The organism is Streptomyces sp. NPDC127097 (genome assembly GCF_042724075.1).
GTDB lineage: Bacteria > Actinomycetota > Actinomycetes > Streptomycetales > Streptomycetaceae > Streptomyces.
On the sequence record NZ_JBHXFI010000018.1, the window covers coordinates 55,230 to 110,993 of the forward strand.

The 55,764-nt window shown below is 71.6% G+C and carries 52 protein-coding genes, 3 pseudogenes and 1 riboswitch (2 of these 56 running past the window's edge); of the genes and pseudogenes, 22 read left to right on the forward strand and 33 right to left on the reverse strand.

Features of this window, described 5'->3' with window-relative positions; all coding sequences use genetic code 11:
- Window positions 1-1,897: the 3' portion of an AAA family ATPase gene (locus ACFWJW_RS16440; RefSeq protein ID WP_387240818.1), read on the forward strand. Its footprint begins 1,355 nt before the window's first position; 1,897 of the gene's 3,252 nt are visible here — the last part of the coding sequence; the start codon falls outside the window, past its left edge; its stop codon occupies window positions 1,895-1,897.
- A 39-nt stretch (window positions 1,898-1,936) separates the two neighbouring features.
- On the opposite strand, the gene ACFWJW_RS16445 is transcribed toward ACFWJW_RS16440, so the two are convergent.
- Complete coding sequence (locus ACFWJW_RS16445) at window positions 1,937-2,383, reverse strand: Lrp/AsnC family transcriptional regulator (RefSeq protein WP_387240821.1); 447 nt, start codon at window positions 2,381-2,383, stop codon at window positions 1,937-1,939.
- 82 nt (window positions 2,384-2,465) lie between these two features.
- Here ACFWJW_RS16445 and ACFWJW_RS16450 point away from each other — a divergent pair, with 82 nt between their 5' ends.
- Together ACFWJW_RS16450 and ACFWJW_RS16455 are read left to right on the forward strand one after the other, a co-directional pair.
- Window positions 2,466-2,600: a hypothetical protein gene (locus ACFWJW_RS16450; protein ID WP_387240824.1), complete on the forward strand. Its 135-nt coding sequence runs from the start codon at window positions 2,466-2,468 to the stop codon at window positions 2,598-2,600.
- The gene (locus tag ACFWJW_RS16455; protein WP_387240826.1) at window positions 2,597-3,463 is read left to right on the forward strand and encodes an SDR family oxidoreductase; all 867 of its coding nucleotides are present in this window, start codon (window positions 2,597-2,599) and stop codon (window positions 3,461-3,463) included. Before ACFWJW_RS16450 ends, ACFWJW_RS16455 begins: the two co-directional genes overlap by 4 nt.
- A gap of 161 nt (window positions 3,464-3,624) precedes the next feature.
- Here ACFWJW_RS16455 and ACFWJW_RS16460 read toward each other — a convergent pair whose 3' ends face one another.
- The 4 genes from ACFWJW_RS16460 to ACFWJW_RS16475 all read right to left on the reverse strand — a co-directional run bounded on the left by ACFWJW_RS16460 (window position 3,625) and on the right by ACFWJW_RS16475 (window position 9,555).
- Complete coding sequence (locus ACFWJW_RS16460) at window positions 3,625-5,319, reverse strand: DUF885 domain-containing protein (RefSeq protein WP_387240829.1); 1,695 nt, start codon at window positions 5,317-5,319, stop codon at window positions 3,625-3,627.
- A gap of 171 nt (window positions 5,320-5,490) precedes the next feature.
- Window positions 5,491-6,801, reverse strand: a complete 1,311-nt coding sequence (locus ACFWJW_RS16465; RefSeq protein ID WP_387240832.1) for a GNAT family N-acetyltransferase — start codon at window positions 6,799-6,801, stop codon at window positions 5,491-5,493.
- 84 nt (window positions 6,802-6,885) lie between these two features.
- Window positions 6,886-8,460: an alkaline phosphatase D family protein gene (locus ACFWJW_RS16470; protein ID WP_387240835.1), complete on the reverse strand. Its 1,575-nt coding sequence runs from the start codon at window positions 8,458-8,460 to the stop codon at window positions 6,886-6,888.
- A 264-nt stretch (window positions 8,461-8,724) separates the two neighbouring features.
- Window positions 8,725-9,555: an alpha/beta fold hydrolase gene (locus tag ACFWJW_RS16475; RefSeq protein WP_387240838.1), complete on the reverse strand. Its 831-nt coding sequence runs from the start codon at window positions 9,553-9,555 to the stop codon at window positions 8,725-8,727.
- Between the two features lie 188 nt (window positions 9,556-9,743).
- On the opposite strand from ACFWJW_RS16475, the gene ACFWJW_RS16480 reads away from it, so the two are divergent.
- Window positions 9,744-10,637: an RNA polymerase sigma-70 factor gene (locus ACFWJW_RS16480; RefSeq protein ID WP_387240841.1), complete on the forward strand. Its 894-nt coding sequence runs from the start codon at window positions 9,744-9,746 to the stop codon at window positions 10,635-10,637.
- Window positions 10,638-11,053: 416 nt separating this feature from the next.
- A complete protein-coding gene (locus tag ACFWJW_RS16485; RefSeq protein WP_387240844.1) occupies window positions 11,054-11,800 on the forward strand; it encodes a GntR family transcriptional regulator in 747 nt (248 codons plus the stop codon).
- A 104-nt stretch (window positions 11,801-11,904) separates the two neighbouring features.
- Here the strand turns inward: ACFWJW_RS16485 and ACFWJW_RS16490 are convergent, their stop codons facing one another.
- Window positions 11,905-13,077: an ROK family transcriptional regulator gene (locus ACFWJW_RS16490; RefSeq protein WP_387240847.1), complete on the reverse strand. Its 1,173-nt coding sequence runs from the start codon at window positions 13,075-13,077 to the stop codon at window positions 11,905-11,907.
- Between the two features lie 183 nt (window positions 13,078-13,260).
- Between ACFWJW_RS16490 and ACFWJW_RS16495 the strand changes: the two genes are divergently transcribed.
- The gene (locus tag ACFWJW_RS16495) at window positions 13,261-13,722 is read left to right on the forward strand and encodes a hypothetical protein (protein ID WP_387240850.1); all 462 of its coding nucleotides are present in this window, start codon (window positions 13,261-13,263) and stop codon (window positions 13,720-13,722) included.
- Here ACFWJW_RS16495 and ACFWJW_RS16500 read toward each other — a convergent pair.
- From ACFWJW_RS16500 to ACFWJW_RS16525, 6 genes are all read right to left on the reverse strand, one after another.
- Window positions 13,719-14,735 (reverse strand): TolB family protein, encoded by a 1,017-nt coding sequence (locus ACFWJW_RS16500; RefSeq protein WP_387241021.1) that lies wholly within the window; start codon window positions 14,733-14,735, stop codon window positions 13,719-13,721. The two genes, ACFWJW_RS16495 and ACFWJW_RS16500, sit on opposite strands and share 4 nt — an antisense overlap.
- Window positions 14,736-14,746: 11 nt before the next feature.
- A complete protein-coding gene (locus ACFWJW_RS16505) occupies window positions 14,747-16,081 on the reverse strand; it encodes an MFS transporter (RefSeq protein ID WP_387240853.1) in 1,335 nt (444 codons plus the stop codon).
- A gap of 3 nt (window positions 16,082-16,084) precedes the next feature.
- Window positions 16,085-16,963, reverse strand: coding sequence for an alkaline phosphatase family protein (locus ACFWJW_RS16510; protein ID WP_387241025.1), 879 nt, complete (start codon window positions 16,961-16,963; stop codon window positions 16,085-16,087).
- A gap of 162 nt (window positions 16,964-17,125) precedes the next feature.
- Window positions 17,126-17,683: a G/U mismatch-specific DNA glycosylase gene (gene mug / locus ACFWJW_RS16515; RefSeq protein ID WP_387240856.1), complete on the reverse strand. Its 558-nt coding sequence runs from the start codon at window positions 17,681-17,683 to the stop codon at window positions 17,126-17,128.
- An 11-nt stretch (window positions 17,684-17,694) separates the two neighbouring features.
- Window positions 17,695-19,128, reverse strand: a complete 1,434-nt coding sequence (gene purB, locus ACFWJW_RS16520; protein ID WP_387241028.1) for an adenylosuccinate lyase — start codon at window positions 19,126-19,128, stop codon at window positions 17,695-17,697.
- Between the two features lie 113 nt (window positions 19,129-19,241).
- On the reverse strand, window positions 19,242-20,042 hold the full coding sequence (locus ACFWJW_RS16525; protein ID WP_387240859.1) for an SGNH/GDSL hydrolase family protein: 801 nt from the start codon (window positions 20,040-20,042) through the stop codon (window positions 19,242-19,244).
- Window positions 20,043-20,190: 148 nt separating this feature from the next.
- Between ACFWJW_RS16525 and ACFWJW_RS16530 the strand changes: the two genes are divergently transcribed.
- Window positions 20,191-20,604 carry a TetR/AcrR family transcriptional regulator gene (locus ACFWJW_RS16530; protein WP_387240862.1) on the forward strand — a complete coding sequence of 138 codons (414 nt, stop codon included), beginning with the start codon at window positions 20,191-20,193 and terminating at the stop codon, window positions 20,602-20,604.
- A 36-nt stretch (window positions 20,605-20,640) separates the two neighbouring features.
- Here the strand turns inward: ACFWJW_RS16530 and ACFWJW_RS16535 are convergent, their stop codons facing one another.
- The 7 genes from ACFWJW_RS16535 to ACFWJW_RS16565 all read right to left on the reverse strand — a co-directional run bounded on the left by ACFWJW_RS16535 (window position 20,641) and on the right by ACFWJW_RS16565 (window position 27,573).
- Complete coding sequence (locus ACFWJW_RS16535; protein WP_387240865.1) at window positions 20,641-21,660, reverse strand: hemolysin family protein; 1,020 nt, start codon at window positions 21,658-21,660, stop codon at window positions 20,641-20,643.
- Window positions 21,657-23,000, reverse strand: coding sequence for a hemolysin family protein (locus tag ACFWJW_RS16540; RefSeq protein WP_387240867.1), 1,344 nt, complete (start codon window positions 22,998-23,000; stop codon window positions 21,657-21,659). The genes ACFWJW_RS16535 and ACFWJW_RS16540 overlap by 4 nt, the downstream gene beginning before the upstream one ends.
- A gap of 213 nt (window positions 23,001-23,213) precedes the next feature.
- Window positions 23,214-23,639 carry a GNAT family N-acetyltransferase gene (locus ACFWJW_RS16545; RefSeq protein ID WP_387240870.1) on the reverse strand — a complete coding sequence of 142 codons (426 nt, stop codon included), beginning with the start codon at window positions 23,637-23,639 and terminating at the stop codon, window positions 23,214-23,216.
- A gap of 73 nt (window positions 23,640-23,712) precedes the next feature.
- Window positions 23,713-24,168, reverse strand: coding sequence for a MaoC family dehydratase (locus ACFWJW_RS16550; RefSeq protein ID WP_387240873.1), 456 nt, complete (start codon window positions 24,166-24,168; stop codon window positions 23,713-23,715).
- Between the two features lie 60 nt (window positions 24,169-24,228).
- Window positions 24,229-25,731 carry a long-chain fatty acid--CoA ligase gene (locus tag ACFWJW_RS16555; protein ID WP_387240876.1) on the reverse strand — a complete coding sequence of 501 codons (1,503 nt, stop codon included), beginning with the start codon at window positions 25,729-25,731 and terminating at the stop codon, window positions 24,229-24,231.
- 13 nt (window positions 25,732-25,744) lie between these two features.
- Window positions 25,745-26,638 (reverse strand): amidohydrolase family protein, encoded by an 894-nt coding sequence (locus tag ACFWJW_RS16560; protein ID WP_387240879.1) that lies wholly within the window; start codon window positions 26,636-26,638, stop codon window positions 25,745-25,747.
- Window positions 26,635-27,573 (reverse strand): SDR family NAD(P)-dependent oxidoreductase, encoded by a 939-nt coding sequence (locus tag ACFWJW_RS16565; protein WP_387240882.1) that lies wholly within the window; start codon window positions 27,571-27,573, stop codon window positions 26,635-26,637. The genes ACFWJW_RS16560 and ACFWJW_RS16565 overlap by 4 nt, the downstream gene beginning before the upstream one ends.
- Before the next feature lie 228 nt (window positions 27,574-27,801).
- Between ACFWJW_RS16565 and ACFWJW_RS16570 the strand changes: the two genes are divergently transcribed.
- On the forward strand, window positions 27,802-28,224 hold the full coding sequence (locus tag ACFWJW_RS16570) for a MarR family winged helix-turn-helix transcriptional regulator (RefSeq protein ID WP_387240885.1): 423 nt from the start codon (window positions 27,802-27,804) through the stop codon (window positions 28,222-28,224).
- A gap of 31 nt (window positions 28,225-28,255) precedes the next feature.
- Here the strand turns inward: ACFWJW_RS16570 and ACFWJW_RS16575 are convergent, their stop codons facing one another.
- Window positions 28,256-29,737 carry an APC family permease gene (locus ACFWJW_RS16575; RefSeq protein WP_387240888.1) on the reverse strand — a complete coding sequence of 494 codons (1,482 nt, stop codon included), beginning with the start codon at window positions 29,735-29,737 and terminating at the stop codon, window positions 28,256-28,258.
- 362 nt (window positions 29,738-30,099) lie between these two features.
- Here ACFWJW_RS16575 and ACFWJW_RS16580 point away from each other — a divergent pair, with 362 nt between their 5' ends.
- From ACFWJW_RS16580 to ACFWJW_RS16595, 4 genes are all read left to right on the forward strand, one after another.
- Window positions 30,100-31,560, forward strand: coding sequence for a purine-cytosine permease family protein (locus tag ACFWJW_RS16580; RefSeq protein ID WP_387240891.1), 1,461 nt, complete (start codon window positions 30,100-30,102; stop codon window positions 31,558-31,560).
- 460 nt (window positions 31,561-32,020) lie between these two features.
- Complete coding sequence (locus tag ACFWJW_RS16585) at window positions 32,021-32,401, forward strand: CAP domain-containing protein (protein ID WP_387240894.1); 381 nt, start codon at window positions 32,021-32,023, stop codon at window positions 32,399-32,401.
- 122 nt (window positions 32,402-32,523) lie between these two features.
- Complete coding sequence (locus ACFWJW_RS16590) at window positions 32,524-32,796, forward strand: toxin-antitoxin system HicB family antitoxin (RefSeq protein WP_387240897.1); 273 nt, start codon at window positions 32,524-32,526, stop codon at window positions 32,794-32,796.
- Window positions 32,793-33,164 (forward strand): fic family toxin-antitoxin system, toxin component, encoded by a 372-nt coding sequence (locus ACFWJW_RS16595; protein ID WP_387240900.1) that lies wholly within the window; start codon window positions 32,793-32,795, stop codon window positions 33,162-33,164. The genes ACFWJW_RS16590 and ACFWJW_RS16595 overlap by 4 nt, the downstream gene beginning before the upstream one ends.
- A 21-nt stretch (window positions 33,165-33,185) precedes the next feature.
- Here the strand turns inward: ACFWJW_RS16595 and ACFWJW_RS16600 are convergent, their stop codons facing one another.
- From ACFWJW_RS16600 to bioB, 4 genes are all read right to left on the reverse strand, one after another.
- Entirely contained in the window at window positions 33,186-33,857 is a 672-nt protein-coding gene (locus ACFWJW_RS16600) for a class I SAM-dependent methyltransferase (RefSeq protein WP_387240903.1), read from the reverse strand.
- 224 nt (window positions 33,858-34,081) lie between these two features.
- Complete coding sequence (gene bioD / locus ACFWJW_RS16605; protein ID WP_387240906.1) at window positions 34,082-34,783, reverse strand: dethiobiotin synthase; 702 nt, start codon at window positions 34,781-34,783, stop codon at window positions 34,082-34,084.
- Between the two features lie 136 nt (window positions 34,784-34,919).
- The gene (locus ACFWJW_RS16610) at window positions 34,920-36,224 is read right to left on the reverse strand and encodes an adenosylmethionine--8-amino-7-oxononanoate transaminase (RefSeq protein ID WP_387240909.1); all 1,305 of its coding nucleotides are present in this window, start codon (window positions 36,222-36,224) and stop codon (window positions 34,920-34,922) included.
- Entirely contained in the window at window positions 36,217-37,383 is a 1,167-nt protein-coding gene (gene bioB / locus ACFWJW_RS16615; protein WP_387240912.1) for a biotin synthase BioB, read from the reverse strand. The genes ACFWJW_RS16610 and bioB overlap by 8 nt, the downstream gene beginning before the upstream one ends.
- Before the next feature lie 156 nt (window positions 37,384-37,539).
- On the opposite strand from bioB, the gene ACFWJW_RS16620 reads away from it, so the two are divergent.
- Window positions 37,540-38,766, forward strand: coding sequence for an 8-amino-7-oxononanoate synthase (locus ACFWJW_RS16620; RefSeq protein WP_387240915.1), 1,227 nt, complete (start codon window positions 37,540-37,542; stop codon window positions 38,764-38,766).
- A gap of 281 nt (window positions 38,767-39,047) precedes the next feature.
- Window positions 39,048-39,476 (forward strand): ATP-binding protein, encoded by a 429-nt coding sequence (locus tag ACFWJW_RS16625; protein WP_387240918.1) that lies wholly within the window; start codon window positions 39,048-39,050, stop codon window positions 39,474-39,476.
- Window positions 39,477-39,507: 31 nt separating this feature from the next.
- Here the strand turns inward: ACFWJW_RS16625 and ACFWJW_RS16630 are convergent, their stop codons facing one another.
- Window positions 39,508-40,425, reverse strand: a complete 918-nt coding sequence (locus ACFWJW_RS16630) for a LysR family transcriptional regulator (protein ID WP_387240921.1) — start codon at window positions 40,423-40,425, stop codon at window positions 39,508-39,510.
- A gap of 71 nt (window positions 40,426-40,496) precedes the next feature.
- Here ACFWJW_RS16630 and ACFWJW_RS16635 point away from each other — a divergent pair, with 71 nt between their 5' ends.
- On the forward strand, window positions 40,497-41,156 hold the full coding sequence (locus ACFWJW_RS16635; protein ID WP_387240924.1) for a LysE family translocator: 660 nt from the start codon (window positions 40,497-40,499) through the stop codon (window positions 41,154-41,156).
- A 168-nt stretch (window positions 41,157-41,324) separates the two neighbouring features.
- Here the strand turns inward: ACFWJW_RS16635 and ACFWJW_RS16640 are convergent, their stop codons facing one another.
- The 3 genes from ACFWJW_RS16640 to ACFWJW_RS16650 all read right to left on the reverse strand — a co-directional run bounded on the left by ACFWJW_RS16640 (window position 41,325) and on the right by ACFWJW_RS16650 (window position 43,227).
- The gene (locus ACFWJW_RS16640) at window positions 41,325-41,798 is read right to left on the reverse strand and encodes a C40 family peptidase (protein WP_387240927.1); all 474 of its coding nucleotides are present in this window, start codon (window positions 41,796-41,798) and stop codon (window positions 41,325-41,327) included.
- Between the two features lie 4 nt (window positions 41,799-41,802).
- Window positions 41,803-42,000, reverse strand: a riboswitch (cyclic di-AMP (ydaO/yuaA leader).
- A gap of 276 nt (window positions 42,001-42,276) precedes the next feature.
- Window positions 42,277-42,585 carry a hypothetical protein gene (locus tag ACFWJW_RS16645; RefSeq protein WP_387240930.1) on the reverse strand — a complete coding sequence of 103 codons (309 nt, stop codon included), beginning with the start codon at window positions 42,583-42,585 and terminating at the stop codon, window positions 42,277-42,279.
- A gap of 6 nt (window positions 42,586-42,591) precedes the next feature.
- Window positions 42,592-43,227: an ATP-dependent Clp protease proteolytic subunit gene (locus ACFWJW_RS16650; RefSeq protein ID WP_387240933.1), complete on the reverse strand. Its 636-nt coding sequence runs from the start codon at window positions 43,225-43,227 to the stop codon at window positions 42,592-42,594.
- Window positions 43,228-44,342: 1,115 nt separating this feature from the next.
- On the opposite strand from ACFWJW_RS16650, the pseudogene ACFWJW_RS16655 reads away from it, so the two are divergent.
- Window positions 44,343-44,788 (forward strand): annotated as a pseudogene (locus tag ACFWJW_RS16655) (hypothetical protein); the annotation flags it as partial.
- 73 nt (window positions 44,789-44,861) lie between these two features.
- Here the strand turns inward: ACFWJW_RS16655 and ACFWJW_RS16660 are convergent.
- Entirely contained in the window at window positions 44,862-45,455 is a 594-nt protein-coding gene (locus tag ACFWJW_RS16660) for an aldo/keto reductase (protein WP_387240936.1), read from the reverse strand.
- Window positions 45,389-45,889 (reverse strand): annotated as a pseudogene (locus tag ACFWJW_RS16665) (cupin); the annotation flags it as partial. The gene ACFWJW_RS16660 and the pseudogene ACFWJW_RS16665, both read right to left, overlap by 67 nt.
- A gap of 574 nt (window positions 45,890-46,463) precedes the next feature.
- On the opposite strand from ACFWJW_RS16665, the gene ACFWJW_RS16670 reads away from it, so the two are divergent.
- Both ACFWJW_RS16670 and ACFWJW_RS16675 read left to right on the forward strand, forming a co-directional pair.
- Window positions 46,464-47,072 carry a hypothetical protein gene (locus tag ACFWJW_RS16670; RefSeq protein ID WP_387240939.1) on the forward strand — a complete coding sequence of 203 codons (609 nt, stop codon included), beginning with the start codon at window positions 46,464-46,466 and terminating at the stop codon, window positions 47,070-47,072.
- Between the two features lie 2,116 nt (window positions 47,073-49,188).
- Window positions 49,189-49,905, forward strand: a complete 717-nt coding sequence (locus ACFWJW_RS16675; RefSeq protein ID WP_387240942.1) for a tectonin domain-containing protein — start codon at window positions 49,189-49,191, stop codon at window positions 49,903-49,905.
- Window positions 49,906-50,380: 475 nt separating this feature from the next.
- On the opposite strand, the pseudogene ACFWJW_RS16680 reads toward ACFWJW_RS16675, so the two are convergent.
- Window positions 50,381-51,049 (reverse strand): annotated as a pseudogene (locus tag ACFWJW_RS16680) (nucleotidyl transferase AbiEii/AbiGii toxin family protein).
- Window positions 51,046-51,414, reverse strand: a complete 369-nt coding sequence (locus ACFWJW_RS16685; RefSeq protein ID WP_387240945.1) for a hypothetical protein — start codon at window positions 51,412-51,414, stop codon at window positions 51,046-51,048. Before ACFWJW_RS16685 ends, ACFWJW_RS16680 begins: the two are co-directional and overlap by 4 nt.
- 261 nt (window positions 51,415-51,675) lie before the next feature.
- Between ACFWJW_RS16685 and ACFWJW_RS16690 the strand changes: the two genes are divergently transcribed.
- Entirely contained in the window at window positions 51,676-51,990 is a 315-nt protein-coding gene (locus ACFWJW_RS16690) for a type II toxin-antitoxin system Phd/YefM family antitoxin (RefSeq protein ID WP_387240948.1), read from the forward strand.
- A gap of 38 nt (window positions 51,991-52,028) precedes the next feature.
- Here the strand turns inward: ACFWJW_RS16690 and ACFWJW_RS16695 are convergent, their stop codons facing one another.
- Entirely contained in the window at window positions 52,029-52,973 is a 945-nt protein-coding gene (locus ACFWJW_RS16695) for a M28 family metallopeptidase (protein ID WP_387240951.1), read from the reverse strand.
- A 520-nt stretch (window positions 52,974-53,493) separates the two neighbouring features.
- Between ACFWJW_RS16695 and ACFWJW_RS16700 the strand changes: the two genes are divergently transcribed.
- The 3 genes in view from ACFWJW_RS16700 to ACFWJW_RS16710 are tightly spaced (at most 16 nt apart) and all read left to right on the forward strand, a layout consistent with a single transcriptional unit that may run on beyond the window.
- A complete protein-coding gene (locus tag ACFWJW_RS16700; protein WP_026170153.1) occupies window positions 53,494-53,796 on the forward strand; it encodes an urease subunit gamma in 303 nt (100 codons plus the stop codon).
- Window positions 53,797-53,812: 16 nt separating this feature from the next.
- Window positions 53,813-54,124 (forward strand): urease subunit beta, encoded by a 312-nt coding sequence (locus ACFWJW_RS16705; RefSeq protein WP_387240954.1) that lies wholly within the window; start codon window positions 53,813-53,815, stop codon window positions 54,122-54,124.
- Window positions 54,117-55,764: the 5' portion of an urease subunit alpha gene (locus tag ACFWJW_RS16710; protein WP_387240957.1), read on the forward strand. Its footprint extends 74 nt past the window's final position; only the first 1,648 of its 1,722 coding nucleotides appear in the window; it begins with the start codon at window positions 54,117-54,119; the stop codon falls past the right edge of the window. Before ACFWJW_RS16705 ends, ACFWJW_RS16710 begins: the two co-directional genes overlap by 8 nt.

A 55,764-nucleotide genomic window follows, 5' to 3' on the forward strand; every position in this document is an offset into this window, starting at 1 on the left:
CGCCGCGCTGGAAAGGGAGTTGCGGGAGGATCTGGGGTCGCTGGGCGCGGCCCGGCGGGCCGAGCGGCGGGCCGCCGACATCGGCCGGGAACGCGCGGCACTGGACCGCGAGGCGCGCGCCGACGAGCAGACGCTGCTGGACGCCGCCGAATGGCTCGCCGCGTGGGACGACGGCCGGCGCGCCCACCAGCAGCGCATCGAGACGGCGCAGGACGCCGCCACCCGGGCCGAACAGCTCGGCGCCCGTATCGAACCGGCCGCCGAACGCTGGGAAGCGGCCCGCCGCCGCGACCGGCTCAGCGATGAGGTGCGATCGGCGGAAGCGGAGCTGCTCACCGCCAGGGAGCGGTCCGCGGCGGCCCACGAGCACTGGCTCGACCTCAAGGACCGGAGGCTGCGCGGGATCGCCGCCGAGCTCGCGGACGGCCTCCGTGACGGCGAGTCCTGCGCGGTGTGCGGCGCGACCGAGCACCCCCGGCCGGCGCGGGCCGGTGCGGGCCATGTCGACCGGGCGGCCGAGGAAGCCGCGCTGGCCGCGCACCGGCGGACCGAGGAGGCTCGGGGGCAGGCGGAGTCCCGCTGCCAGTCGGCCAAGGAGGCACTGGCCGCCGCGGCCGCCACGGCCGGCGATGCTTCGGCCGGTGAACTCGCGGCGCAGGTCGAGGAGTTGCGCGCCGACTTCGCCCACGCCCATGCGCAGGGGGCCGACCTCCACGCCGCCCGCGAGGCGCTCGGGCGCGCGGAGCGGGAGTACGAACGGCGGCGCGCCGAGCAGCAGCAGGCCGAGCGCCGGGCCGCTGCCCGTACTTCCCACCGGGAGGCGCTGGACCGCGAACAGGCCGCCCTGGAAGAGGAGCTGACCCGGGCGCGCGGCGACAGTCCGAGCGTCGCCGACCGGGCCGCCCGGCTGGAGCGGCAGGTGACCCTGCTCGCCGCGGCGGCGGAGGCGTCCCGTACGGCAGGCTCCTGCGCCCAGCGACTCAAGGAGGCCGACGCCGGACTGTCCGACGCCGCCTACCGCGCCGGGTTCGACTCCCCGCAGGCCGCCGCGGAGGCGCTGCTCCAGGACGACGCCTGGCGGGCCCTCCAGCGACGGCTCGATGAGTGGCAGGCCGAATCCGCCGCCGTGGAGGCCGAGTTGGCCGATCCGGAAGCCGCGGCCGCGGCGGCGCTGCCGCCCGCCGACCCGGCCGCCGCACAATCCGCGCACCAGGCCGCGGCCGCCCGGCTGCGCACCGCTTCGACCACGCATGCCGCGGCCCGGGAACGCTGCGCCGAGCTCGACCGGCTGTCCGCCCGCGCCGAGGCCGACGCCCGCGCGCTGGCCCCGCTGCGCGCCGCCCACGACCGCATCGCCCGCCTCGCCGGACTCGCCGCGGGCACGTCCAGCGAGAACGGGCGGCGGATGCGCCTGGAGTCGTATGTGCTCGCCGCCCGGCTCGAACAGGTCGCGGCGGCCGCCAGTGCCCGGCTGCACCGGATGTCCGCCGGCCGCTACACCCTCGTCCACTCCGACGAACGGGCCGGTGGCGCCCGGCGCTCCGGCCTGGGGCTGCATGTCATCGACGCCTGGACCGGTCATGAGCGGGACACCTCCAGTCTCTCCGGCGGCGAGACCTTCTTCGCCTCGCTCGCGCTGGCGCTCGGCCTCGCCGATGTCGTCACCGACGAGGCGGGCGGCACGCGACTGGACACCCTCTTCATCGACGAGGGCTTCGGCAGCCTGGACGAACAGACCCTGGACGAGGTGCTGGACGTACTGGACTCGCTGCGCGAACGGGACCGCAGCGTCGGCATCGTCAGCCATGTCGCCGACCTCAAGGCGCGGATCCCCGCCCAGCTGGAGGTCGTCAAGGACCGGTCGGGCTCGACGGTCCGGCATCGCGTACGGAGCTGAGTCGGGGGCCGTGCCGGGCCGCCCGTCACGGGCCGCAGGTCACCGGCTGACCGGGCGGCGGGGGAGCGGCGAGGAGTAGACGACGCTGGTGGTCACGGCGCCGAGCGCGCCGATCCGGCCGGAGACCTCCTCCAGGTGCCTCATGGTCCGGGCGGCGACCTTGATGACGAAGCAGTCGTCGCCGGTGACGTGGTGGGCCTCCAGGATCTCCGGCGTCGTCTCCAGCAGCTCGTGGAACGGCTGGTCGTTGCCGTCGGTGTACCGCAGCCGGACGAAGGCCGGTACCGGCAGCCCGAGGCGCTCCAGGTCGATCACCGCCGCATAGCCCGAGATCACCCCGGCCTCCTCCAGCCGGCGGACCCGCTCGGTGACCGCGCTGGCGGACATGTTCACGGCGCGCGCCAGCTCGGCGTAGCCCGCGCGGCCGTTCTGCTGGAGTACGTCGAGAACGCGCCAGTCGGTGGCGTCGGGGGAATAACCGGTCATCCGCGCTGTCCAGCAGGGGAATTACCGGCGGAGCAAGGGTGCTGCCGGTGATATCCACTTTTCGGGCCGGTGCCGGAGGTGCGTGAACGGCCATGATCACGCCGTCGCCGTCGCCGTCGCCGTCGCCGTCGCCGTCGCCGTCGCCGTCGCCCGTGGGCGCCGGCCCCGAAAAGCGGGTGACGCCCCGGCCGGCGGCGGCGAGGGTGGGGTGTCATGACCTACGACAAGAGCAGCTCCGCCGCAGGGCTCCGGCCCGCCACGGGGGCCGAGGCGCCGCGCCGCGACCCGTTGCCGCTTCTCGGCCGTACCGCCCTGGTCACCGGAGCGAGCCGGCGCCGGGGCATCGGTTATGCCGTCGCCCGGCGGCTGGCCGCCTACGGGGCCGGCGTCTATCTGCACCATCATGTGCCGCACGACGCCGGCCAGCCGTGGGGAGCGGACCCGGGCGGCCCGGACGCGGTCGCCGACGGGGTACGCGAACTCGCCGCCCCCGGCGCGGTGGTGGCCCACGGGCCGGCCGATCTGTCACATCCCGACGCCCCCGCCCGCCTGCTCGACACCGCCGCCGAGGCGCTCGGTGGCCGGCTGGACATCCTCGTCGCCAATCACGCCCTCAGCGGCAGCGACGGCCCTCTCGACGCCCTCGACGCGGCGATGCTCGACGCCCACTGGGCGGTCAACACCCGCTCGGTGATCCTGCTCGCGCAGGCTTATGCCCGCCGGCGCCCCGCGGGGCTGCCGGGCGGGCGGATCGTGCTGATGACCTCGGGCCAGGACCTCGGTGACGGGATGCCGGAAGAGATCGCCTACGGTCTGGCCAAGGGGGCGCTGGCCTCGGCGACCCGCAGCCTGGCCAGCACGTTCGCCGCTCTCGGAGTCACCGTGAACACCGTCAACCCGGGCCCCGTGGACACCGGTTACGCGGTCGGTGAGCTCCGTGAGCGGGTCGCCGGGTGCTTCCCCGGCGGGCAGTGGGGCACGCCCGACGACCCGGCCCGTTTGATCGCCTGGCTGACGACCGACGAGGCGGGCTGGATCACCGGTCAGGTCATCAACTCCGAGGGCGGCTTCCGGCGCTGACCCCGGGGGCGGCGCCGCCATCCCGCCGGTTCCGTCCCGCTGTGATGCCGCGGCCGGCCCGCCGAACGGGGCGGCGGCCCGGCCACCACAGGCAGGCCCGGCCACCACAGGCAGGCCCGGCCACCACAGGCAGGCCCGGCCGCCGCCCCCAAGAGACCTGGTCAGAGTGCCGACAGCTCGCTCAGCAGATCGTCCAGGCCCAGCGAACCCTGCGACAGCGCCGCCATGTGCCATGCCTTGAGGTCGAAGTCCGCGCCGTGCCGGGCGCGGGCCGCCTCCCGGCCTTGCAGCCACACCCGCTCGCCGAGCTTGTAGCCGATGGCCTGGCCGGCCATGCCCTGATAGCGGATGATCTCGCTCTCGACGAAGTCGGCCGGGCGGCTGCTGTGCAGGGCGAAGAACTCGTGCGCCAGCTGCGGCGTCCAGCGCTCACCCGGGTGGAAGGGCGAGTCCGCGGGGATCTCCAGCTCCAGATGCATCCCGATGTCGATGATGACCCGGACGGCCCGCATCATCTGCGCGTCCAGGTAGCCCAGACGGCGTTCGGCGCTGGTCAGGAAGCCCAGTTCGTCCATGAGCCGCTCGGCGTACAGCGCCCAGCCCTCGGCGTTGGCGCTGACGATGCCCACCGTCGTCTGGTAGCGCGAGAGCTGGTCGGCGACATGGGCCCACTGCGCCAGCTGGAGATGATGGCCGGGCACGCCCTCGTGGTACCAGGTGGAGACCAGGTCGTACGCCGGGAAGCGGGTCTCGCCCATCGTCGGCAGCCAGGTCCGGCCGGGCCGGGAGAAGTCCAGCGACGGCTGGGTGTAATACGGGGCGGCGGCGCCACCGGGCGGGGCGATCCGGGACTCGACCCGGCGCACCCGCTCCGCCAGCTCGAAGTGGGTGCCGTCGAGCGCGTCGATCGCCTCGTCCATGAGCGACTGGAGCCACTGGCGGGTCTCCTCGACGCCCTCGACCGCCTCACCGTGCTCATCGCACCAGGCCAGCGCCTCCCAGGGCGTCTTCGCGCCGGGCAGCACCCGCTCGGCCTCGGTCTCCATCTCGGCCAGCAGCCGGTGGAACTCGGACCAGCCGTACGCATACGCCTCGTCCGCGTCGACGTCGGCGCCGTTGAAGTAGCGCGCGAGACGGGTGTAGCGCTCCCGGCCCACCACGTCCGGCGCGCCCTCGATGGCGGGGGCGTAAGTGTCGCGGAACCAGTCACGCAGCTCCACCAGCGCGCCGGTCGCCACCTCGGCGGCCTCGGTGAGCTCGCCGCGCAGCGCGTCCGGGCCCGCATCGGTGAACTCGGCGAACCAGCTGCGGTCCGTGCCGATCCACTCGTCCAACTGGCCGATGACGGTGCGGACCTGGACCGGTCCCGCGGGCAGGTTCTGCTTGCGGCCGGCGTCCAGCGCGGAGCGGTAGCCCTCCAGCGCGGCGGGTACGGCCCGCAGCCGCCGGCCGATCGCCGCCCAGTCCTCGTCGGTCTCGGCCGGGGTGACCGTGAGGACCTCACGGACGTGGTGCAGCGGTGAGCTGAGGTTGCTGACCGTGCGCAGGCCCTCGCCCGCCTCGTGGACCGCCAGTTCGGCGGTCAGCCGCTCGCGCAGCAGCCGGGCGCAGACCTGCTCGGCGGCGCTGTCCGCGCCCGGCCGGGCCTCGGCCTCGGTGAGCTTCTCCAGCGTCGTCCGGGCGAGCTGGGCCACTGCTTCCTGGCCCGTCGGAGAGAAGTCGGGGAGCTTGTCGGAGCTCTCGGCGACGCCGAGGAAGGTGCCGGTGATCGGGTCCAGGTCGACAAGGGCGTCGACATAGGCGTCGGCGACCTCGCGGGGCAGCGGGCCGCCCCCGGAAGTAGTGGTGTTGGGCATACGGCCATCCTCGTACGGATCGCCCCGCTGCGTCACCACCAAAAAGCTATACGTTGCTGTCGCTTTTCGGCGCCCTTGCCGGGTGCGGCGCCCTTGCCGGGTGCGGCGGCCGGCCGGGGGCGGCCACGCCCGGCCGGCTGGGGTCCGGTGTCCGGTGGGGCTCCCGGGGATTCAGCGGCGCCCGCTGCCGTCCGGGATGCGTACGGTCTCCCGCGGCTCCCGTGCGGCGGGCAGTCCCGTCGGACGGGCGGTGATCACCAGCGTGCCTTCCTCGATCTGGTAGTCGAGCGGCAGCCCGAGGCCGCGCATCGCGGCCACCATGCCGGTGTTCGATGCCTGGGTGATCGCGTACACGCTCTCGCAGCCGGTCTCGGCCGCCATCGTCACCAGCCGGCCCAGCAGCTCGGTGCCGATACCGCGCTGCTGCCAGGCGTCCTCGACCAGCAGCGCGACCTCGGTCTCGTCGCCGTCCCACAGCAGATGGCCGAGCGCCACCAGCCGGCCGGAGGCGGTCTCCACGGCCAGGGTGCGGCCGAAGCGCGGGCTGAGCAGATGGCCGAGATAGCGGTCCGCGTCGCCGACCGGGCCGTGGTAGCGCAGCCCCAGGGTCTTCGGGGAGCAGCGGTCGTGCATCTCCCGGGCCGCGGCCAGGTCGGAGGTGTCCGCGCGGCGGACCGTGATCTCGTTGCCCTCCGGCAGTGTCAGCACATCACGCCGCGGCGGCACCCGCTGGCCGAGCCGGGCGTCCAGATCGACCAGCGCCCGGACCCGGGCGAACTCGGTGGGGGTGAAGGGCAATTGCGGCCTTTCGATGGTCAGCGAGCCCCCGGAGGGGTCGCGGAACTTCATGCGGTGCTCCTCCAGCACGCCCTCCGTGGGGACCTGCTCGGCGAGCGGGTGCCCGTTCAGGGAGCGCGCGGGCACCGAATGGATCGTGCACCGCCCCAGCAACTGACGTAGTGCCAGGGGGAGTTCGGCGGAGTCCAGGGCCGTGCGGGTCGCCAGGCTCAGCATCCGGGTCGGCGCGTCGACGAGGTCGTGTGCGTCGGCCCGCTCCAGCCAGCTGTGCGTGCCGCCCGCGCCGGCGACCGTACGGGTGAGCTCGTCGGAGGTCAGTGCGGCGGGCGCGCGCAGCAGGAACTCGTCGACCGTGCCCTCGGAGAGCGGGTGGGTCTGGAGGCTGAGGATGTCCACCCGGCGGGCACCCAGCGCCGTGCACAGTGCGGCCAGGCTGCCCGGCTCGTCCCGGACCGTGGTCCGCATCCGCCACAGCACCGTCTCCTGGCCGCCGGCCCCCGGGGACCGGTCGGTGGAGGACGGCGCCGCGGCGCCGGTATCGGTCGGCGGCGGGGCGTTTTCATGGCGTCGTGACCACCAGAAGCGGAAGCCGGCCGTCGCGGCCGCGAGGAGGCCGGCCGGCCGGCGGGCGTCCCGGCGCCGGTGCGGGCTTTGGGCGGAAGGGGCAAAGGGTGCTTCAGTCATGCACACAAGCCTGCCGGACAGGTGTTGCCTGATCACCAACACCTTGTGTCCGACGGGTAAAAGACGCAATCGACGCATTGGCCCCTACTGCCCTACCCGTCCTGGTTGCAGCACCTTGCTGAACAGCACCTGGCCACCCTCCTGACGCAGCCGCACCGTCAGCTCCCCGCTGCCTCCGTCGATATCGACCTCGCCGAAGTACTGCGGACTCTCCGCGGGGGAGGTGTTGGCACGGTCCGGCGCCTTGATGAACGGTTGCTCGGGCCCGAAGGTTCCGTCCATCTTCAGCGCCTGGAACCCGCCCGCGTTGAGCGGCCCCGACACGAACTCCCAGAACGGCTCGAAATCCTTGAACGCGGCCCGCTCCGGCGCGTAGTGCTGCGCCGCGGTGTAGTGGACGTCCGTCGTGAGCCAGACGGTGCCGGTCACCCGGTCGTGCTTGATGTGCCGCAGCAGCTCGGCCAGCTGTAGCTCACGCCCCAGGGGAGCGCCCGGATCGCCCTGGGCCACCGCCTCGAAGTTCGTTCTGCCGTCCGGGACGACCAGCCCCAGCGGCATATCGGAGGCGATCACCTTCCACACCGCGCGGGACCGGGACAGCTCCCGCTTGAGCCAGCGCAGCTGCTCCGCGCCGAGGATGCCCTGCGCGTCGTCGGTCTGCCGGCCCGGAGAATTCGCGTTCCGGTAACGGCGCATGTCCAGCACGAACACATCGAGCAACGGGCCGTGGGACACCACGCGATACACCCGGCCACCCCCGTCGGGCCGCAGCGTACGGATCGGGAAATACTCGCTGAAGGCGCGCAGTGACCGCGCGGAGAGCACATCCGTGGACTTCTCCGTGTACCGGTCGTCGTCGAGCAGCTGCCCCGGGTACCAGTTGTTGTGCACCTCGTGGTCGTCCCACTGGGTGATCGTCGGCACCTGTGCGTTGAAGCGGCGCAGGTTTTCGTCCAGCAGGTTGTAGCGGAACGCGCCCCGGAACTCCGCGAGCGTCTCGGCGACCTTGGACTTCTCCTCGGTCGTCACATTCCGCCAGATCCGGCCGTCCGGCAGCGTGACCCGCTCGGGGATCGGATTGTCGGCGTAGATGTTGTCGCCGCTGCACAGGAAGAAGTCCGGGTTCCGGCGCCGCATGTCCTCGTAGATGCGGTAGCCGCCGCGGTCCGGATTGATGCCCCAGCCCTGCCCGGCCAGATCGCCCGACCAATGGAAGCGGAGGTCCGTGCGACGCCCCGTGGGCGCGGTGCGGAAGGTGCCGGAGACCGGCTCACCGGTGCGCCGCGGGTCGTCGGGGTCGGCGAGCAGCACCCGGTAGTGGACCTGCTCACCGGACGGCAGGCCGTGCAGCGAGGTCACGCCGGTGAAGTCGGTGTCCGGCCCGATCACCGGGCCGTGCCAGGACCGGGCATGACGGAACGACTCGGTCGCCGCGGTCTGCACCACCATCCGGGCCGGCCGGTCGGACCGCACCCACACCAGACCCGAGGAGGTGGTGACATCCCCGACCTGGACACCCCAGTCGGCGCTCGGCCGCCCGCTGCGCGCCTGCGCCGGCGCGGCACAGGAGAGCGCGGGCAGTGCCAGCGCCGCCGAACCCGCCGCGGCGCCGCGCAGCAGCGACCGCCGTCCGAAGCCGCTGCCGGATCCCTGCGCCATCTCCAACCTCCATGCCTCGACCGACCTCACTGCGCACCCTTTTCGTATCGCCGTCCGGTGCCATGCAGCCGAACGGACGGTGAACACCGGCCCGTTCGCGTTCACGGTGCACCGTTCCCCCGGCCGGCTTTGGGCCCTGCGACCGGCGGACCCGGGCCATGGTCGCAAGAGCACCGCCCGATCGCCAGGACGCTGCCGTGCTGCATACGGTCCCGATACGCGCCGCCGGAACGGGTGGCCCCCGGGGATCAGGGCACCACGGGCTCAGCCCACCGTGTCGAGGACGACCCGCGCCACCAGCGCCGGATCGTCGTTCATCGGCACATGCCCGCAGCCCGGGAGTCGTACGAGCCGGGCGCCCGGGATGGTGTGCTTGGCGCGTACGCCCTGGCGGGGGAGGAGCAGCCGGTCGCGGCTGCCCCAGGCGATCGTCACCGGTACGCCGGGCACATCGGCGGTGAACCGCACCTCCCGGCCGGCCGCCAGCGTCGGTGCGAAGCCCGGCGCCTCGCGCAGCGCCCGGGTCTCCGCCACGACGGCCTCGGCCGAGCGGCGGCCGGGGTGGGCATAGATGGTGCCGGTGAGCGAGGCGCGGCCGAGGGCGCTCCGGGCCAGCGACTCCACCACCGGCTGAGGCAGCGCCTGGGCGCCGGCGTACATCCCGCGCAGCACACCGAAGGCGTACCGCCGCTCGGCCGGGGTCCAGAAGCCCGCGGGCGAGAGCGCGGTGACCGACCGCACCGCGTTCGTGCGGCCCAGCTCCAGCGCGAGCAGCCCGCCCAGCGAGTTGCCCACCACATGCGGGCGCTCGACGCCGAGTTCGGTGAACGCCGCGGTGAGCAGCGGGACGACCGACGACAGATCGTACGAGGAGCCGCCGGGCAGCGCGGGAGAGGCGCCGAACCCCGGCAGATCGAGCGCGATGACCTCATGGGAGGCGGCGAGGATGTCGCACACCGGGCGCCATGCCTGGAGGTGGTGGCCGATGCCGTGCAGCAGGACGATGGGCTCGCCCGCGCCCTTGCGGTCGTAGGCGACCGTGAACGGCGGCCGGTCCGCGGGGGTGATACGGGCGAAGGAGACCGGGGCGGCCATGGGTGAACTCCTCTGGGGTGCGGGACTTGCGGTCGTGCGGGGCGTGCGCTGACACGATGCCAGCTGGGGCTACTGAGCGGTATGGGGCAGCCGGGGCCACGACGGGTGTGCTGCACACCACGCGCCCGCGGGCCCGCCCGCCACCGTTTCCGCTGGACAACGCCGGGGCGGCCGGGTGGGATGGAGCGGTGCTGAAGGATTCCGCCACCGAGGTCACCGACGTCTTCGAGGAACACCGCTCCGTACTCTTCGGGGTGGCCTACCGGATGCTCGGCCGGGTGGCCGACGCCGAGGACGTGGTGCAGGACGCCTGGCTGCGCTGGTCGGGCGCGGACCATGCGGCGGTACGGGAGCCGCGCGCCTTCCTCGTACGGATCGCCACCCGGCTGGCCATCGACCGGCTGCGCCAGGTCCAGTCACGGCGCGAGTCCTATGTGGGGCCCTGGCTGCCGGAGCCGCTGCGGACGGACCTCGGCGGCACCGCCCCGGACACCGCCGAGCGGGCGGTGTTCACCGAATCGGTCACCCTCGCCGTGCTCGTCGTCCTGGAGTCGCTCTCCCCACTGGAGCGCGCGGTGTTCGTGCTGCGCGAGGCATTCGGCTATCCGTACGCGGAGATCGCCACCACTCTCGACCGCAGTGAGGCCGCGGTCCGGCAACTGGCGGGCCGGGCCCGGCGGCACGTGGAGGAGGGCAAGCCGCGCTACGAGGTCGATCCGGACCGGCAGCGGGAGCTGACCGAGCGGTTCCTGGCCGCGGCGGCCGGCGACGATCTGGACGGGCTGCTGGGGCTGCTGGCGGCCGACGCCCGGCTGGTCGGGGACAGCGGAGGGAAGGCCAAGGCCCCGCTGCGGATCATCGAGTCCGCGGACAAGGTCGCCCGCTTCCTGTTCGGCGTCACCAAGTCGCTGCCGGCCGGCCTGGAGTTCTCCGTCCTCGAACTCAACGGCGGGATCGCGCTGTTGGTGCTCCTCGACGGCGTGCCGGACACCGTCATCCAGCTCGGGATCGCGGACGGCGAGATCAAGACCGTCTACATCGTCCGCAACCCCGAGAAGCTGGCGTCCCTCGCGGCCCGCTGAGCGGCGGCGAAGACCTCGGACGGGAACGGGCCCCGGCCTCTGCGCCCTTGCCCGGTCGGTGAGTTGAGGGCGTACGAGATGATGCAGCGCCAGGCCGGGGGCGCTCGCGTCCCGTAGTGCGTCGAAGACCGGATGTGCGCGGGCGGGCTGTGCAGCGGCGCGAGCATGCCCGGGACGGTGCCCCGCGGTCCCGTGAGGGCGTGGGCGGGACGGCCCGTTCGGGCGTGCGGAGCGGCCGAAAGTGATCCCGGATTGGTCTTGACCAAGGGTGGGGGCGGCCATATCGTCGGGATACTGCAACAACCTTTAATAAAGAAGCGCTCATAATCGGGCGCGCAGCGGGCCTACATCTGCCGGCCGCGCGCGGCCCGGTCCCATGGGGGAGCATCCCGGTAGCGGCCAGTGCGGAGGACAGGGTGGGGACCACGCAGCTCGAAACGGTGCCGGAGCCGAAGTACTGGCACCTCAAGACCGTGCTCAGCGAGGCGCTGGACTCGGAGTTCGCGGTCGGCGAGATTCTGCCCAACGAGCGTGATCTGGCGGCCCGGTTCGGCGTCGCGCGGGCCACGCTGCGGCAGGCGCTCGAACAGCTGGAGCTGGAAGGCAGACTCCAGCGCCGCCGCGGTGTGGGCACCACGGTCGCCCCGCCCCGCGTCGGTGTCGCCGTGGCCCCCGCCCGCCACACCTGGCCCGGCGCCGCCGGTGACGACTGGCAGCCGGTCAGCTCCATGGTGAGCGATACGGTGCCCGCCGAGGTCGCCCGCCTGCTGGAGACGGCCGCCGGGGACCGGGTGCACATCGTCCGCCGCAGCCGGGTCACCGAGGGCCGGCCGCTCGCCGCCGAGTCGCTGTACTTCCCGGTGGCCGTGGTCCCCGGCCGCCCGGAGGTCGATCTGCTGAACGGGCCGGCCCGCGCCCATGCGGTCCTTCAGGAGCTCCAGTCGCTGGAGCTGGAGGGCCAGGACCGTACCGTCGAACTGGGCTCGGCCCGTGCGGAGGACGCCAAGCAGCTGGACCGGCTGCCCGGCGCGCCCGTCCTCGTCGTCACCACCCGCTATGTCTCGGGCGGCCGTACGGCAGCCGTCGCGGTCTCCACCTACCGGGCGGACACCTGCCGGCTGACCTTCGGCGAGAGCGACGCGGTCGCCTTGCTTGCGGGGTGACGCCCGCCCGGCGGCTGACGTACGGGCCCCCTCCGGACCAGGTTCCGGAGGGGGCCCCGCTCCGTTGTGGCGGGCCGTAGTCACGCGCCGCTCCGTAGTGGCCGTCAGCGAGCGGCCGTTCGGCGGCGGCCCGTCACCGTGCTCTCCACCGCGAAGAGTTCGCCCTCCACGTGGTCGAGCGCGAGCCGCAGCGCCCCGGTGGCCACCGCCGCCTCGCCGAGCTGGGACAGGGCGACCTGGGGTGGGCGCAGGCAGTAGCGCGCCAACTCCCGGCGCAGCGGCTCCAGTACGCCCGCCAGGCCCGCCGCCCAGCCGCCGATCACCACCAGCTCCGGGTCCAGCGCCAGCACCAGGGCCGCGACATCGTGCACCAGCCGGCGGATGAAGCGGTCCACCGCCTCCCGCGCCTGTGCGTCACCGTCCCGCGCCGCCGCGAAGACCGTCGCCACCTGCGCCTCGTCCAGGGGATGCAGCGGTTCTCCGGTCGTGGACAGCAGCTTCTCCGGCGTGGCCTCCCGGCCGAGCAGATGCAGCGCGCCGATCTCCCCGGCGGCCCCGCCGAAGCCGCGGTGCAGCCGTCCGCCGATCAGCGAGCCGGCTCCCGGGCTCAGTCCCGCCAGCACGAAAACGATGTCATCGGAGCCGGTCGCCGCGCCCTGCCAGTGCTCGGCCACCGCGGCGGCGTTCGCGTCGTTCTCGACCAGCACCGGGCAGCGGAACGACCGTCGCAGCCGCTCGCCCAGCGGGAAACCCGTCCAGCCGGGCAGCGCGGTGCTCAGCCGGACGGTGCCGTCGGCCTCCACGATGCCGGGGCCGGCCACCCCGACGGCCCGCAGCGAACCGCGGGGCACGCCCGTACGGCGCAGCAGATCGGCCACCACGGCACGGACCCGCTCCAGCCGCTCGTCGGCCGGTGCGCGCTCCTCCACGGGGCGCTGCGCGGTGTCCAGCACCCGTCCGCCCAGATCGGACAGCAGGGCGGCGACGCGGTGCGGGCCGATCTCGATGCCCAGCAGATGGCCGGCCTCCGTACGGAACCGGAACCGGCGGGCGGGCCGCCCCTGGCGACGGGCCGCACCCTCCCCGGCGGCCGCCTCGGCCACCAGACCGGTCTCGATGAGCCCCTCGACCACACCCTCGACCGTCGGCCGGGACAGCCCCGTCACCTGGACGAGGTCGGTGAGCGTGGGGGAGTCCGCGGCGCGCAGCGCATGCAGCACCACCGCGGAGTTGATCCGTCGCAGCAGGGACGGGTCCCCGCCGGTGAGCCGCCCCAACGTCCGTCTCCCTCGCTTTGCGTGTGGGGCGGATCGTAGCCGGTCAGAGGGTGCGCGGCGAGCCCCGGCGAAGGGGGCCGCCGGCCGCCGTGACGCCCGCTCGGCGGTCGCGGTGTCCGCGAGGTCCGCCCGCGCCTGGCCGCGGGAGGGTCAATTGTCAGACCCGCGCGGTTTACTGACGACATGACCATTGACAAGCATCTGACGGTCATCGACCGACTGCGGCTGCGGGAGTTCCCGGCGGTGCCGGACCGGTCCGCCATGGTCGAGAGCGGGCCCGGTTACCACATAGCCGGGCTGCGGGTCAGCGAGGAGTTCTGGGACGCGGACGCCGCCGAGGTGGCGGAGGCCGAGGAGGACTTCACCGCCGAGCTGACGGCGCTGGTGCAGGCGCTGTCGTTACGGTGGGGCGCCCCCGAAACCGTCGATCTCGGGGCCCACTTGGAACGGACCGCGCGGGGCCTGCCGGTCCGGCCGCCGCTGGACACCCTGTGCGGCTATGTCCCGCGGATGCACGGCTGGCGGGTGCAGGGCCGCTGGATCGGCGTCGGCGTGGGTCAGGGCGCGCGCGAGCTGCCGTTCCAGCTGCTGGTGGCCGTGGGGGAGGGGGCGGCAGCTCAGGGCCCGCCCCCTGACAGCCGTTAGCGGGAGAAGGCGGGGGCGAGGGCCGCGGAGAGGAGGCGGTGCGGGGTGCCGGAGCCGTCGGCGGGGACGGTCCAGAGATCCGAGCCGTAGTCGCCCGGCAGCGAGTAGACCAGGGTGCGGCCGTCGCGCCAGACGGCCTGGTCGTCGATGTTGCGGTGTTCACCGGTCGCGGTCTCGCGCAGGGTGCGCAGATCGAGGACGTACAGCCGCCAGGGAGCGTCGGGGTCGGCGCCCGCGACGCGCTTCTTGTAGGCGATCCGGGTGCCGTCGGGGGACAGGGAGGGGCATTCGACGTTGGAGTGCAGGGCCCGCAGGGTTCGGGTGCCGCGGTCGCCGCGGACGAGATAGGTCTTTCCGCCGGTGGCGGCGGTGGCGTAGAAGCGGGTGTCATCGGCGAACGTGACGCCCCAGACGTTGATGTCGGCGGCGCGGACCCGGTGTCCGTCGATGGTCAGCGCATAGGTCTCCAGGTTGGCGTCCAGGCGCCGGCCGCCGGTGTCGACGACGGAGGTGCGGGTGGAGAAGGCGGTGCCCGCGTAGGAGTCACCGCTGACGAAGACGGTCCAGGCGACGGTGCGGCCGCTGGGGGAGACCCGGGCGCGGGTGGGGGTGCCGGCCACGTCGTAATGGCGCACTTCGCGCAGCCGGTTGTCCAGGAGGACGGCCCGGTAGCTGTCCCGGAGTTCGCCGTGGACGGCCTGGAGGCAGATACCGGTTCCGGCGGCCGCGTGGAACCGCAGACAGTGCACGCCGGACGCGGTGCGCGGCCCGGTGAGCCGCCCTTCCGGCGCGGCGGTGATCTCGTCGCGGTGCGGCCCCCAGGCCATGTTGCGGAAGAGACCCTGGTGCGGACCGTCCAGGCGTACGGTCCCGGGGGTCACCTTCGGCCCCCCGGACCGGGTGCGGTCCTTCCGGTCGGCGCGCCCGGCGGCGTGCAGGGTCGCGCCGACGGCGACCGCGCCGAGGACGACGACGGTGGCGAGCAGGATGACCAGGCGCGCGGTGCGGCTCAGCGGCATACGGTTCACGGTGTGTGCTCCGAGGGGGAGTTCGGGCCCGTCGCCGGGCCGGCCGGGCGCAGCAGCCGGGCGCTGAGGGCCGCGGCCAGGGCCAGTCCGACGGCCGCGGCGAGGACGGCGGTGTGGTCGCCCCAGGCGGTCCAGGCGGCGCCGAAGGCGAGCGAGCAGACGAAGCGCGCGGCCGTCTGGCCGGTCTGCACCACGGCCAGGCCGCTGCCCCGGGCGTCCTCGGGCACCGCGTCGGCGGTCGCGGCGGCCAGCACTCCGTCGGTCGCCGCGTAGAACGCCCCGTGCAGGAGGAGCACGGCACAGAACAGCGCCGTGCTGCTGCCGAAGGGAGCCAGCAGCAGTCCGTAGGCGCACAGCAGCACCAGATGTCCGGCCAGGAACAGCCGCCGCCGGCCGATCCGGTCGGCGATCGCCCCCATCGGCACCGCCAGCGACAGGAACGCCGCCGCGGTGCCCAGCGGGAGCAGCGGGAACCAGCCCGCCGGGAGGTCCAGCCGCCGCTGGAGGGTCAGATACAGGAAGGAGTCGCTGACGGTGGTCAGCCCGAGCAGCACGGCGCACCCGGTCAGCCGGCGAATCTCCGGCCGGCCCAGCAGCGTGCGCACCGGCGTCCGTGGGCCGGCCGGTGTCCGTGGCCCGGCCGAGGTCCGTCCGGCGGTGTCCGCCGCGGCGGGCCGGGCGCGGCCCGGGACGAACAACAGCAGTACGACGACGCCCAGTACGGCGACACAGAAGCTCACCGTGAACACCGCGTCATAGCCTTCGGCCGCCGCCCGCAGCAGCACGAACGCCACCAGCGGGCCGCACAGGGCGCCCGCGGTGTCCATCGCCCGGTGCACCCCGAACGCCCGGCCACGGGCGGCCGGTTCGGCGGCCAGGGAGATCATCGCGTCCCGCGGTGCGGTCCGCAGCCCCTTGCCGGTCCGGTCCACCGCCAGCACCGCCCCGATCAGCGGCAACGAGTGCACCAGCAGCAACAGCGGCTTGCAGAGGGCGGAGAGCCCGTAGCCCACCGCGGCCACCGCCTTGTGCCCGGCGCCCCCGCCGCGGTCCGACAGCCGGCCGCCCACCAGCCGGACCAGCGCGCTCACCCCGTTGTAGACCCCGTCCAGCACCCCGAACCCCAGTGGGGACAGCCCGAGTTCGGCGACGAGATACAGCGGGAGCACGGCCGTGACCATCTCCGAGGAGATGTCGGTGATGAGGCTGACGGCGCCCAGGACCAGCACCGTGGAGGGGACGGCGGCGCGGACGCGGCGGCCGCGGCCGGTGCGCCGGCCGCCCGGCGCTACGGAGGTGGCGGGAGCCGGGCGGCCGTCTGCGAGATACACGGGTCAGCCGGCCCAGATACCGCTGATGTCCTTGGCGTCGGCGGCGTTGCCCGCGTGGGAGGTGCCGTACATGTCCTCAAGGGTGCGCAGCACGTCGTAGTGGTTGTAGGTGGTGGCCGAGGTGGCGCCGGCCTGCACCGGCTGGCCGTACAGCACGGTCGGGATGCGGTTGCCGCTGAGCCGGTTGTCCTCGTCGAAGGTGACCAGCAGCAGGCTGTTGTGGGTCTTGGCCCAGTCGGCGTAGCTCTTGAGGTGGTTCTTCAGCCAGGTGTCACCGGTGGACACCGAGCAGTCGTGCATGTCGCTGCACAGGTTCGGCACGACGAACGAGACGGTGGGCAGCTGCGAGAAGTCGGTCGGGAAGGCGTCGAAGGTGTGGGCCGAACCGGTGGAGACGTTGCTGAAACCGAACCACGGGTTGTGCTTCTGCGCGTACTTGCCGCTCTTGCAGGTGGTCGAGCCCTCGGACGGCAGCGATTCGTTGTAGCTCGCCCAGGACTTGCCGGTCGCCGTCAGTTCGGAGGCGAGGTTGGGGGCGTCGCTGAACCCCGGGTCGACGCAGCTGTCGTCGGTGACGCCCTGGGTGTCGCCGGAGAAGAGGGCGTAGTAGTTGGGCTGGCTGGGGTGGGTCTCCGCGTAGGAAGCGGTCAGGCCGGCGCCGCCGGCGGCCAGGGAGTTGAGGTACGGGGCGCTGGAGCTGCCCATCACCTGGTCGTAGGCGTGGTTCTCGAAGACGACCACGACCACATGGTCGGGGGTGGGCACGGCGGCTGCGGCGACCTCGGCGCCGAAGCCGTTGCCTGCCCAGATGCCGAGACCGGCGGTGGCCAGGGCGAACGCCCCCGCGAGCGCGGTGACTTTGCGACGGTGGGAGCGGCGGATGCGGTGGGAGGAGGGGGCCTCGGCGGCGGAGGGCGACGCGGACGTGGCAGGCACAGGAGTCTCCGTATGGGAGTGGGGGCTGCGCGGGCGGCGTCAGAGTAGAACCGTCAGGTAGGCATGTACATGCCTTCAAGGTGACGACCGGCGGAACGGTGCACGGCTTTAAGCGCCGTCACCCTCCGCGAACGCCGCGGCGCGCAGCCGTCCGTACTCCTCCGCCATGGCCGCCACCGTCCAATGGGCGTTCAGCCCGCTGGGGTTGGGCAGGGCCCAGATGCGGGTGTCGCCCAGTGTGCGCTGCTGGGGCCCGATCGCGGCCTTCTTGTCGTCGAAGGCGACGCGGTACGCGGTGACACCGGCGACGGCCAGCCAGCGGGGGCGCAGCCGCGCCACCTTCTCGGCCAGCAGCCGGCCGCCCTCGCGGTACTCCTGTGCGGTCAGCTCGTCTGCCTTGGCCGTCGCCCGTGCCACGACATTGGTGATCCCCAGGCCAAGGGAGAGCAGCTCTTCCTGCTCGGCGGGGCGGAATTGACGCGGCGTGAAGCCGGCCGCGTGCAGCACCGGCCAGAACCGGTTGCCGGGCCGGGCGAAGTGATGGCCGGTGGCCGCCGTCATCAGCCCGGGGTTGATTCCGCAGAAGAGCACGCGAAGGCCGCTCGCGGCCACGTCGGGGACGAGGCGGTCGCGAGCGGCTTCCAGCTGCTCGGGGGTGAAGCCCATGGACCCTCGTGTCAGAGGATCGAGCCGGGGGTGTACGCCGCGGCCTCCGGGTGCTGCTTGGCGATCTCCCCGATCCGGGTGACGACGCTCGTCACCTGGTCGGCCGCCGCGCCGGTGAACGAGAGCTTGTCCGCCATCAGGGCGTCCAACTGCGCCTTGTCCAGCGGGATCCGGGCATCGGCGGCGAGCTTGTCCAGCAGCTCGTTGCGCTCCGCGCCCTGCTCCCGCATGGCCAGCGCCGAGGCGACCGCGTTCTCCTTGATCGCCTCATGCGCCTCCTCGCGGCCCACGCCGGCGCGCACGGCACCCATCAGCACCTTCGTCGTGGCGAGGAAGGGCAGATAACGGTCCAGCTCGCGGGCGATGACGGCGGGGAAGGCACCGAACTCGTCGAGCACGGTCAGGAACGTCTCCAGCAGGCCGTCCAGCGCGAAGAACGAGTCCGGCAGCGCGACCCGGCGCACCACGGAGCAGGACACATCGCCCTCGTTCCACTGGTCACCGGAGAGCTCACCGGCCATCGAGGCGTAGCCGCGCAGAATCACCATCAGACCGTTGACGCGCTCGCAGGAGCGGGTGTTCATCTTGTGCGGCATCGCCGAGGAGCCGACCTGGCCGGGCTTGAAGCCCTCGGTGACCAGCTCGTGGCCGGCCATCAGCCGGATGGTCTTGGCCAGCGAGGAGGGCGCGGCGGCCAGCTGCACCAGCGAGGTCACCACGTCGTAGTCCAGCGACCGCGGGTAGACCTGGCCGACCGAGGTGAACGCCTGGCCGAAACCGAGGTGCGCGGCGATCCGCTGCTCCAGGTCGGCGAGCTTGGTGGCGTCCCCGCCCAGCAGGTCGAGCATGTCCTGGGCGGTGCCGACCGGGCCCTTGATGCCGCGCAGCGGGTAGCGGGAGAGCAGCTCCTCCAGCCGTGCGAAGGCCACCAGCAGCTCGTCCGCGGCGGTCGCGAAGCGCTTGCCGAGGGTCGTGGTCTGGGCGGCGACGTTGTGCGAGCGGCCCGCCATGACCAGCTCGGCGTGCTGGGCGGCCAGCGAGCCCAGGCGCGCCAGCACGGCGACCGTACGGTCCCGCATCAGCTCCAGCGACAGCCGCACCTGCAACTGCTCGACGTTCTCGGTCAGGTCGCGGGAGGTCATGCCCTTGTGGACCTGCTCATGGCCGGCGAGGGCGTTGAACTCCTCGATCCGGGCCTTGACGTCGTGCCGGGTGACCTTCTCGCGCTCGGCGATGGAGGCCAGATCGACGTCGTCCAGGACCCGCTCGTAATCGGCCAGCGCCTGCTCGGGGACCTCCACCCCCAGGTCCTGCTGCGCGCGCAGCACGGCGAGCCACAGCTTCCGCTCCAGCTTGACCTTGTACTCGGGGGACCACAGCACGGCCAGCTCCGCGGAGGCGTAGCGGCCGGCCAGAACATTGGGGATGCGAGGCTTCGCAGACACAGCAGTCACGTGGTCAGAGTCTACTGGCGGTTTGCGCAGGCCAGCGCCCCGGTCCCGGCTGTATGTTCCTCCAAGCCGGGTGCGGGGGGCCGGAGCCCGTGCGCCGCCCGGTGTCAGTCCCCGTACGGCAGCAGTTCGGGGCGCTTGGCCGGACGGCCGTCGCCGGAGGAGCGGCCGGTGAGCCGCCGGCCTATCCAGGGCCCCAGATGTTCGCGCGCGAACCGCAGATCCGCGGCGCGCCGCGCGCCCCAGCCCGGCGGGGCGGCGGCCGGCAGCGGCGCGTCCCAGTCCGACTCGGCGGCCCGCCCGAGCGCCTGCCAGACCGCCTCCGCCACCCGGCGGTGTCCCTCGGCGTTCAGATGCAGCCGGTCGTCGGCCCACAGCCGCGGGTCGGACAGTGCCTGGGACGCATACAGATCCACCACCACCGCACCGTGCCGCGCGGCCACCTCGTCGATGTGCGCGAACAGCTGCTCCATGCGCGGCCGGAAGCGCTCCAATACGGGACCCTGCCGCCCCGGGCTGCGCATCAGCACCAGCTGCCCACCGCCCTCGGCCAGCCGCCCGGCGGCATCCTCGAACCGGGCACACACCTGGTCCACGTCGCACCGGGGCCGCAGGACGTCATTGAGCCCGCCGACCAGCGTCACCAGATCCGCGCCCATCGCGGCCGCCGGCCCGCACTGCTCGTCGGCGATCTGCCCGATGAGCTTGCCGCGCACCGCGAGATTGGCGTAGCGGAAGCCCGGCGCGGCGGCGGGCTCCCCGGCCGGTCCCCGGGCCGTGGCCGCCAGCCGGGCGGCGAGCAGATCGGCCCAGCCGCGGTACGAGCCGTCCGGCAGGGCGTCCGACATTCCCTCGGTGAAGCTGTCACCGACCGCGACGAAACTGGTGTAACGGGCATTCATCTCCATGGCGGGGTGATCCTACCGCCCGCCGTACCGCGCGGTATGCCCGGTCCCGGAGTGCGGCGGATCCCCCCGATGCACGGTCTGGTGCGGCCGGGCCCGATGTACGGTCTGGTGCGTCCGGACGGCGGGGAAAGAGACAGGTGGCCGCGCGATGACTCCCCGCCGGGGCGGCGGTCCCGACGCGCCGACGTTCACCGAAGGGGCCCGCCGTCAGCAGCTCATCGACGCCACCATCGACCTGATCTCCACCCGGGGCCACCCCGCGACCTCGCTCTCGGCGATCGCCGAGCGGGCCGGACTGTCCAAGGCCGCGGTGCTCTACCACTTCTCGTCCAAGGACAATCTGACCCGGGCGGCGCTGGAGCAGGTGATGGAGCAGTTCAGCGCCTATGTCACCGAGCGGCCGGCGCGGGCGGCCGGCCCGCGGGAGGCGATCGTCGCCTATGTACGGGCGATGATCGGCTACCAGCAGGCCAACCGCCGCCAGGTCCGCGTGATCACCGAGATGCTGCTCGACGACGACGGGGGCACCCGGCACGCCCTGACCGATCGGTCAGCAATCTGACCGATCGGTCAGGCGGGGTGGTTCACCGCCCCCTCCTCAGGCCGCGGGGCGTTGCAGCACCAGCTCCCGGAGCACGTCCTCCATCGTCACCAGCCCGGCCAGCCGCCCTTCGTCGCCGATCACCGCGGCCAGATGCGTACTGGATCCGCGCATCGCCGTCAGCACGTCGTCCAGCGGTGTCGCGGCCCTCACCCGGGCGATCGGGCGCAGCGCCGAGACCGGGAAGGGCAGATTGCGGGGGCTGGCGTCCAGGGCGTCCTTGACGTGCAGATAGCCGAGGATGCGCCGGGTGTCGTCGACCACGGGGAAGCGGGAGAAGCCGGACTCGGCGGCCAGCCGCTCCAGCCCCTCGGGGGTGATCCCCATCTGCGCGGAGACCACCTTCTCGGCCGGCAGCACCACGTCCCGGACCGGCCGGCGGCCCAGCTCCAGCGCGTCGCGCAGCCGCTCCTGCGCCCGCTCGTCGAGCAGTCCGGCCTCCCGGGAGTCCTCGACCATCTTCGCGAGCTGGTCGTCCGAGAACGTCGCGGCCACCTCGTCCCTGGTCTCCACGCGCAGGAGTTTGAGCAGCGCGTTGGCGAGGGCGTTGATCGCGAAGATCGCCGGGCGCAGCGCCCGGGTCAGGGCGACCAGGGGCGGCCCGAGCATCAGGGCGCTGCGCACCGGCTCGGCCAGCGCGACGTTCTTCGGCACCATCTCGCCGAAGAGCATGTGCAGATAGGTCGCCAGCGACAGCGCGATCACGAACGAGATCGGGTGGATCAGCGCGGTCGAGATGCCCACCGCGTGGAACACCGGTTCCAGGAGATGGGCGATGGCGGGCTCGGCGACCGCGCCCAGCACCAGGGTGCACAGGGTGATGCCCAACTGGGCCGCCGCCAGCAGGGCCGAGACATGCTGGAGACCCCACAGCACGCTGGTCGCCCGGCGGTCACCGCGCTCCGCGTACGGCTCGATCTGGCTGCGGCGCACCGAGATCAGGGCGAACTCGGCGCCCACGAAGAAGGCGTTGACGACCAGCGTCAGCAGGCCCACGAACAGCTGGACCGCGGTCATCGGCGGGCCTCCTTCTCCTGCTCGTCGGTGTTGCCCGGCAGCGGGGCGTGCAGCAGCACCCGCGCCGCGCGGTGGCCGGTGGCGTCCAGGACATCCATCGACCAGCCGGCCACCTCCAGGGAGTCGCCGGCTTGCGGTATCCGGCCGAGCTCGGTGGCGATCAGACCGGCGAGGGTCTCGTACGGGCCCTCCGGGAGCCGCAGGCCGATCCGCTCCAGCTGGTCGGTGCGCGCGGCGCCGTCCGCCTGGTACGCCTTGCGGCCCGCCGCGTCGGTTCCGGCGGGCGCCAGGTCGGGGGTCTCCAGCGGGTCGTGTTCGTCGCGGACCTCGCCGACCACTTCCTCAACGATGTCCTCCAGGGTCACGACCCCGGCCGTACCGCCGTATTCGTCGATGACCACGGCCATCGTGCGCTTCCCGGAGAGCCGGTCGAGCAGCCGGTCCACGGTCAGCGTCGTGGGGACCAGCAGCGGCTCGCGGACCAGCTCGGAGACCGGGTGGCGGGGGCGGCGCTCGGCCGGGACGGCCAGCACGTCCTTGATGTGCGCCACCCCGACGACGCTGTCCAGGCTGCCGCGGTAGACGGGGAAGCGGGACAGCCCGGTCGCCCGGGTCGCGTTGGCCACGTCCTCGGCGGTGGACTGCACCTCCAGCGCGATGACCTGCACCCGCGGTGTCATGACGTTCTCCGCGGTCAGATCGGCGAGATTGAGGGTGCGGACGAAGAGCTCGGCGGTGTCGGGGGCCAGCGCGCCCTCCCTGGCGGAGTGCCGGGCCAGCGCCACCAGCTCCTGCGGGCCGCGGGCCGAGACCAGCTCCTCGGTGGGCTCCAGGCCCATCCGGCGGACCGTGCGGTTGGCGGTGTTGTTGAGATGCCGGATCAGCGGCCGGAAGGCGGCGCTGAAGCCGCGCTGGGCGGTGGCGACCTTCTTCGAGACGGCCAGCGGGTGGGAGATGGCCCAGTTCTTCGGGACCAGCTCGCCGACGACCATCAGGACGACCGTGGAGATCGCCGTGCCGAGGACCACGGCCAGCGAATCCGCCACCGAGCGCGGCAGGCCCATCGCATCCAGCGGGCCCGCCAGCAGCGTGGCGATGGCCGGTTTGGAGAGCATGCCGATGACCAGGCCGGTGACGGTGATGCCGAGCTGGGCGCCGGAGAGCTGGAAGGTGAGACCGCGGACCGCCTTCAGGGCGCTGTCCGCGCCCCGCTCGCCGCGCTCGGCGGCGCGCTCGAGTTCGCTGCGCTCGACGGTCGTCAGCGAGAACTCGGCCGCGACGAAGACACCACAGGCCAGGGTCAGGAGGAGCGCCACGCCCAGAAAGAGCAGGTCGGTCATCGAGTCACCTCCGTCCCATGATCGAACAGGATCGGGAGGTTCGCGCTCTGTCGGGACGGTGCCCGGCAACTGGGAGGCTCGCCCATGTCTGGACGCTCACACACCTTTCACTGAAGAGGGGGAACACCATGGTAAAGGGTCAGCAAAGTCGCTGGTGAACAAAGAGCCCGCCCCGGGGCCGGGACGGGCTCTGCGCGCGTGGGATCGCCGGACTCAGCTGTCGAGGTGTTTGACCCAGCGGCTCCACTGGGGCTCGGGTGCGTAACCCGCCGCCCGCCACGCATGCTGCGCCGGCGCATTGCGGTCCAGCACCATCGCATCGCCGCGCCGGCCGCCCAGCGCCCGGAACCGCTCCTCGGCGGCCGCCAGCAGTGCGGTGCCGATGCCCTGCCTGCGGTGCCCGGGGTGGACGGCCAGCCGGTAGAGATGGCAGCGCCAGCCGTCGAAGCCCGCTATCACGGTGCCGGTGAGGGCGCCGTCGCGCTCGGCGAGGAGCAGGGCCTCCGGGTCCCGGGTGACGAGCCGGGCCACTCCGTCGTGGTCGTCGCTGATGCTGGTTCCTTCCGCGGCCGTGCGCCAGAACGTCAATACGGCGTCGAGGTCCGACAGGGTGGCGCTGCGGATGTGGAGATCGCTCATGGGGTGAGCCAAGCAGAGCGCCGGCCTCCTCGGCGACCCCTTTCCTGTCGAGGAGGAGCCAGGTCCCGCGGGCTCAGACGTAGAAGCGCGTGACGCTCTGGAGCACGGCGGCGGGTTTGCTGCCGCCCTCGATTTCTATGGTGCCGTCCACCGTCATCTGTACACCGCCGCTGATGTCGTCGACGGAGGCGAGGACGGCGGTCAGCCGGAGGCGGCTGCCGACCGGGACGGGGGCGGGGAAACGGACCTTGTTGAGGCCGTAGTTGACCTTGGTGGTGACGCCTTCGACCTCCAGCAGGTCGGTGAACAGCGGGATGAACAGTGCCAGGGTCAGATAGCCGTGCGCGATGGGGCCGCCGAAGGGCCCCCGCCGCGCGCGTTCGACGTCCACATGGATCCACTGGTGGTCGCCGGTGGCATCGGCGAATCCATTGACGCGGTCCTGGGTGAGGTCGATCCAGTCACTGGTGCCGAGCGTGCTGCCGGACAGTTTCTTGAGCTCGTCGATGCCGTGGACGGAAACAGTCACCTTGATTCTCCTCGGGGAGGGGCGGAACGGGGGCGGTGGTCAGAACGGAAGGGGCGGTGGTCAGAGCGCGCCGTACCGGGCGCGGACCTGCTGTTTGAGGAGCTTTCCCGAGGCGGTGCGCGGGAGTTCACCGGCCACGACCAGGGTCTTCGGGATCTTGTACTTGGCGAGCCGGCCGGCCAGTGAGGCGAGGATCCCGGCCGGGTCGGGCACGGCTCCTTCGCGGGGGACGATGACCGCCCGGCCGACCTCGCCCCACGTGTCGTCGGGTACGCCGATGACCGCGCACTCGGCGATATCGGGGTGGGCGAGGAGCGCGTCCTCGACCTCGGCGGGGTAGATGTTCTCCCCGCCCGAGATGATCATGTCCTTGAGCCGGTCGACGATGGTGACATAGCCGTCGGAGTCGATCCGTGCGGCGTCCCCGGTCCGGAACCAGCCGTCCGTGAACGCTGCCGCACTCTCCTCGGGGAGACCCCAGTACCCGGGCATGACATGCGGCCCGCGGACGAGCACCTCGCCCGTCTCTCCCACGTCCACCGGCGTCAGGTCGGGCCGGGCGACGCGTACCTCGCTGAAGAAGTGCGGGACACCGGCGGAGCCGGCCTTGCCGACGGCGTGCTCGGCGTCGAGGAAGAGGGCCCCGGGGGCCGCCTCCGTCATCCCGTACCCCTGGAGGAACGACAGGCCGCGGCGCTGGTAGGTCTCGATGAGCGAGCCGGGGACCGGTGCGCCGCCGCAGGTGAGGGTGCGCAGCGAGGAGAGGTCCGCCTGCTGCCAGCGGGGCCGCCCGGCGAGCCGGCTGTACATGGCCGGCACCCCGAACATGAACGTCACCCGGTGCTCCTCGATCAGGTCGAGGGTCGCATCGGGGTCGAAGGACTCGGTCAGGACACAGGCGCCGCCCTTCAGCAGCACGGGCAGGGTGAGCATGTTCAGCGCGGCGGTATGGAACAGCGGCGCCGACACCAGCGCCACCTCGTCGGCCGTCAGATCGCTGTCCACCAGGACATTGACCGCGTTCCAGGTGAGGTTGGCGTGGGTGAGCATCGCGCCCTTGGGGCGGCCCGTCGTGCCCGAGGTGTACATGATGAGGCCCACCTCGTCGCCGCCGACGGCTTCGTCGACGGGGCCGGGCGACGAAGCCGCCAGCAGCTCCTCGTACTCCGGGCCCACGGTGACGGTTCTCCGCAGGTCCACGGCGCCCCGCAGCTCGTCGACGACGGCTGCCTGCGCCGGGGAGTGCACCAGCACACTCGTCCCGGAGTCCGTCAGCTGGTAGGCGATCTCGGGTGCCGCGAGGCGGGTGTTGAGCGGTACGAACACCGCGCCCAGCAGACCGGCCGCGAAGAACGTTTCCAGGAAGGACGGGTGGTTGGGGCCGAGGTAGCCGACCCGGTCGCCGCGCCGGACCCCCGCTTCGCGCAGTGCGTGGCCCAGACGGGCGGTGCGCTCGTGGAGTGCGGCATAGGAGGTCGGCGCGCCCTCATGGAGGAGGGCGGTGCGACCGGGGGTCTTACGGGCCCGGCGGGCGGGCCATGACCCCAGTCCCTCATTGCGCATCACAATCTCCCTGTCAGGAGCGGGATTCGAGGTTCGGACCGGCGAGCCCGAGAAGCCGGGCGGCGTTGTCCCGCAGGATCTTCGGCCGGACCTCGTCCTTGAGCGGGAGCCCGGCGAAGTCGGCAAGCCAGCGGTCGGGGGTGAGGACGGGGAAGTCGGAGCCGAAGAGCACCTTGTCCTGGAGCAGCGTATTGGCGTAGTGGACGAGCTGTTTCGGGAAATACTTGGGCGACCATCCGGACAGGTCGATATGCACGCCCGGTTTGTGGGTCGCGACCGCGAGTGCCTCGTCCTGCCAGGGGAACGACGGATGCGCCAGGATGATCTTCATCTGCGGGAAGTCGGCGGCGACGTCGTCGACATACAGCGGATTGGAGTACTTCAGCCGGATGCCGCCCCCGCCGGGCACGCCCGCGCCGATGCCGGTCTGGCCGGTGTGGAAGAGCGCGATGGACCCGGTCTCCTCGATCACCTCGTACAGCGCGTAGGCGAGGCCGCGGTCGTTGGGGAAGAAGCCCTGGATGCTGGGGTGGAACTTGAAACCCCGGACGCCGTACTCCGTCACCAGCCTGCGGGCCTGCTTGACGGCGGCCCGGCCCCGGAAGGGGTCGAGCGAGGCGAAGGGGATGAGGACGTCGGGGTGGGCGGCCGCGGCTTCCGCGACCTCCTCGTTGGGCACCGGAGGCGTGCCGGTGGCGGATTCGGCGTCGACGGTGAAGACGACGGCGGCCATCCTCCGTTCCCGGTAGTACGCGGCCATCTCCTCCAGGGTGGGCTTGCGCTTGCCCTCGACCTTGAAATAGGCGCTGGAGGCGGCATACAGGTCGTCGTCCAGTGCGTGGCCGCCCTTGGCGGAGACCTCGGCATGGGTGTGGACGTCGATCGCGACGAGCTCGTCGGGGTTCATCGGGTCACCGGGGCCTTGGGAGCGGGGATTCCGACCGTCTGCGGAGCGCTGCCCACCGAGTGCTGCCAGGTGGCCGCGATGCCCTCCGGTGTCCAGCCGCCGTCGGCGTAGGCGACCGAGACCTCCTGCGGATGCGACCACAGCGCGAGCTTGTCGCCCCCGATGCCGATGCACTGCCCGGTGACATCACGCGCCGCGTCGGAGGCGAGGAACGGCAGCAGCGCGGCACAGTCCTCGGGGCTGCCGAACCCCTCGCCCTTGCGCAGGAATTCCGGCAGCGGCTCACCGCGGTGCAGGGCCTCGACGTACGGGGCGAAGGCCGGGATCGTCTCGGTCATGGCGGTCGCCGCCACCGGCACGACGGCATTGACGGTGATGCCCGCCCGGCCCAGCTCCATGGACCAGGTGCGCACCATGGCGCCGATACCGGCCTTGGCCGCGGCGTAGTTGGTCTGGCCGAAGTTGCCGCGCTGGCCGGCCGGCGAGCCGATCAGGATCAGGCGGCCGCCCTCGCCCTGTTCGCGCATCCGGACCGCGGCGGCGCGGGCGCAGGTGAAGGTGCCCCGCAGATGCGTGGTGACGACGCTGTCGAAGTCGTCGTCCGTCATCTTCCACAGCACGCGGTCCCGCAGGATCCCGGCGTTGGTGACCATGATGTCCAGCCGCCCGAACTCCTGGACGGCGCGGGCGACCAGGCGGTCCGCGGCCTCGGTGGTGCCGACGGCCACCACCTCGGCCACCGCCCGGCCGCCCGCATCGGTGAGGGACCGGACGGCCTGCCCGGCGATCCCGGCGTCCACGTCATTGACGACGACGGCGGCACCGGCCCGGGCCAGCGCGGTGGCGTAGGCGAGACCGAGGCCCCGGCCGGAGCCGGTGACCACGGCCACCTTGCCGCTGAGGTCGGTGGTGGAAGGGGGAGTGGGGTCTGACACGGCGATGTGCTCCTTCTCTTGGGAGGGAGGTGCGGGAGCCCTGGGCTGCGGCTCGGCGCGGTCCGACTCTCCTGAAGGAAGCTAAGACCAATCATTGTTGTCGTCAATAGTTGCCGTGAACCTCGGTATGCGCCATGCTGAGACGGCCCCACCCCGCCCACGCTCCCGTTCCCACGGGACCTCACACCGGAGCCAGAGATCGCCGAGACCGACGCCGACGTCCCCTGGATGCGCGCCCTCCACGCCGACACCGGCTACCTGCTGTACCGCCTCGGCCTGCGGTCGGGGAGCATGTTCAACACGGCGCTCCAGGAGTACGGCCTGCGGCTGCGCCACTACGCCCTGCTCCGGTATCTGACGACCGTGGAAGGCGCCCTGCAACGGGAATTGAGCGAACGGCTGGGCTACGACCCGAGCGCGATCGTGAGCCTGGTCGACGATCTCCAGGACCTCGGTTACGTCGAACGCCGGCCCGCTCCCGGCGACCGCCGCAGCCGCATCGTCGTCCTGACGGACCAGGGCCGCGGCGCCCTGCGCGACACCGACGAGTCCAGCCGTCAGGTCACCGACGAGCTGCTCGTCCCGCTCGATGCCGGCGAACGGGAGCTGCTGCACGCACTGCTGCTCCGGGTCGCCGAGCCGGAGCAGTAGGCCCGCCCGCCGGGACCGCGCGGCGCCGGCGCTATCGGGCCGGGCCGGCCTCGCGCTCCTCGTCCCGGGGCCGGGCGCGCAGGCGCTGCGTCAGGTACCCGGCGACGGCGACCGCCAGCAGCAGGACGACGGTGCCGAGGGTGAACGCCTCGAAGGTGAGCCGGGAAACGCCCCAGACCGCCCGGAAGTCGTACGGGAGGCCGAAGAGCTGCTCCAGTGTGCCGGGAAACAGCGCCACCCATGAGCCGAGCACGATCCAGGCGTAGACGAGCAGCGTCGCGACAGTGAAACCGCGGGCGCCGAACGGGACCTGGTAGGGCCGGGGCACCTCGCGGTGGCGCAGCCGCAGCGCCAGCAGCGCGGGAACCACCGCGAGATAGGACAGCAGCAGGGTGGTGATCGCGACGGTCAGCACCACGCCGAAGACCGCCGAGGCGTCCCCCTTCGCGAGGTTCATCGCGGCGGCCATGAACACGGTGGCGGTGACCCCGGAGAGCAGATTCATCCGGACCGGCGTGCCCAGCCGCGGGTGGAAGGCGCCCAGGCCCCGGCTGAAGAACCCGCCGTCGGTGGCCGCCATCGCCTGCATCCGGTCGGCGACGATCATCCAGGCGCTGCCCTGCGTCAGCAGCGCCACCACGAACAGCACCGCGACGAAGGTCAGCACCGGCTCGCGCCCGTCGCCGTAGATCCCGAAGACCAGCCGGGCGGCATCCATGAACCCGCCGACACCGGTGACCCGGCCGGGCGGCGCGGCCGAGAGAATGGCCAGCACCGGCAGCAGATAGCAGCAGGTGGCGATGGCCCCCGACACCCCGATCGCCACCGGCACATCGCGCTGCGGGGCGAGCATCTCGTCGCCCGCCGCATTGGGCGCCTCGAAGCCGACGAACGCGAACAGCAGCACCGGCACGAGCGCCAGGAACCCCACCCCGGTGGGGGCGAAGCCGGCGCCCTGGAGACCCCGGAAGCCGTGCTGGATCCCGTACGCCACCGCCGTACCGGTGAAGAAGGCCAGCGCCAGGACCTTGGCCCCGGCACCGGCCGTGGTGATCCACTTGCCCCGGCGCAGCGAGACCACCGCGGTGAGGATCGCGGCCCAGATGAAGGCCAGCTTGAAGGCGTAGTCCGCCACCGTGCCCGAGCCGAGCGGGAGGACGAAGCCGTCCCATGCCCCGGCCGCCACGAAGACCAGCGAACCGCCGAGCCACACGGGGTTGGTGACCCAGTAGAACATCGTGGTCAGCACGGCCGCCGGCCGCCCGAAGGCCACCTCCACCCAGACATAGGGCCCGCCTTCCTGCGGGAACGCGGCCCCGGTCTCGGCGAACACCAGGGCGTAGGGCAGCAGGAACGTCACCGCGATGACCGCGATCCAGGTGACGGCCTGCCCGCCGCCGGATGCGATCTGCCCGATCACATCGAAGGAGATCACGGCGGCGACGCCCATCGCCATGATGTCGAAGCGCCGCAGACTGCGCTTCAGATGCGGGACGGGGGCGGGGACGGACACGGCGTGGTCCTCCTGATGGCCGGTGCGGTCGCGGTCGGTCCGGTCCGTCGCTGCCCTCCGTGGGCCGGGCCCGCGACGTCACATCGTGCGGCATCGGCTCCGGCCGCATCGGCAGCGGCACGCCCCGCGACGCACGCAACGGTTGGCGGGCCGCACCCGGCCCCGCAGCACATGGAGATCCCGGGGAGGACGGATCTTGGTCATTGACCTGGTGGCCTTGGTACCCGAGACTCCGTTCAGCCCCCCTCGTCGGCCGCCGCCCCACCGGTCATCCGGCAGCTCCACGCTGCCCGTCCGCCGGTTGGCCGTCCCGTCACCCACCAGCCCGCGACCCCGCGCGGGCCAGCCACGAGGAGGCCGCCGTGACCGATCGGCACGGAGCCGCGCAGCCCGGCGCGGTCGACACCCACACCGCCGACGAGGTGCCGGACAGCGCACGGCACGGGGGTGCCCGTGCGCTGTTCACCCTCGGGTTCGGCACCCATATCGCCCCGTTGGCCCTGGTCACCGGGGCGATGGCGGTGCAGGTCTGCCACCAGCCGCTGTGGTCGGGCGTCTTGGCGGTGCTGGTCGGGCAGTTGCTCGGCGGGGTGTGCACGGCGTGGCGGTGGGCGTCGGGCCCGCGGTCCGGTGAGCCGCGAGGGCTCCGGAGCCGGGCCCGGTTCGGCTCGCCGGGCGCCCTGCCGGGCGTGGCCGTCGCGGCCGCCGTGTACCTCGCGTTCTTCGCCGCGCACCTCGTGCTCGCCGGGCGGTCGCTGCACGCCCTCGCCCCCGACCTGCCGGTCGGCGCGGGCATCCTGCTCGCCGCCGTCGGCTCCGCGCTGCTCTGCCTGACCGGCCGGCGCCTGCGCCACCTCCTCCACAAGGCGGCGGCGGTCGTCCTCGCCCTCGGCAGCCTGGCCGGCCTCGCGGTCGTCGTGGCCCGCGGCCTGCCGTCGGACGCCCTCACCCGGGGCGGCTTCACCTTCGCCGGCTGGTTCGCGCTGGTCGCTCTCAGCGCCCTGTGGCAGCCGGCCCTCGCCCCGTACGTCGCGGACCCCGCGCGCCCGCTGCCCCGGCCCGCCCGCACCGCCGCCTTCCGGGCGACCTACGGGGGCTCCTGCCTGGGCTCCTTGCTGCCGTTCCTCGCCGGTGCGGTCGTCGCCCCCGCCTGCCCGGGCCCGGACCCGGTTGCTGGATTCGACGCCGCGGCCGGGGCGTTCGCGCCGGTGCTGCTGGCACTCTTCCTGTTGATCGTCCTCCACCACAGCGCGCTCAACCTCTACCACGCCGTGCCTACGCCCCTCACCTTCAGGCAGCCACTGCGGGCTCGTTGGGTCCGTGGCGCGGCCGGCGCTCTTGTCCTGGCCGGCGGACCGGCCCTCGCCCTCGGCCTCGCCGGCGACTTCGTGCCGCGCTTCACCGATCTGACCCTGGTGCTGCTCGCCGTGCTGGTGCCCTGGGCGGTGATCCATGTCGTCGAGGTCGCTCTCCGGCGTCACGGCGGCCACGACGCCGCGGAGGCCGACGCTCCGGACGACGACCGCCACGGGCGTTTCGACCCGGTCGCGCTCGGCTCGTACGCCCTGGGCCTCGCCGTCCAGGTGCCGTTCCTCGCCACCGGCCCGTACACCGGCCCGATGGCGGCGTACTTCGGCGGCGCGGCTCCGTCCTGGCTCGTCGGGCTGACCGTGACCGCGCCGCTGTACTTCCTGTGGGCGCGGTCCCGGCGGCGGTGCGACGGGGGAGCGGTGTTCAGCGTGCGCGAGCAGGCCGCCCGCATCCTCGATCCGCTCCGCCCGCTGTACCCCGAGGACGTACGAGGCTTCGCGGACACCCGTTAGGACACCCGTGAGGACGCCCGCGAAAGGGGCCGCCCACAGCCCGATGCGGGGCGGAAGAACCTTCCCTCCCAGGCCCAGAAATTCTGTGCCTGGCCCGCAATTCCCTTTCCCTGCAACGGGCGTGGAAAGGCGCTGCGGCATCGTACGGAACTCGCGGGCAATTTACCAACGGCCGCCGTGTCCCCGGTGCAAGTTCCTTTGTGTCGAAGCCTTTCGGGATGGGCTGGACCTGCGAACTTCTCTCGATTCGCAGCATCTGAAGTGTATTGGCCCGGCAACTCCTTTAGGTAAAAGGGGGGAATGCTGGGCGGGAGGAGCGAGGGATTGCTTTGTTACGGTGCCCCCTGCTCTCGGAAAGGCGGTTTGGGTGACCGAACGGGCCTGTGGGGAGCGGATGTCGCTGCCCTGCGCCCGCCGCTTTCCGTTCCGGCATTCCCCCATGGAGACGATTTAGTTGAACGTGAAATTCTCTTCGGTGAAGCGCGCGGCGCGCGGCGCGCACCGGCGCCGGGTCCGGATGATCCCGCTCGGCGTCCTGGCCGCGGCCGGTGTCCTCGGCGGATCGCTCGCCGTGTTCAACTCCCAGGACAACGCGACGGCCAACGAAGCCTTCCCCCAGGCTTCGGGCAGCGCCACCCCCGACGCCACGGGGTACGACGATGCCTCGGCGGAGAACATCGACGCCTGGCCGACGACTCCCCAGGGCGCGTTCGACGCCTGGATGCACAGCTCCGGCCACCGGGCCAACATCCTCGGCTGCCACTCCAAGGGCACCGGCATAGGTGTCGCCCTGGGCGGCAAGCACCGGGCCTACTGGACCCAGGACTTCGGCTACAGGTAAAGCCGGGCCGTGGGCGCCGCCCGTCCGGATGCCGTGCACCGGGGCAACCGGACAGGCGGGCCCCGGGATCTCGGCCGCCCCGCCGCTTGCCGCTGCTAGCGCAGGCGCGCTAGCTTTAAGGGGTGGCGAAGACGCAGCTGAACGTCAGGGTGGACGAAGCCACTGCTGAAGCGGCGCGAGAGCGCGCCACGCAGCGGGGAGTGAGCATGAACCGCTATATCGAGGAGCTCGTCCTCAAGGACGCCGGCGAGGTCGGCCAGACCTTCGTCGAGGCCGCCTCCGACTTCATGAAGCAGTACGAGCGGGTCTTCGCCGAGGAATTCGGCCGGCAAGACGGCAGCCCCCCTGCCACCCCGGGCACCACCGACCACGAAGGACTGCCGGGCACCACGTGACACTGCGCATCGACCTCGCCTGGCTCCTTCTGATCGCCGAACAGCACACCCCCGGAGACCCCCAGGTCACCGACTGGGGCGCTCTGGTGGCCGCCGTCAGCCGCCATGAAGCCGAGATATTCGGTGTGCCCGTCTACACCGACCCCCAGGACCGTGCCGCCGCGCTGCTCCAACTCCTGCTCCAGGTACCGGCGTTGGAGGAAGCGAATGCGATGTTCGCGACCGCCGTCGCCTATGGCTACCTCGTCGCCAGCGGTCTGAAGATCGCCACCTCCCCCGAGCAGGTCCGCGACCTCGCCCGCCTGGTCAAGGACGGTACGGCCGACGTCCGGGTCATCGCGGACGAACTGCGCACCTGGACGGTCTGAGCGCCGCATCGGGCGGGCCGTTCAGCCGGCCGGCCGCCGGGCCGTGCCCAGCACCGCCGGTGAGGTCGGCAGCGTCGGCCCGCGCTCCGGCACCCGCAGCCGGCGCACCCGCAGCACCTCGAATCCGGCCGTGCGGATCTCGCCCAACGGGTCCCGGCCGGTGTGACAGCCGCCCATCAGCAGCGGCCAGACCGTCCGGTCCAGCGACCACTGCACCGCCGCCAGCCCCCGCCCAGCGGCCCGCCCGTGCTCGAAGAACCGCAGCTCACCGCCCGGCCGCAGCACCCGCCGCAGCTCCAGCAGGGCCCGCTGCACCTCGTGCACCGAACACAGCACCAAGGACGCGACCGCGGTGTCGAACGCCTCGCTCTTGACCGGCAGCGCCTCCGCCACCCCCGGCACCAGATCCACCGGCACCTCCGCACGCGCCGCCGCCGACCGGGCCACCTCCCGCAGGGTCGGCTCCGGCTCGATGGCCACCACCTCCGACACGGTCCCCGGATAGTGCGCGAAATTCAGCCCGGTGCCCGCGCCGACCTCGATGACCCGGCCGGTGGCGCCCGTCAGCAGCTCCTTCCGGAGCGCGGCCACCCCCGCCCGGGCATCCGCGGCCGGACCACAGCAGTTCGCATAGAAACGGGCGAACACCGGGTGGTGCACCGTGCCCTGCGGAACTCTTCTGCGCTGCCACATGACGGACCCCTTCGCCGACGCTGCCCGCTCCTGGAGTCAGTTTCCCCACCGGGCGCGAAGGGAGTCACCGGGAGCCACCCCGTCAGCGGGCCGGACATCCGTACGAGGCGGGAGCGGCTCCGCACCGGGGGCCGGGGCCGTACGTCTCCCGTCCTCGCTCACCACGCGCCGCCCGTGCGGCGGGGTGCCCGCGGCCGCACGGTGTCACGAGGGGATCACGGGTGTCACGAAGGGATAGGGAACGCGCCCGATCCGCCGAGCGCCGGCGCCAGCCAGTCCGGGGCCGCGGTGCGGAAGGCGTGCGGCGTGAGCCCGCCGGAGCCCTCCGGGACCAGGCCGAGGAGCGGGGCGCCCGCGGCGTCCGGAAGGTCCGCCAGATTGCAGCGGGAAGCGAGGTCGGGCTCGGCCGGCCAGCTGCCGATGACGACGCCCGGGGAGTCGAGCCCGTACGAGCGCAGGGCCAGCGCGGTCAGCGCGGTGGCGTTGAGGGTGCCCAGGCCCGCCTGGGCGACCACCAGTACGGGGGCCCCGGCCAGCCGTGCGGCGTCGGCGAGCGTATGGCCGTCCGCGTCGAAGCGGACCAGCAGCCCGCCCGCGCCCTCGACCAGCACCAGGTCGTGCGAGGCGGCCAGTTTGGCGGCGGCCTCGGCGATGTCCCGCGGGCCGACCGGCGGCAGACCGGCCCGCAGGGCGGCCGTCGCGGGCGCCAACGGCTCCGGGTAGCGGGCGAGTTCGACGCCGGTGACCGGGCCGGCCAGCCGCTCGGCCTCCGCCACATCACCCGGCTCGTGGGCCGTGACGCCGGTCTGGGCCGGCTTGAGCACGGCCACCGAACGGCCCCGGGCGAGCGCCGCCGCGGCGATCGCGGCCGTGGTCACGGTCTTGCCGATCTCCGTGCCCGTGCCCGTCACGAACAGCACCGACATGGTTGTGCCTCCGACTCTGCGCGGCCGATCCCGCGCGCGATGACTGGGAATGTTGCGTGTGCCCGGTGCGTACCGGAACCGGTGGTGGGATGCCGGGCGGCGGGGCGCGGACACCCGGCCACCGCCGCCCGTGCGGTCAGCCCTCGCGCGCTGCCGCGCACACCGCGGCGCAGATCCGCGCCACCTCGCCGTCGCCGGTGATGTACGGCGGCATGGTGTAGATCAGATCCCGGAACGGGCGCAGCCAGACGCCCTCCCGGACCGCCGCCCGGGTCGCGGCCGCCATGTCCACCTCGTGGTCGAGCTGGACGACACCGATCGCGCCGAGTACCCGTACGTCACGCACCCCGGCGACGCTCCGGGCCGGCGCCAGCCCGTGCAGCAGCCCGGCCTCGATCCGCTTGACCTCCTGCGCCCAGTCCTGGGACAGCAGCAGTTCGATCGAGGCATCGGCGACGGCCGCGGCCAGCGGATTGCCCATGAAGGTGGGGCCGTGCGCCAGCACCGGAAGTGCGCCGCGGGAGATCCCGTCCGCCACCGCCGCCGTGCACAGCGTCGCCGCCAGGGTGAGATACCCGCCGGTCAGCGCCTTGCCCAGGCACATCACATCGGGTGCGACGCCCGCGTGTCCGGCGGCGAAGAGGGCCCCCGTACGGCCGAAGCCGGTGGCGATCTCGTCGAAGACGAGCAGCACGTCATGCGCATCGCAGGCTTCCCGCAGCACCCGCAGATAGCCGGGGGAGTGGAACGACATCCCGCCCGCCCCCTGCACCACGGGCTCCACGATCACCGCCGCCAGCTCCTCGGCGTGCCGGCCGATCAGCTCGCGCAGCTGCGCGGCGTACGCCTCGTCCGGCGCCGCGTCGAAGCCGGCCGGCGGGGCGTCCGCGAAGATCTGCCGCGGCAGCACCCCCTGCCACAGCTCATGCATCCCGCCGTCCGGATCGCACACCGACATCGGCTGCCAGGTGTCGCCGTGATAGCCGCCCCGCCAGGTCAGCAGCCGCTGTTTGCGCGGCTTCCCGAGCGAGCGCCAATACTGAAGGCACATCTTGACGGCGACCTCGACCGACACCGAACCGGAGTCGGCGAGGAAGACATGCTCCAGCGGCTCCGGGGTGATGTCGACCAGCCGCTTCGCCAGCCGGACGGCCGGCTCATGGGTCAGCCCGCCGAACATCACATGGCTCATCCGCCCCAGCTGGCCCTGCGCGGCCTCGTTGAGGACCGGGTGGTTGTAGCCGTGCACCGCCGACCACCAGGACGACATGCCGTCCACCAACTCGTCCTGTCCCTCGACCGGTTCGGCCAGCCGGAGCCGGACACCGGACGCGGACTCCACCAGCAGCGGTGCGGCCTTGCCGGGCATCGGCCCGTACGGATGCCACACATGCTGCCGGTCGAGCGCGAGCAGTTCGCCGGGGGTGAGCGGCTCAGGCATTGGGCGGCAGGTCGGTACCGGCACCGCGGCGGCGCACCGAGACCAGATCACGGCGGGTGTCGTCGGACGGTGCCGAGAGGGTGGCGGCGATCTCCTCGGAGTCGCCGTCCGCGTCCGCGTCCGCGGACTCGCCGGCCGCCGTGTCGCCGTCCTGGCGGCGGTGCTCGGGCAGCGTCGTGGTGTCCGTGCCCTCGACCTCGAACCCGGCGTCCGCGATCATCGCGAGGTCGTCCTTGCCGGCCTGGCCCTCACTGGTCAGATAGTCGCCGAGGAAGATGGAGTTGACCAGGTGCAGGGCGAGCGGCTGGAGACTGCGCAGATGGACCTCGCGGCCGCCGGCCAGCCGTACCTCGATGTCCGGGCAGACGAACCGCACCATCGCCAGGATGCGCAGCGCGCGCTGCGGGGTGAGGTTCCATTCCTTGGCGAGCGGGGTGCCCTCGAAGGGGATCAGGAAGTTGACCGGGACGGAGTCCGGGTCCAGTTCGCGCAGTGCGAAGACCACATCGACGAGGTCGGCGTCGCTCTCGCCCATACCGGCGATCAGCCCGGAGCAGGCGGACATGCCGGCCGCCTGGGCCTGCTGGACGGTGGACACCCGGTCCGAGAAGTCGTGCGTGGTGCAGATGTCGCCGTAGGTGGCTTCCGAGGTGTTGAGGTTGTGGTTGTACGCATCGGCGCCCGCCGCGCGCAGCCGGCCGGCCTGGCCGTCGGAGAGCAGCCCGAGACAGGCGCAGACCTCCACGCCCTCGTTCTGCTCCTTGATGGCGGAGATGGTCTCCGAGACGCGGTCCACGTCCTTGTCCGTGGGGCCCCGGCCACTGGCCACCAGGCAGACGCGCTTGGCGCCGCCGGCCACCCCGGCCGCGGCCGCCTTGGACGCGTCATCCGGCTTGAGCCAGGTGTACTTGAGGATCTCGGCCTTCGAGCCCAGCCGCTGGGAGCAGTACGAGCAGTCCTCGGGGCACAGGCCCGACTTGAGGTTGACGAGATAGTTGAGTTTGACCCGCCGCCCGAACCACTGGCGGCGCACCTTTCCGGCCGCGGCCACGACATCGAGCAGTTCGTCATCGGAGGTCGCCAGCACGGCCAGCGCCTCTTCGCGGGTCGGCAACTCGCGCCGCAGTCCCTTGTCCACCAGTGTGTTCAGCAGGTCCATGGCGTTGATCCTGGCGTACGCCACCGCCTCCGGCCAAGGAGGATCTCCACAACGAGCTCCGATCGAGGTGTGTGTATCACCACACCGTGAGCGTGCGGAACGACCGCTAACGTCTATCGACAGCCGACAATCGAGGCCGACAGACGAAGGACGCCGATGCCGCAGGACTCCGCCCCGTCGCTGCTCCACGACACCGCGCCGGCGACCCCCGGCGAGCCCCCCGCCGCGGCCTCCCGGCCGGCGTACGACGCGGCGTTCGACTGGATCGACACGGCCCGCGCCGCACGCCATCGTGCCGGTCTGGTCCGCACGCTGCGCCCCCGCCCCGCCGACTCCCCGCTGCTCGATCTGGCCAGCAACGACTATCTCGGACTCGCCCGGCACCCCGAGGTCACGCGCGGTGCGGCCGCCGCCGCGCACCGCTGGGGCGCCGGCGCCACCGGCTCCCGGCTGGTCACCGGCAGCACCGAGCTGCACGCCCGGCTGGAGGCGGAACTCGCCGCGTTCTGCGGCTTCGAGGCCGCTTTGGTGCTGTCGTCCGGTTATGCCGCGAACCTCGCCGCCATCACCGCGCTCACCGCCCCCGGCACCCTGGTCGTCTCCGACGCGGGCAACCACGCCTCCCTCATCGACGGCTGCCGGCTCTCCCGGGCCCGTACCGAAGTGGCCCCGCACGCCGACCCCGAGGCCGTGCGCGCGGCGCTGACCGGCCACGACGGCCGGGCGCTCGCCGTGACCGACGCGGTGTTCTCGGTCGACGGCGACGCCGCGCCGCTCCCCGCGCTCGCCGGCGCCTGCCGGGCCGCGGGCGCCGCACTGCTCGTCGATGACGCGCACGGCCTGGGCGTCCTGGGTGAAGGGGGCCGCGGCGCGCTGTGGGCCGCCGGGCTCGCCGGTGACGGCGATGTGGTGACCACCGTGACGCTCTCCAAGTCCCTCGGCTCCCAGGGCGGTGCGGTGCTCGGCCCGGCCCGGGTCATCGAGCACCTGGTCAACACCGCCCGGTCGTTCATCTTCGACACCGGACTCGCCCCGGCCGCGGCCGGCGGCGCGCTGGCCGCGCTCCAGCTGCTGCGCCGTGAACCGCAGCGCGCCGCCCGGGCCGGCCAGGTGGCACGGGAGCTGCACGACCGGCTCACCGCGGCGGGGCTGGCCGCGGTCCGGCCGGACGCCGCGGTCGTCTCGGTCCGCGCCCCCTCGCCGGAGGCGGCGGTCCGCTGGGCCGCCGACTGCCGCGCGGCCGGACTCGCGGTCGGCTGCTTCCGGCCGCCGTCCGTGCCCGACGGGATCTCCCGGCTGCGGCTCACGGCCCGCGCGGATCTGACGGACGCCCAGCTCGACACGGCGGTGGGCACGATCGTGGCCACGGCGCCGACGGCCTGACGCGTACGACGTTCCGGCCCGGGGCCGGCGGCCGACACCTGCCCCGCTCCGGGCATCCGGAACCCGCTGGTGCGGTCCGCCCAAATCCGGTCTCGCGTGGCAGAGTTCACCGCAACGAGCGATAGGGCTCCGTATATGTGGGTGGATCGGGTATCTCATCGCCGGCCGGAGTGGCAGTCTGGCGCCCAGCAGAAGCCCGAGGCCGCACCGGTGTCCGGAGCGGCATCCCGGCCCCGGTGCGCACCGGAGCCGGGCCTCGGTGGGAAAGGGACGGCGCCTCGATGGCAGACCACCAAGCATCCTCACTGACTCTGCCGAGCGCCCCCGCCTCGGTCCGCACCGCCCGCAGCCACACCCTCGCCGTGCTCGCCGAATGGGGCCTGCCCGACGACTCCGCGCTCGCCGACTCCCTCCGTCTGATCATCTCCGAACTCGCCACCAACGCTGTCGTGCACACCTTCGGCCGGTCGCCGGACTTCACTGTCGAGCTGCGGCTGGAGCGCGACGAACAGCTGCGGGTCGGCATCACCGACAGCCATCCCCGCCGCCCGCGCCGGCTGCCCGCCGCCGTCCAGCAGGACAACGGCCGCGGCCTGGTCATCATCCGCTGCCTCGCCGCGGAAGCCGGCGGCCGGCTCTCGGTCGTCCCCACCGAGTCCGGCGGGAAGACCGTCTGGATCACCGTGCCGTGGCCGAACGCCGTCCGCTGAAGACCTCCGCCGCACCCGGCGACCCGTCGGGCTACGACGCGGGGGCGTGACGGGCGAAGGCCCCGCGCAACAGGGCGCGCAAGGTGTCCGCGGCCGGGGCCCCGCCGCCGGGGCGGTAGGCCACCGAGATCCGGCGGCGCAGCTCCGGCGGGTCCAGCCGGCGGACGCCCAGCGGGGTCACCGAGCCCTCCGCCATCATCTCCGGGACCACCGCCACCCCGAGCCCCGCGCTCACCAGCGCACCGACCACCGCATAGCTCGGGGACTCGCAGCGCACCGCCACACTCGCCCCGGCGGCCGCCAGTACCGCCTCCACGGCACGCCGGTTGGGGTTGGCCGGCGCCATGCTGACCAGCGGCTGACCGGCCAGCTCGGCGAGCGGCAGGCGGCCGGCGCCCGCCGACAGGGCATGGCCCGGCGCGGTGACCAGCACCAGTTCCTCGGTCAGCAGCGGTTCGAGCCGCACCCCCTCCGGCGGCGGCATCGCCTCGCCCGGCACATACTCGTGCGTCAGCGCCAGATCGACCTCGCCCAGCGCCACCGCGGCGGTGGCCTGCGGAGGTACGTACTCCGTGACGCTCAGCTCCACATCGGGGTGCGCCCGCCGGAACGCGCTGAGCGCGGGCGGCAGCAGATGCGTCCCGGCGGTCATGAACGTGCCGACCCGCAGCACGCCGCCGGAAAGCCCCGTCAGCCGGGACAGCTCGTGCCGCGCCTGATCCAGCTCGTCGAGCACCCGCCGGGCCCGTACGAGCAGCAGCTCACCGGCCGCCGTCAGCCGTGCCCCGCGGTGGTGGCGCACCAGCAGCGCGGTCCCCGCCTCCCGCTCCAGCTTGGCGAGCTGCTGGGAGAGCGCGGGCGCGGTGTAGCCCAGCCGGTCGGCGGCTCTGCTGATCGAACCGGCCTCCGCCACCGCCACCAGGGCGGCCAGCCGCGTGGGGTCGTACATAAGAACCTCTTTAGGCTCCCCAAGAACATTGCCACTCCCCATTAAAGGCTCTGACCAGCGAAACTGCTCCCATGGACGGACAGCTGATCGCCTTCACCGGAGTCGCCGCGGGCATGGTCGCCATGCCGGGCGCGGACTTCGCGGTCGTGGTGCGCCACGCGCTCGACTCGCGCCGGGCGGGGGTGGCGGCCGCGGTCGGAGTGGCGGGCGGGCTGCTGGTGCACACCGCACTGGCGGTCGCCGGGCTCGCGGCCGTGCTGGTCGCCGTGCCCGCGCTGTTCGGCGCCGTCCAACTCCTCGGCGGGCTCTATCTGTTGTACCTGGGGGTCGGCGCGCTGCTCGCGGTCGTCCAGCACCGGAAGGCGCCCGAGGACGCCGCGACCGGCCCGTCCGCGCCCCAGGCCGATCACCCGCCCGCGCTCCTGGGCACCGCACGGAGCCTGCGCCAGGGCTTCCTGACCAATGCCCTCAACCCCAAGGCCCCGGTCCTCTTCCTCAGTCTGCTCCCGCAGTTCGTCCCGGCCGGCGAGCCCGCGCTGCCCCGCACGCTGCTGCTCGCGACCATGGTCGTCGCGCTGGCGCTGGTGTGGTTCCCCGCCGTCGCGCTGCTGGTCGACCGCCTGGGCAGCTGGCTGCGCCGCCCCCGGGTCACCCGCGCCCTGGAAGCCGTCACCGGAATGCTGCTCACCACACTGGGTGGCATCCTGCTCGTCGAGGTCGTGCTGACCTGAACGGCGGCCCCCGGCACGCGGTCAACCGCGGCCGCCGTACGGCACGATCAGCACCTCGGCGCCCACCGCAGCGCCCTGGTGATCCGCGGATGGGTGCGGTCCGTCGTCTCCACCGGCCAAGTGGGCCAATCCCACCGACAATTGATCACATGTGAGACGAAATGCCGGTCAGCCCACCCGTCCGTAGGACACCGCGCCGCTCCAGATCCGTTCCAGCCGCACCACGCTTCCGGCCTTGGGGGCATGCCACATCCGGCCCCGGCCGGCATAGATGCCGACGTGGTAAATGCCGCGTGCGGAACGGAAGAAGACCAGGTCACCGCGTCTGCGCAGGGAGGCCGGGAGATGCCGGGTGCGGACGTACTGCGCGGCGGCGGTACGGGGCAGGGCCCGCCCGGCGCGCTTGAACGAGTACATCGTCAGCCCCGAACAGTCGAAGCGGTACGGCCCTTGGGCGCCGTACTGGTAGGGCGCGCCGCTCTTGGAGGCCGCGATCCGCAGCGCGTAGGCGGACACGGAGGCGGCTTCGGCGTTCCCGGCCTCTCCTGGGGCGACGGTCGTCCCGCCCAGGGTGACCAGCGTCAGAGCGGTGACGGTGCCGGCACGCGCCAGCAGATTTGGCGTCTGCATGCGCACAGTCATGCGCAAACCCTTCGTCAGCCGCCTGCGAAGGAAGACCTGTCGGGTTCGGGCAGGCGAAGATGCCCGGCCGTGCGTACGGCTTCACCCCAAGGAGTCTCGGCCCTGAGGCCGGGACCCCGTCCTGCTCGGGTCCTCCGCTCCCGCCGGTCCACAACGTCGACCTGACATCCGGTACGGCGGCGGGATTAGGCGCCCGTCCGGACCGCCCCGTCGCTGTGGCGGGGTCTTGCCGTCGAAGGGATCGTCACGCACCCGCCACCAGAATTCCGAGCTGAAAATGCCGTATGTGACATGCGTCACACTTCGCCTGAATGGTTACTTTTGTTCCCTCAAGTGCCATGGCGCGGGGCGCCGCACCCCCTGGACCAGGGGCGAAACATCAGAGGTCCAAGGAATTGCGTTTCCCCGCGCAATTCGTCGCCTCCTCACATCGGGCCCGGACGCTACGCCGTATGCGCAGCCCCGTGTGCGTGTCGCGTCAACTCTCCGTGGCCGGCGGCATCGTCACGAGCCCGGCCCGGCGCTCGCCCTCCAGCACCCGGAGCGCCCGGGTCAAGGTCTCGCGGTGCAGTTCGCTCTCACCCCGGTCGTGCATCAGCGTCAGCGCGTCGCGCAGTCCGGCGGCCTTGCCGACCAGCGCCTGGGCGGCCCGCAGTCCGGTGTAGGTGTCGCCGCCCCGGGCCGGGTTGATCCTGCCCAGCAGGTCGAGCACCTCCAGGTAACGGTCGATCAGCTCACCCTCGGCGCGCGTCAGGGCGGGCAGCGGCGGCAGTTCCGGCAGCGGCATCCGGGCTCACCGTGCGCCGAGTTGGGGGACGGACTGCTTGCGCTGACGGGTGAGCCCGTCGATCAGGCCGTATTCCTGGGCGGCTTCGGCGTCGAAGATCTTGTCGCGCTCGATATCGGCGGCGATCCGTTCCCGGGGCTGTCCGGTGTGCTCCGCCAGCATCCGCTCCAGCATGTCGCGGGTGCGCAGCAACTCCTCGGCCTCGATCTGGAGATCGGTGGCCTGGCCCTGGACGGGCTCGTGGAACGACGGCTGGTGGATCAGGATCCGGGCGCCGGGCAGGGCCAGCCGCTTTCCGGGGGTGCCGGCGGCCAGCAGTACCGCGGCGGCGGAGGCGGCCTGCCCCAGGCAGATGGTCTGCACATCGCACGACACGAAGCGCATCGTGTCGTAGATGGCGGTCATCGCCGTGAACGAGCCGCCGGGGGAGTTGATGTAGAGCGCGATGTCCTGTTCGGGCGCGGCGTGTTCGAGGTGGATGAACTGCGCCATCACATCGTTGGCGGAGGCGTCGTCGACCGGGGTGCCCAGGAAGATGATGCGCTCACTGAGCAGCTTGGAATACGGGTCCATGGTGCGCGTCCCCTGGGACGTGCGCTCGGTGAACTCGGGAAGGACATAGCGGGCCATCGGTCGCAGCATGGGCCTGCTCCTCTCTCTGTAAAAAATGTACAGGATGTACGTCCAGTTAGAATGGGACCCGATTCTAGTGATCAAGTCAAATGCCCAGGCCAGAGGCCATTTTTGCTGTTCTCCGAGGGTGGACATCTCACATATCTATTGCTGGAACTGCGGCACAAGGTCGAGATCCATCGGAAGACTGGGCGGGTCGTCGAGTGCCCGATCGACGAGATGAACCGCCCGCGGGGAGACAAGGACGCTGCCCTGTGGATCCCGCCGACCGAGCCGGAGGTCAGGCGCTGTTCACCGGCTGGGGCGGCGAGATGGCGACCTGCCGCAAGTTCGCCCCCCCCGCGCGGAACTGCACCGCATCGAATCTGATGTCGCAGGTCGGACTCAGGGCGGGCGAGGCATGCAAACTCAACCTGGTCGACATCAAGTGGGACCTGGTCCCTTCGGCAAGCTCCATGTGCGTCACGGCGAGGGCGCCCGCGGCTCGGGCCCGCGCGAGTGGATGGTGCCGCTGATCAACGGCGCCGACCGCATGCTGCGGTGGTTCATCAAGGACGTCCGGGGCCAGTTCGACGACGACCGCACTCGACCCGGTGCCCCGCTGTTCCCCTCCGAGCGCAACCGTGGTGAGGGCGTGGACGGGGTGCCGGTGAGGTGTTCGGCGCGTTGCGTGAGGAGCGGGGTGAGGTGGGGGTGCACGCCTCTGGTGCACGCCTGGAGGAGCTGACCCAGCGCGGCGAGTTCCCTGGCCCGGCCCGCGGGAGTGGTCAGAACCCCGGCGAACTCCTGCCGCAGCCGGGCCGCGGTCGCGGGCGCAGTGAGGGTGTGGGCATGGAGGAGGCCGACGTCGTAGCCGACCGGCAGCAGGCCCCAGTCGAGGACAACCAGCGGGGCGTGGGTGACGTTCGCCCAGTGCAGGTCAGCGTGCCCGGTAGTCCAGTCGTGGATCTGGGGGGCGATGCCGAGGAATCGGCGGAAGTTCCGGTCGGTCCACTGCGGTGCGCTATCTGTCGCGGACCACGCTAGGCAGATACCTCCACGGAAACCGGGATCGCTCCGCTCCTCAACATGGCTATGGCTTCTTCCCCTTCTGCTGTCGATCTGCCTGCCGACCGGTCGACGAGGTGCTCGACCGGGTCGAGCGGTCTTTGAACGTTCGTTTGGAGCGGGGGAGTGCGGTGCGCAAGCGTCGCTCGGTCGGCGCGCGCACGGACCGCGGGACCTGGGTGCGGTTGGAGCGCCGGCCTTTGGCGCGGATCGACGGCCAGGGGTGGAGCGGCACGGAGGCCGCGGCAGCGCTGGAGGGCGTCGCTATGCCGCGGTGGCTGGCCGGCGTCGCGTGGCGGGATGCATCAGACGAGGCGATGTGGCGGGCGGATGAGACGACCCTGCTTCCCGGCGCCCCGGTAAAGCCCGGGGGAACCCTCACCATCGACCCGCAGCTCGCCGACGCCTGGTGGGGGCAGCTGAACAGGTCCCTGGACGCCCTGACCGGCCAGACCACCCCGACTGGGAGGACTGGGGCATGGCACCCAGGGGCCTGGACGCTGCCTCGCTGTGGGGGAATTCCCGCTCAGGCTGCGGGAACATACGGCCGTTCACCGCCTCCCACACCGCACTGTTCGTACTGCCGCCGAAGGGGCTCATGCCCCCTCGCGCCTCCATGCCCAACTGCCACTGCTCGGCCAGCGTCTGCGCGGCATCCAGTGTGGCGATGCCGGCCAGCAGGCCGGCGGGACCATGAGGACGGGCCGGGCGGGCAGCGCACCGTCCACGACGGCGGCCGGCGGCGCCGGATCCCACGACGCGATACCCCACGCCCCGGACAGACCCCGCGCCACAGAGTCCTCCAGTACTCCGGACGCCGCCCCCAGCTTCTCCCGCGCACCCCTCGGAGTGCCGGGGAGGGAGCGCTCGGGGTGGTGCAGGAAGACCAGATCCGGAGCCCGGCGCAGATCCCGGTTGGTCTGCTCCAGCGCCTGCCGCAGGCGGGCGGCATCGAGGGAGTGCTCTGCGGTGCCGCCGTGGCGAGGGAAGAAGCCGACCTTCGTGGAGAGGGAATACCGGGCCAGGAGGCCGCTGCCGAGTCGCGACAGGGTGGAATGGGAAGTGAAATCCCGGTAGTTGAAGCTGGTGTCGATCCGGGTGATGCCTAGGTCGAGGGCGGCGGTCAGCAGGCCGCATTCGTGACGAGATCGGTGTAGCCCGAGGACAACTCGATGGTCAGGGGCGCGCACAGCTCCTCATCCGTCAAGATCGTCGCCAGTTCTTCGACCTCCGCGCCGACCGCAGTGGCCGCATGGGCCAGGTGTACGGGATGACCGCTCAGCAGGAGTCGGAGGGCGGGCAGAGCCTTGGCGGTGAAGGTGAGCTTCTACCCGCCGGCCAGCACGTTGACGCTCTCGTCGTGCTCGGTGATCTGCGGCGGGAATTCGGTGATGCACACGGCTGCCTGTAGTGGGCCGAAGATGTCCAGGAAGGGAACGTGGCGGCCCGGGGCGGCGGCTTGTTCGCGGGCCGCAAGGAAGCCGGCGGGGCCGCGGGAGTCGATCAGGGCACGGGCGGCTTCGGCCGGCTCCTGCTGCTGGGCGCGCTGGACGCTGGGGCGCCCGCCCCAGCGGTCGAGGTCTCGGCGGAAGACCTCGACCTCGCGGGACCAGTCCGCCGGCCATGGCCCGGCAGGCGACCTCCATGGTCGGTCGAAGACGGTTGCCTGGTCGAACAGCCGGTTGGCTGTTAGCAACCGCTCCAGCACATCCGGGTGAGCGATGCGCCCACGGACGAACTGCTCGCCCAGCGGCTCGGGGCCGCTCCACCCCAGCGCTTCCTCGACCTCACGGATAAGCCGGTGCTCCACAGCGCTCCTCTATTTGTGCCCGGGTCTCCGTTGTTGCGTTGTCGGACCATCCGGTTGGTTTCCGCTGCGCTCTTCGAGATGCACGATGAATGGATCGCCTTACCGCGCCGCCACCTCCCGAAGGTGATATGGGTGATATCTGCCGTAAGCTCTCTTTTGGTTCCTCCGCACTACCCAACGCACCGAAATGCAGCCGCCAGTTGATCCCCAACAGCACGGCGAGGGACACTGCCTGGCGGATGCGTGTTCCCGGCCGAGTGGCACTCGCTTCGGTATCCTCCCGTGCAGGTCATCGAAGGCCATTTACCCAAAGATTGCTGGGCAGTTGACCTCAGGGTTTCGTGGTAGCGTCCTCGTTCGAGGGACAATGCAACCTGAAAGGGAAATCGTGAACACGGAGAAGATCGCCGCTCGCCGCCTCTCGATGGAAGAGGTGGCGAAGCTCGGCGTGAAAGACAGGCTCTTCGTTTCCGCCGACACGGCAGAACTCAAGCTTCCCGACTGCTATGTCCCTGCTTTTCTGACCAAGCCCGGTGAGAATTTCGAGGGCGGCTCGGTCACGGCGAGAACCGTATTCCAGGAAGAGGTCTCCTGCCTTCCCGACGACGAGAATGAAGCCGGAATCTACTTGGCCGACGAGAACGGCTCGGTGACCATCGAGGTCCTCCAGTCCGCCGGTGTCGTGCTGGACCTGGCACTTTTCGTCCCTAGTGGGGACAAGGGGGCCCTCACGGCCCTTTACGCTGCAGCCCGGCAAGCCTTCGGCGCCGACGTCGTGCAGATCTGGCGCCAGGGCCTCAAGGAGGTTCCCGACGTGAAGGTCGACATCTTCGAGGAGCAGATTCCCCGGGGGCGCAAGGGGAGCGACAGCCCCAAGCGTGACCGTCGCGCGGTCGACACCTACCCCACCCGTGCGGACTTCATCGAGTTCTCCACGGGGTGGAAGCCGGTCGTTGAGATTCACAGGCCGGTTGTTGACGACACCCCGACCATCTGAGGCGGCGTTACCTCTCGGTCTCGGCCTGAGAGAACGCCGAGACCGCATGCGCCGGTCCCGGTCGACCCCTGAGCGGGCCCAGGGAGCCGTCGGAAAATAACTCACGAACGCCGAAGCGCCGTTCCACTCGATGACCTCGCGAGACAGCCCGCCTGACCGAGATCAAAGCCTGAAGTTATTTCTGCGACAGCCCTCAGGGCTTCGGCGTAGTCGAGTGAGGTCCACTTCGTGCTCAGGCGAGGCCGAGGAGTGTGAGGGGTCGGCGGGCGTCACGCGCATTGCGGCGACGGCCGGAGGCGATGTTCTTCGCGCCGTTCATTCGCCGGGCGCCGACCGCGAGGTTGCGCCAGGTCGCCATAGCGCGGGGTGCGCTGTCGGTCCGCCACCGCGCCCGCGGTCAGGTCGAGGAGTGCGGCCAGCGCGTGCCGCACTCCTCGCAGCCGGATAATCTGCTATCAGCCCGAACGCCCAGCCCAGCCGCTCATCCCATGCACGAGCGTCGTCCGCATCTGCACCCGTCTCTTCAGCCACGCAGGGGCCATTCCCCGGCACCGTCGGCTGGCTCCGCCCCACGGTGCGCGGAGACGCAGGCCACCGAGGCGCAATGGACATGAGACAGGAACCGTCCGCTCGCACTCCCTTCACTGCAAGTGGTCACGAAACGGATGCTCGCCGACTACGCCGAAGCCCTGCTTAGGGGATAGCCGTCCGGCGCAAGGCCCTGTGGCAGGGCGTGTCGCTGCCGGCTCAGGGCATGGGTCCTGGCCGTACTCCAGCCGGCCGCACTCGATATGTGTCCGGACAGCACTCTCTCGCTCGCCGCAGGGCCGGTGTTGCGGATGGTGTCTGGCCCGCACACGGTTCCGCACCTGCGCGCGTTGCGGCCGGGACGACCAGATCGTCGCCCGCCGCGAAGACGGGCATCCTCCGAGGGCCATGACCTTTGTGCCTCCTGCTGCGGCCGCGAGGAGAGGCCGATTACCAGCAGCAGCTCCGACGCTGCCTCAACGACGAAACCCTGCCACGCGAGCTGTGCATCGCCGGCGCCCTGATCTGCCTGTACGCACTGCCGGTCAGCCGCATCGTCGAACTCGCCACCAGCCAATTCCACTGTGAGGGCCTACCTCACGTTCGGGCGCCGCCCCGTCCTGCTACCGCCTAAGCTCGCACGACTCATCGAAGAGCAGGTCACCCACCGCAGCACCACCAACAGCCTCAACCGTGAACTCGGAGCCTCGGACCGCTACCTGCTCCCCGGAACGGTCCCCGGAAACCCCTGCGACATCGACACGCTCATGAAGCAGCTGCGAGAGCAAGGACTGCCTGTCCGTGCCGCACGCAACACAGCCATGATCGAAGCAGTGACCAGCCTCCCCCCGAGCGTCGTCGCTGACCTGCTAGGGATCCACCATGCAACCGTCGACAGATGGACCGCCCTCGCCAATGACGGCTGGGCCGGCTACCTCGCAGCCCGCCCAAACGCGTAGCGATTCGCCCGCACTGGCCGCCGCTCTTTCCTCGCTTGACACGTGGTCGTGCGGGTCGCAACCGGCGGCTCAAGTTTGGTGTCGATGTTCTGTGACAGCGGCCCTTGACCGATTCTTGCTGAAGATGGGCCAGGCAAACGGGGTGGCCTCAGTGGGACTTCGGGCTGGGAAGGCAGGCGCCGGTGGCACACGGTAACGGTGGACATCGTGCCGGCCGTGCAAGGGGCGGGCCGCAGCAAAGCCTGCGTGGGGGGCTTCCCCAGTAAAACTCGACTCTCCAATGATGGGGATCCTTGAAAACGACCAGAGATGCTCTCCGCCTCGCTCGGTCCGGTTCTCAACGAACTGGGGAGGTTCCGTGAGCGGCAAGCTGTCGATCAGGATGCTGGCCATTTTTCTGTGCCCTGTCGATCGCTTCGATGTCAAGCGGCCGCACGGGTGACTGCGATCGCGTCAGCTCGATGGTTGGGCCAACAGGGTGAGAGCAGCACGGAGCGGCTGACTCTCGGGCAAACCTCCATATTGGGCCAATTCACCCGATCGCCCTTTAAATATGCTTTAACGGTGAATCGTTCCGGCTCGGGCAGCGTGCGGGCGAACAGTACCCGAGCTGGAAAGGGGCCAGCAGCATGGCCGACTGGAAGCACATCGGCGGGTCACTGACGCGGATCGCGGTGGGATCCCGGACCAACGTCTGGGGCGTCAACGCCGCTGGTGCGATCTACCGCTACACCAACAACGACGCCAACCCGTGGATCAATATCCCCGGGAACCTGTCCGACATCGGCGCGGCCGCCGACGGCACGGTCTGGGGCTGCAACGCAGCCCATGAGGTCTACCGCTACACCGGCGATCAGGACAGCAACAACTGGAAGAAGATCAACGGCTCGCTGGTGCGGATCACGGTGGGCTCCAGGACCAACGTCTGGGGCGTCGACCCCGCCGGTGCGATCTACCGCTACAGCAACAGCGACGCGAACCCCTCCAACCCCTGGCTCAACATCCCCGGGTCGCTGTCCGACATCGGCGCGGGCGCCGACGGCACGGTCTGGGGCTGCAACGCAGCCAACCAGGTCTACCGCTACACCGGCGATCGGGACGCCAACAACTGGAAGGGCCTCAACGGCTCCCTCAAAGCAATCGACGTCGGCTCCCGCACCGCTGTCTGGGGCTGCGACCCCGGCGACGCGATCTACCACTACACCTACAGCGACACCACCCCCGCCAACCCCTGGCTCAACATCCCCGGCTCGCTGTCCGACATCGGCGTAGGCGCCGACGGCACCGTCTGGGGAGTCAACGCAGCCGGCGCGATCTACCGCTACACCGGCGACCTGCCCGGCTGACCCGCCTCCCGAGAAGAACACTGGTGTGCCACGCAACGCCCTCGGGCGCTGCGTGGCACCTCATCGTTCCAGCACCACGGACAACAGTGGCTCAGCAGGTCAGCGCGGGTTTGCTTGGGGATCCAAGGCGAGCAACTCCGAGGACACCCCGAGCAGCGGGTGGGGAGATTCGCATATCCCCGTCACCAACATGCAGTCCGGTCTACCTGACGGGCCGTACCCAGTAGCTATGGCCGAGTTTCCATCGCACCTCCCACCTGAGCGGAACGCACGTCGAACAAGCGCACACGCCCGCGAGTCCGACCGGGGTCCTAGGAGGCCGCCGGGGCGTCAGCTGGATTGTCGGCCCCCGATGACTTCCCCGGCCACAGCTGCCACAACGTCTTCCCATCATCGCCCTGCACGACCGCCGAGCACCGCACCCCTGCCGGCGCGGCGGAAGGGAGCCCGCAGAGCAACACATCGCGCGGGGAAGTCAGTTGTCGTCCGGGTCGTCCCCGGCGTAGGGGCGGGTTCGAGGTCTTCGGCCCAGGCCAGGGCCCAAGCGCGCAGGTCCGCTACCTGTTCAGGGGTCAGGCCGTAGTCGGCGAAGTCCCGGTCATCCCACCACTCGGCGCCGGCGAGGCGGTCGCGCAGGGCGTGAGGCTGAACTCGAAGCGCGCATGGCGCCGGCCGAGGCTGTCCAGGTCGGCGGTGGAGCGGTGCCGGGTCGCGGCGTGGACGTCGATGAGGTCGCGGACCGCGCCGCGGTCCGCGAGCGCGCGGACCTTGGTGCCGATCACGTCGTCCAGCGAGAGAACCGGACCGTACTCGGTGATCGTCGGCGGCGCCCAGAACGCCTCCTTGAGGACGTCGACCTCGCACTCCTCGCCCGTGGCGGGGTCGGTAGCGATGAGTCGGCCCGACAGCGGACTGGACTCGATGTGCCGGACGCCCCAGCCACGCTCGGCGAGGCCGTCGCCGACCGTGCGGACGATCTCGTCGATGGGAGCCGGGCTCTCGGTGGCCACGTCCAGGTCCTGGGAGAGCCGGTCGACCAGACCGTGGGCCTGCACGGCGTACCCGCCGGTAATTACGAGCGGTAGGGGGTGCCGATAGCGAGGACATCAGCCAGGAGCCGGCGATGCAGATCTGTCAGGTTCACGCGGCCGTCGCGGCTGTCGCGGTGGTGAGCTCGGGGAAAGCGGACTCCCACACGTCCCTGATCGGGCGGCTGATCAGCGTGCGCAGCACGGGCCACCGCGCGAGGAGCAGATCCCGATTCAGGAAGTCGACCAGGTCCTGGCGCTGCCCTTCGGCCAGGACGGTGCGGTACAGGCCCATCCGAGAGCGCGGCTGCTCCAGTCCGTAGGAGCGGCGGCCCGACCAGACCACGTGAAGCGGCAGGTCAACCGTGCCGTGGACTGGACCGCTCAGATCCTCCAGCTGCGCGGGTAGCCGCTGTGCGTACTGCGCACACAACACCTCGAACGCGTTCGGCACCGGAAACGAAGGAGACTGCACGGTCATGCCCTCAGTGTCGCCCAGCGGGTCGCGCGGTTGCCAGGCACCCACCTGGCCGGAGTTCTGCGCAGGGCTGGTCGGAGCGGGGCGTTCCGCCGCGCCGGAGACCTGCCAGGATGCAGTGCGACCAGATAGCTTTCGTCTCACCTCGTCTCACACATTTCTCACAGACGAGAGCGCACGGGAGCACGCGAGAAGCTCTGACCTGGATATTCGCTGTCGCCACGGACCACGGCGGACCCGGTGGACATTACATAGGCTAGGAACATGGCCTACGAAATTCCGGTGACGCAAGCCCGGGCGGAGCTGGCGGATCTGATCAACCGCGTTGTCTACGGCGGTGAGCGGGTGGTCGTCACCCGGCACGGCAAACCGCTGGTGGCGCTGGTATCCGCCGCTGACCTGGAGCTTCTTGAGGAGCTGGGGCGGGGTGCGCAGGGTGCGGAGGACGAGCAGGTGATCAGCACGGTCTCCACCGTGCGACAGCTCCCGTCCGCTCCGGGCGAACGGCGGCGGTTCGGGATCGCCGCGGAACACCGCGACCCGGCTGCCGGGGACCGGCGGCCGGGTCGCGAGAGCTGACGGTCAGCGCGTGCTGACCGTGCGGGGGCGCGGGTGGTTCAGGAGCTGAGCTCCCACAGCGCATGGGCGATGGCGTCGGTGTTGTTGTCCAGCGCCTTGTCGTCGATGTTCTTCGAGGTGTCGCAGGACTGGTGGTAGCAGGCGTCGAACGCCTTGCCGGCGTCGCCGCCCCAGTTCTTCGCCTGCTCCTCGGTCTTCTTGTAGTCGGCGCCGGAGAAGAGGCCGCCGACGGCGATGCCCGCGTCCTTGAAGGAGGCGTGGTCCGAGCGGCCGTCGCCCTCGGTCTCCTTCTCGGTGGCGATGTTCTTCTTGGCGAAGAAGTCCTTGAAGACCTTCTCCAGGCGGGTGTCGTCGTCGTAGACGAAGTAGCCCGGGTTCGGCGAGCCGATCATGTCGAAGTTCAGATAGGAGTCGATCTTCGACTTGTCGGCGCCGAGCTTGTCGACGTAGGCCTGCGAGCCGACCATGCCGTCCTCTTCGTCGCCGAACCAGGCGAACCGGAGGTGCTTGGTGGGCTTGAGCTCCGCCTTGGCGACGGCGAGCGCCACCTCGAGGATGCCGGCCGAGCCCGAGCCGTTGTCGTTGATGCCGGGGCCCTCGGAGACCGAGTCCAGGTGGGCGCCAGCCATCACGGTCTTGCTCTCGTCGCCGCCCGGCCAGTCGGCGACCAGGTTGTAGCCCTTGGCGCCGCTGCCGTCGAACTCCTCGACCTTGGTGGTGAATCCGGCCTTGTCGAGCTTGCCCTTGATGAAGTCGACGGACGCCTTGTAGCCCGGCTGACCGTGGGCGCGGTTGCCGCCGTTGGCGTCGGCGATCGACTGGAGCTGGTCCAGATCGCCCTTGACGGCCTTGACGTCGATGTCCGGGGCGGCCGCCGGCGCGGTCCCGGCGTAGGCACCGGCCGCGGTGAAGACGGTGGCGGCAACGGCGGCGACGGCGCCGGTGGCCAGCGCGGCCCGGCGTATTCGCGTGGAACGAGTCACGGTGTTTGCTCCGATACTGGTGTGGGGGGATGGAGCTGTTTGACGCGCACATGAGAATTGCGATCACTTTGCCAACCGTCAAGAGCGCATACCGGACAGTTGTGTTCGGCGAGCGGGCCGGGTCTGTTTTACGCCGATAGTGGCGATTCATGGCGCATGGCCGCCATCTGTTCCGTGGGTCCCGGCGGGCCTCAAGGGGTGGAATGCGCCAGCAGATTGCCTGTGTGGCCTGCGAGGTGACGGGCCGCCAGCCGCCACGGGAGACGGTGGTCGTGGCGTAACGGGCGGTGATAATGCCGCGTTACGCCAGGCGTCACAAGGGCTGTCGACAGGTCCCTGGCTGTAACGCCGCTGAAATCCCGCCGAACTAGCCTCCTGGCGTGGGGCGCTTGATGGCCAAGTGCTGAAAGTCGGTTTGCTCCTCCTTTAATTGCTGCGTGGTACATCTGTCGTCACAGGTGTGCCCACGCCTGTGACCTGGGCGAATGAGTCCAGGCGGGAAGACTGTGAGGTGGAAGGTATGCAACTGACCCCGCATGAACAGGAGCGCCTGATGATTCATGTGGCGGCAGACGTGGCTGAAAAGCGCCGCTCTCGGGGGGTGAAGCTGAACCACCCCGAGTCGATCGCGCTGCTCACCGTGCACATCCTCGAAGGCGCCCGGGACGGCCGTACCGTCGCCGAGCTGATGTCCTCCGGCCGCAAGGTGCTCACCCGCGACGAGGTCATGGACGGCGTCCCCGAGATGATCCACGACGTACAGGTCGAAGCCACCTTCCCGGACGGCACCAAGCTCGTCACCGTTCACGAACCCATCAACTGAACGGGGAGAGCGGAACATGATCCCGGGCCAGATCCTCCACGCCGACGAGCCGGTACGCCTCAACGAAGGGCTGCCCCGCACGCGGCTGACCGTCCTCAACGCCGCCGACCGCCCCGTCCAGGTCGGCTCCCACTACCACTTCGCCGAGGCCAATCCCGGCCTCGACTTCGACCGCACGGCCGCGCACGGCAAGCGGCTGAACGTCCCGGCCGGCTCCGCCGTGCGCTTCGAGCCCGGCATCCCCACCGAGGTCGAACTCGTCCCCATCGGGGGCAAGCGCATCGTCATGGGCCTGCGGGGCGAGACCGGAGGAACCCTCGATGGCTGAACTCACCCGCCAGGCGTACGCCGACCTCTTCGGCCCGACCGCCGGCGACCGCATCCGGCTCGCCGACACCGACCTCGTCATCGAGATCACCGAGGACCGCTCGGGCGGCCCCGGCCGGGCCGGTGACGAGGCCGTCTTCGGCGGCGGCAAGGTGATCCGCGAATCGATGGGCCAGTCCCGCGCCACCCGCGCCGAGGGCACCCCCGACACCGTCATCACCGGCGCGGTCGTGCTCGACCACTGGGGCATCGTCAAGGCCGACGTCGGCATCCGAGACGGCCGGATCACCGCCCTGGGCAAGGCCGGCAACCCCGAGACGATGGACGGCGTCCACCCCGACCTGGTCATCGGCCCGGAGACCGAGGTCATCGCGGGCAACGGCAAGATCCTCACCGCCGGTGCCATCGACACCCATGTGCACTTCATCTGCCCGCAGCAGGCGGACGAGGCGCTGGCCTCCGGCGTCACCACGATGATCGGCGGCGGCACCGGGCCCGCCGAGGGCAGCAAGGCCACCACCATCACTCCCGGCGCCTGGCATGTCGCCCGGCTGCTGGAGTCGATGGACTCGCTCCCGGTCAACGTCGGCCTGCTCGGCAAGGGCAACACCACCTCCCTCGCGTCCATGCGCGACCAGCTGCGGGCCGGGGTCCTCGGCTTCAAGATCCACGAGGACTGGGGTGCCACCCCTGCCGTCCTCGACGCCTGTCTGACCGTCTGCGAGGAGAGCGGCGCACAGCTCGCGATCCACACGGACACCCTCAACGAGGCCGGCTTCCTCGGTGACACCCTCGCCGCCATCGCGGGCCGTTCGATCCACGCCTTCCATGTCGAGGGCGCCGGCGGCGGCCACGCCCCCGACATGATCGCGATGGTCTCCGAGCCGAACGTACTGCCCGCCTCCACCAACCCCACCCGGCCGCACACCGTCAACACCGTCGAGGAACACCTCGACATGCTGATGGTCTGTCACCACCTCAACCCCGCGGTCCCCGAGGACCTGGCGTTCGCCGAGTCCCGGATCCGGCCCTCCACCATCGCCGCCGAGGACATCCTGCACGACCTCGGCGCCATCTCGATCATGGCCTCGGATGCCCAGGCCATGGGCCGGATCGGCGAGGTCGTCCTGCGCACCTGGCAGACCGCGCATGTGATGAAGCGGCGCCGCGGCGCGCTGCCCGGCGACGGCGGCGCGGACAACCACCGGGCCCGCCGCTATGTCGCGAAGTACACCCTCAACGCGGCCATCGCCCAGGGCATCGACCATCTCGTCGGCTCCGTCGAGGACGGCAAGCTCGCCGATCTCGTCCTGTGGGACCCGGCGTTCTTCGGCGTCAAACCGCAGCTGGTCATCAAGGGCGGCCAGATCGCCTATGCGCAGATGGGCGACGCCAACGCCTCCATCCCCACACCGCAGCCGGTGCTGCCCCGCCCGATGTTCGGCGCCACCGGCCGGGCCCCGGGCAGCAACTCGGTCAACTTCGTCGCCCCGCAGGCACTGGAGGACGGTCTTCCCGAGCGCCTCCCGCTGAGCAAGGCATTCGAGGCGATCCGCAGCACCCGCGGCATCACCAAGGCCGATATGCGCAACAACGACGCCCTGCCGCGCGTCCAGGTCGACCCGGACACCTTCACCGTGA

Coding starts and splice junctions, on each gene's coding strand:
- ACFWJW_RS16445 (WP_387240821.1), bottom strand. CDS start 2,383: ATGACCGGTTATTCCCCCGACGCCACCGACTGGCGCGTTCTCGACGTA.
- ACFWJW_RS16545 (WP_387240870.1), bottom strand. CDS start 23,639: ATGAGCGATCTCCACATCCGCAGCGCCACCCTGTCGGACCTCGACGCC.
- ACFWJW_RS16640 (WP_387240927.1), bottom strand. CDS start 41,798: ATGACTGTGCGCATGCAGACGCCAAATCTGCTGGCGCGTGCCGGCACC.
- ACFWJW_RS16650 (WP_387240933.1), bottom strand. CDS start 43,227: ATGCTGCGACCGATGGCCCGCTATGTCCTTCCCGAGTTCACCGAGCGC.
- ACFWJW_RS16495 (WP_387240850.1), top strand. CDS start 13,261: ATGACCATTGACAAGCATCTGACGGTCATCGACCGACTGCGGCTGCGG.
- mug (WP_387240856.1), bottom strand. CDS start 17,683: ATGGGCTTCACCCCCGAGCAGCTGGAAGCCGCTCGCGACCGCCTCGTC.
- ACFWJW_RS16525 (WP_387240859.1), bottom strand. CDS start 20,042: ATGGAGATGAATGCCCGTTACACCAGTTTCGTCGCGGTCGGTGACAGC.
- ACFWJW_RS16645 (WP_387240930.1), bottom strand. CDS start 42,585: ATGCCGCTGCCGGAACTGCCGCCGCTGCCCGCCCTGACGCGCGCCGAG.
- ACFWJW_RS16685 (WP_387240945.1), bottom strand. CDS start 51,414: ATGACCGTGCAGTCTCCTTCGTTTCCGGTGCCGAACGCGTTCGAGGTG.
- ACFWJW_RS16625 (WP_387240918.1), top strand. CDS start 39,048: ATGGCAGACCACCAAGCATCCTCACTGACTCTGCCGAGCGCCCCCGCC.
- ACFWJW_RS16630 (WP_387240921.1), bottom strand. CDS start 40,425: ATGTACGACCCCACGCGGCTGGCCGCCCTGGTGGCGGTGGCGGAGGCC.
- ACFWJW_RS16620 (WP_387240915.1), top strand. CDS start 37,540: ATGCCGCAGGACTCCGCCCCGTCGCTGCTCCACGACACCGCGCCGGCG.
- bioB (WP_387240912.1), bottom strand. CDS start 37,383: ATGGACCTGCTGAACACACTGGTGGACAAGGGACTGCGGCGCGAGTTG.
- ACFWJW_RS16610 (WP_387240909.1), bottom strand. CDS start 36,224: ATGCCTGAGCCGCTCACCCCCGGCGAACTGCTCGCGCTCGACCGGCAG.
- ACFWJW_RS16455 (WP_387240826.1), top strand. CDS start 2,597: ATGACCTACGACAAGAGCAGCTCCGCCGCAGGGCTCCGGCCCGCCACG.
- ACFWJW_RS16540 (WP_387240867.1), bottom strand. CDS start 23,000: ATGACCGACCTGCTCTTTCTGGGCGTGGCGCTCCTCCTGACCCTGGCC.
- ACFWJW_RS16530 (WP_387240862.1), top strand. CDS start 20,191: ATGACTCCCCGCCGGGGCGGCGGTCCCGACGCGCCGACGTTCACCGAA.
- ACFWJW_RS16700 (WP_026170153.1), top strand. CDS start 53,494: ATGCAACTGACCCCGCATGAACAGGAGCGCCTGATGATTCATGTGGCG.
- bioD (WP_387240906.1), bottom strand. CDS start 34,783: ATGTCGGTGCTGTTCGTGACGGGCACGGGCACGGAGATCGGCAAGACC.
- ACFWJW_RS16555 (WP_387240876.1), bottom strand. CDS start 25,731: ATGCGCAATGAGGGACTGGGGTCATGGCCCGCCCGCCGGGCCCGTAAG.
- ACFWJW_RS16635 (WP_387240924.1), top strand. CDS start 40,497: ATGGACGGACAGCTGATCGCCTTCACCGGAGTCGCCGCGGGCATGGTC.
- ACFWJW_RS16675 (WP_387240942.1), top strand. CDS start 49,189: ATGGCCGACTGGAAGCACATCGGCGGGTCACTGACGCGGATCGCGGTG.
- ACFWJW_RS16470 (WP_387240835.1), bottom strand. CDS start 8,460: ATGGCGCAGGGATCCGGCAGCGGCTTCGGACGGCGGTCGCTGCTGCGC.
- ACFWJW_RS16705 (WP_387240954.1), top strand. CDS start 53,813: ATGATCCCGGGCCAGATCCTCCACGCCGACGAGCCGGTACGCCTCAAC.
- ACFWJW_RS16690 (WP_387240948.1), top strand. CDS start 51,676: ATGGCCTACGAAATTCCGGTGACGCAAGCCCGGGCGGAGCTGGCGGAT.
- ACFWJW_RS16560 (WP_387240879.1), bottom strand. CDS start 26,638: ATGAACCCCGACGAGCTCGTCGCGATCGACGTCCACACCCATGCCGAG.
- ACFWJW_RS16465 (WP_387240832.1), bottom strand. CDS start 6,801: ATGACTGAAGCACCCTTTGCCCCTTCCGCCCAAAGCCCGCACCGGCGC.
- ACFWJW_RS16600 (WP_387240903.1), bottom strand. CDS start 33,857: ATGTGGCAGCGCAGAAGAGTTCCGCAGGGCACGGTGCACCACCCGGTG.
- ACFWJW_RS16460 (WP_387240829.1), bottom strand. CDS start 5,319: ATGCCCAACACCACTACTTCCGGGGGCGGCCCGCTGCCCCGCGAGGTC.
- ACFWJW_RS16535 (WP_387240865.1), bottom strand. CDS start 21,660: ATGACCGCGGTCCAGCTGTTCGTGGGCCTGCTGACGCTGGTCGTCAAC.
- ACFWJW_RS16570 (WP_387240885.1), top strand. CDS start 27,802: ATGCGCGCCCTCCACGCCGACACCGGCTACCTGCTGTACCGCCTCGGC.
- ACFWJW_RS16475 (WP_387240838.1), bottom strand. CDS start 9,555: ATGGCCGCCCCGGTCTCCTTCGCCCGTATCACCCCCGCGGACCGGCCG.